The sequence below is a fragment of the Aeromonas sp. V90_14 genome, assembly GCF_029967615.1.
GTDB lineage: Bacteria > Pseudomonadota > Gammaproteobacteria > Enterobacterales > Aeromonadaceae > Aeromonas > Aeromonas hydrophila.
The window spans coordinates 1-56,060 of record NZ_JASCAS010000049.1 but is presented as its reverse complement, the minus strand read 5'-3'; the positions used below and the strand labels follow the sequence as shown (position 1 = coordinate 56,060).

Here is a 56,060-nt window from a genome sequence, read left to right as displayed (position 1 = left end):
GCCGTGCTGGGCTTCGTCGGCCACAATCTGCTGTTCACCGCCCCCTACTTCTCTTTGAGCGTGGCCAGCCACAGCGATCTGCTCACCCTGTTCGTGCTGCTGATCGTCGGCATCACGGCCGGGCGGCTCGCCTCCCGTCAGCGCCAACAGCTGATCGGCCTGCGCGAGACCCAGCAACTGGGCAATGCCCTGCTGTCGCTGAGCCAGGGGCTGGCCACCGCCAGCAGCCCGGAAGAGGTGCTCAGACAGGGATCCCAGGCCATCTCGCTGGCGCTGGGCCAGCCGGTGTTCGCCCTCGATCAGCACTATCAGCACAGGGCAGGATCGACCGAACACAAGCCGGGGCAGACCGACAAGGCAGCCATCGACTGGTGTCTGGCCCAGAAGCAGAGCGCCGGCGCCCACACCGCCACCCTCAACGCGGCCGAAGCTCAGTACCACCACCTCAGCGATGAACTGGTGCTGGGGATAGTGCTGGCCAATCCGCTCGCCTCCTCGGCCGAGCATCAGCTGCAGGCCCTGCTCACCGATATCCGCGCCGCACTGGCCCGGATCGATCTCAACGAGCGGCTGGCCGACAGCCAGCTGCAGGCGGAGACCGACCGGATGCGCGCCGCCCTGCTCTCCTCGGTCTCCCACGATCTGAAGACGCCGCTGGCCACCATCATGGGGGCCGGCAGCACTCTGCTGGAATATGGTGACCGGATCAGCAGCGAAGATCGCAGCGAGCTGCTGCACTCGGTGCAGGACGAGGCGCGCCGCCTGCACAGCTATGTGCAGAACCTGCTGGACATGACCCGCATCGGCTCGCCGGATTTCCAGCTGAAACGGGACTGGGTCGACCTGGCGGATCTGGTGGAGAACGCACGCCGCCGGCTCGACTCCTCCTGGCGCCAGCACAAGCTGCTGGTGCACTTCGATCAGCAGATCCCCCGCCTCTATGTGCACGGCGCCCTGATCGAGCAGGTGCTGGTCAACATCCTCGACAACGCCTCCCGCTACTCGCCGGCCGGCACCCCCATCGAGTTCAAGGTAATGCTGGCGGACCCCGATCTCATCCTCGACATCATCGATATCGGGGTCGGCATCGCCGAGTCGGATCGGGACAAGATCTTCAATCTGTTCTACACCCAGCCGGTCGGCGACTGCGGCAGCCGCGGCACCGGGCTTGGCCTCGCCATTTCCCGCGCTATGATAGAGGCCCACGGCGGCCGCATCTGGGCATTTTCCGGCCCTAACGGCAACGGTACCTGCATGCGCATCTCCCTGCCGCTGGCGCTCAATGCAGCCGCGGCCTGAACATTTTTACTCTATCCAGCTGGAGGCTGAATGGCTCACATACTGGTCATCGACGACGAGGCGGCCATCCGCCGTTTTTTGCGGATCAGCCTGATCGCCGAGGGGCATCAGGTGAGCGAGGCGGTCGGCGTCAACGAGGGGTTGGCGCAGTATCGCCACCTCAATCCCGATCTGGTGATCCTGGACCTCGGCCTGCCGGACGGAGACGGCATTCAGGTGTTGCAGGCCATTCGCGAACACCATCAGCACCCGGTACTGGTGCTGTCGGCGCGGGATTCGGAACAGGAGAAGGTGCGACTGCTGGATGCGGGTGCCAACGACTACATGAGCAAGCCGTTCGGCATCGGCGAAATGATGGCTCGCATCCGGGTGCTGCTGCGCCAACGGGCCGGGGTCAGCAGCGGCGAGCAGCGCCACTTCCCCCAGTGCGGGCTGACCCTGGACAGCAGCAGCCACAGGGTCACCCTGGGAGAGGAAGAGGTGCCCCTCTCCCGCAAGGAGTTCGCCCTGCTGCAGGCGCTGGTGTGCCACCCCGGCAAGCTGGTGCTGCAGACCCAGTTGCTAAACGACATCTGGGGGCCGAGCCACAAGGAGGACACCCACTACCTGCGCATCGTCATCGCCAGCCTGCGCAAGAAGCTGGGAGATAACCCCCAGCAACCCACGCTGATCGAGACCGAATCCGGTATCGGCTACCGTTTTATCGGCAGCTGATATTGCGGCAAGAAGCTGGGCGGCAACATTCCCAGCAATCTACGCTGATCGAAACTGAGTCCAGCATCGGCTACCGCTTTATCGGCAGCTGATGTTTCACGTGGAACGACGCCAACCGCAGCACAGTGCCAGCAGACCGCAACTGCCAAGCAGCAGACCAAGATCCTGCAAGCAGGCGGCAACCGCCAACCCCAGACTGAGCAACAGGTAGTAACCGAGCCCGAACAGGGCACCGGCACTGCCTGCCACCTCCCGATAGGCCAGCAGCGCCTGGCTCAGCACATTGGGGATCGCCAGCCCGAACGCCACCACCACCCCCATCATGGGCAGCAGGAACCAGAGCGAAGTCTGACTGGCCCACACCAGCCAGCCGGCCCCCAGCGCAAACGCGGCGGCGAGCCGGATCAGCGAGGCAGGCGACCAGCCACGCCCCAGCAGGCGCTTGTTGAGCAGGCTGCCCCCCAGGGTCGCCAGCGCCAGCAAGATGCCGGAGTAACCGAACTCGCCCGCACTCAACCCCAGCCCGGCAAACAGGAAGGGAGCCAGGCTGTAGTAGCCAAACAGCATGGTGTTGAACAGCGCCACCAGAGCCGCGCTGCGCCACAAGGCTGCATCACGCACCATCCGTTGTGCCAGCGGCCAGAGTGCCACCCGCTGGGTGATGGCCGGCCGGGTTTCCGGCAGTTGCCAGCAAGTGACCAGCAGCAATCCGGCGGCCAACGCCAGCAGGGCGCTGAATACCCCGAGATAGCCGAACCCGCTCGCCAGCTGGCCGCCGCTCACCAGCCCCAGCACCGGGCTGAGGGAGAGCGCGATGCCCATCACCGAAAAGACCCGCGCCAGATCGCTGCCCTGATAGCTGTCGCGCAGCATGGTCTGGGTCACCACGGAGCCTACGGCGGCGCCGAAGGCCGCGATGACCCGGGCCAGCAACAGGCTTTCAAATTCGGTGGCCAGCAAAGCCAGCAGAGTGCCGGCGCCATAGGTCATCAGCCCCGCCAGCATGACGGGACGCCGCCCGACCAGATCGCACAGTCGGCCCCAGCAGACCACGCCCGCCGCAAACGCCAGAAAATAGACCGACAGGGTCTGGGATGCCTGCCCCTCGCTCACCCGAAACTGGCTGGCGATATGGGTCAGCACTGGGCTGTAGATGGTCTCCACTATCTGCGGAAACATCATCAATCCGACCACCAGCCAAAGCGGTGGCAACTTGTTGTTCATGACAAACCTCCTTCACAAGAGGCCGTCATTCTAGAGTGATGCCGATTGTCCGATTACAATAAGCAGGACTATAAACATCAATAATCGGACACATGGCCTTTATTCTTCCCGATCACCCTTTTGACCCGGATCAGCACGACGGCAGCGCCATCGGGATTGCCTCCGCCCTCGGCTGGCACGACTCCGGTCGCCATCAGCACAGGCGCCATCAGCTGCTGTTCGCCCAGGCCGGCTGCATGACCATAGAGCTGGACGATCTGGTCTGCCTGCTGCCGCCGACACGGGCGGCCTGGTTGCCGGCAGGCCTGCCCCATCGGGTGCTGATGCGCGGGGTGGTGGCGTATCGCTCCCTCTACTTCCAGCCGGAGCCCGGCTTGCCGACCGAGATGGCGGTGCTGGCGGTCAACCCGCTGCTGCGGGAGATCATCGAGCGGATGGCGATCTGGCCGTGGGACAAACCGGTAGCGGAGCAGCATTGCACGCTGGCGCTGTTGCAGGAGGAGCTGGCGCAAGCGCCACGGGAATCCTGGCAGTTGCCGCTGCCGTCAGACCCACGTCTGGCCGGCTGGCTGCAGGAAGTGAAGCGGGGCGACACCCTGCCCGATCGGCTCAACCGGCTGGCCGAACGGGTGGGTGCCAGTGACAAGACCATAGGTCGTATCTTCATGCGAGAGACCGGCATGAGCTACCAGGCCTGGCGCCAGCAGTGGCGACTGTTGCGCGCCATGGAGCTGCTGGCCGAGGCCGAACCCATCAGCCGGGTGGCGGCAACGCTGGAATTCGCCAGTGATAGCGCCTTCATCAGCTTCTTCAGACAACACACGGGGCAGACCCCGCTGCGCTATCTCAACTCTCGGGGTGAGTCGCATCGGCCGAGCTCGCCTCCACCACCAGGGTCTCCAGTGCCAGCGGCTTGAGGTTGTGGATCGCCTCCTCTACCACCGCATGGGAGGCCTGCTGCTGCTGGGCAGCTATCTCCTGCGCCAGCTTGGCGCTGTCCAGCTCGGGTCTGGGGTTCTCGTCGGCCATGACGTTCAGGCTCAGGCTGCTGGCAATCAAGGTTGCGATCAGGATTTTCATCTGGTGTGCTCCGGTGTGGTTGAGATGACCAGATAGCTATTCCAATTGTTGTGCCACATCTATAACGACATGATTTTGTTTAAATTAATTGTTTTTAGATGATACATGGCGCCAGTTGGAAAACATCCTGTAGTCAGGATTGAACCAACAAGTGGTCATTTTCACCACGCTTAATTTTTGTCTGCTGTTCCACGTGGAACGTCCCATTTTTTTGATCGACACCCGCTTTTAAACTGAGCTATGGTGCTAGCTCCCCCGTAACTGACTCTGGATCTGTCACCGAATGGAATTTTCCTTGTTCGGCGAGAAGTTCACTCGCCATGCCGGTATTACCCAACTCATGGATGACCTTAATCAGGGGCTGACCAATCCGGACGCCATCATGCTGGGTGGCGGCAACCCGGCCCCCATCCCCGCCATGCTGGAACGCTTTCAGGCCGAGGCCAAGAGCCTGCTCGACAACGGCGAGCTGGTGAAGGCGATGGCCAACTACGATGGCCCCCAGGGCAAGGACAGGTTCACCAAGGCGCTGGCGGCCCTGCTCAGCAAGGAGCTGGGCTGGGACATCTCTGCCCGCAACATCGCCCTGACCAACGGCAGCCAGAACGCCTTCTTCTATCTGTTCAACCTGCTGGCGGGTGAATTTGCCGATGGCCGCAAGAAGAAGGTGCTGTTCCCGCTCGCCCCCGAATACATCGGCTATGCCGACTCGGCGCTGGCCGACGACTACTTCGTGGCCTACAAGCCCACCATCGAGAAGCTGCCCGGTGGCCAGTTCAAATACCACGTGGATTTCGAGAGCCTGCAGGTGGGTGACGATATCGGGGTGATCTGCGTCTCCCGCCCGACCAACCCCACCGGCAACGTGCTGACCGACGAAGAGATCGAGCACCTCGATCAGATTGCCCGCGACAAGGGCATTCCGCTGCTGATCGACAACGCCTACGGCGTCCCCTTCCCAGGCATCATCTTCAGCGAAGCCAAGCCGTTCTGGAACGCCAATACCATCCTCTGCATGAGCCTCTCCAAGCTCGGCCTGCCGGGCACCCGCTGCGGCATCGTCATCGCCGACGAGAAGATCATTCAGGCCATCACCAACCTGAGCGGCATCATCAATCTGGCACCGGGCAGTCTGGGCCCCGCCATCACCATTCCGATGATCGAGAGCGGCGAGATCATCGCCCTCAGCGAACAGGTGGTGAAACCCTTCTATCGGCAGAAGGCGGAGCTGGCGGTGCAACTGCTGCGCGAAGCGATCCCCGATCCGCGCTTCCACATCCACAAGCCGGAAGGCGCCCTCTTCCTCTGGCTCTGGTTCGAAGGCCTGCCGATCCACTGCCAGGAGCTGTACGAGCGATTGAAGGCGAAGAACCTGCTGATAGTGCCGGGTCACTACTTCTTCCCCGGCATCGACGACCCCGAGTGGCGCCACAGCCAGGAGTGCATCCGCCTCAACTACTCCCAGAGCGAGGAGCTGGTACGGCGCGGCATCGCCATCCTGGCCGACGAGATCAACGCCCTCTACGCCGGCTAAGCCAGTTCGGCGATACAAAAACAGAGAGGCCTGCACATGCAGGCCTCTCTTGTTTATTGCGCTCCGGTTGGCTTAACCGGGCAGTGCCAGCTGCTCGGGCTTGCCGATCGGGATGGCACGGGGCTTGAGCGCCTCCGGCAGCTCACGCGCCAGATCGATGGTCAGCAGCCCATGCTCCAGCTTGGCGCCCTGCACTTCCACATGCTGGCTCAGCTTGAAGGCGAGCTCGAAGTCGCGCTCGGCGATCCCCTGATGGAGGAACTGGCGTTCATCGGCGGCGGCTTTGCGCCCCTTCACCTTGAGGGTGCCGTTTTCAGTTTCCAGCTCCAGCTCTTCACGCTCGAAGCCAGCAACGGCAACCGTGATGCGATAGCCGTCGTGATCGCGCTTTTCGATGTTGTACGGCGGGTAAGCGGCGGTCTTCTGCTCGAACAGGCCTTCCAGCTCACGGGCCATCCGCTCGAAGCCGACGGCGTTGGAATAGAGATGAGAAAAATCGAGGTTACGCATAATCCTATCCTTCTATAAGCAACAGGTTTCACTTCTCCACGGGCCCGTCATCGGCACCCGGGAAACGTCAACAATTCAATGAGGTCAGGCTATCAGCCGTTGATCTCGATCTTGCGGGGCTTCATCGCCTCGGGCACTTCGCGCACCAGGTCGATGTGCAGCAGACCATTTTTCAGATCGGCCCCCTTCACCCGCACATAGTCAGCCAGCTGGAAGCGACGCTCGAAACCGCGTTCGGCTATGCCTTGGTAGAGGTAGTTGCGCTCGGTATCGGCCTGCTTGTTGCCCTTCACCGTCAGCAGATTTTCCTGGAAGCTCAGCTCCAGCTCTTCCTGGGTAAAGCCCGCCACCGCCATGCTGATGCGGTAGTCGCTGTCACCCAGCTGCTCGATGTTGTAGGGGGGATAACCGGCATTGCCATTGCTGGCCGCAGATTCGATGAGATTGGCCAGACGATCGAAACCGATGGCAGAACGATAGAGCGGAGAAAAGTCGATAGAACGCATAGTATTATCCTCTTTTGAGCGATAACTGATTGTTTGCCCTCCTGATGGACGGGCGCCTGGTCGAAACCTCTGTCGAGCGTTCCGGCCTTGTTATCTATATAGGGGCCCGCTTTCGGCTTTCAAGGGCTCTGCTCGAAAAATCTTCTCGCCGCCCGTGGCAGGCCTTTTCCACATTCAGCTTTCTCCCCCAGTCACAACATGGCACCCTGAGCGGAGATCTTGAGGAGCCATATCATGTCCCGTTCCGAACGCCTGCTGGCCCTGCTGCAACTGCTGCGCGGCCACCGCTACGCCATCACCGGCAGCGAGCTGGCCAGCCAGCTTGGCATCAGCCTGCGCACCCTCTATCGGGATATCGCCACCCTGCAGGCACAGGGCGCCCACATCGAGGGGGAAGCGGGCATCGGCTATGTGCTGCGCCCCGGCTTCATGTTGCCGCCGCTGATGTTCAGCGAAGAGGAGCTGGATGCGCTGGTGCTGGGCTCACGCTGGGTGGCGGCCCATGCCGACCATGCCCTCAGTACCGCCGCCAGCAGCGCGCTGGCCAAGATAGAGGCCGTGCTGCCCGCCGACTACCGCCAACAGCTGCATGCCAATGCCCTGCTGATCGGTACCTCTCGCGGTGACAGCCCCGTGGATGAGGCTCCGCTGCGCAGCGCCATCCGCCAGCAGCGCAAGGTGAGCCTGAGCTATCGAGACCTCAAGGAGGAGAGTTCGGAGCGCACCGTCTGGCCCTTTGCCCTCGGCTACTTCGACCAGGTGCGGGTACTGGTGGCCTGGTGCGAGCTGCGCCAGGGCTTTCGTCACTTTCGGGTGGACAGGATCAGCGCGATGCGGCTGGAGGCGGAACCTTATCCTGGCAGTCGGGAGCGGCTGCTCAAGGAGTGGCGTGACAGCCAGCAGATCCCACAGCCCAGATTCATTGCTGACAGAAACTGACAGCAGGCAGCGCCATGCTGACGGGGTCGGCGCCGATGCGCCATCTCATCAGCAAGGAGCATCACCATGTTAGTCCCCCAGTTCACCATCCTCTATGTTGCCAACCCGGCTCGCAGCGCGCTCTTCTATCGCGAGCTGTTCGGACGCCCACCGGTGGAGCAGTCCCCCACCTTTGCCATGTTCGCATTCGAATCGGGCGCCAGACTGGCACTCTGGTCCAGCGCCACGGTCGAGCCCGCCGTGACCCAAACGGCCGGGGCCATGGAGCTGGCCTTTGCCCTCCCCGATGATGCCGCGGTCGATAGACAGTCTGCCGAGTGGCTGGCGCGCGGGCTCACCCTGCTCCAGGCACCGACCCGGATGGAGTTTGGTTACACCTGCATGGCCCTCGATCCGGATGGCCATCGTCTGCGCCTCTACTGCCCGGCCCCCGAACTGGGCTGAGCCGGCACTATCAAGACGGAGCCATGTTTCACGTGGAACGTGCCACCTCCTTCGCCAGAAAAACAAAAAGCCGCTCAACAGGGAGCGGCTTTTTTATATCGAACTGACAGCGTCGAATTAGACGTCGAGGTTGGCCACGCGCAGGGCGTTGGTCTCGATGAAGTCACGACGCGGCTCAACGGCATCACCCATCAGGGTGGAGAAGAGCTGGTCGGCACCGACGGCGTCGTCGATGGTCACGCGCAGCATGCGACGGGCTTCCGGATCCATGGTGGTCTCCCACAGCTGGTCCGGGTTCATCTCGCCCAGCCCTTTATAGCGCTGGATGTAGATGCCGCGCTTGCCTTCGCCCATCAGCCACTCGACCGCTTCCACGAAGCTGGCGACCGGCTTCACCTTCTCGCCACGCTTGATGTAACCACCTTCCTCGATCAGGTTGGCGATCTCCTTGCCCAGCGAGACCAGCTGACGGTACTCGGAGGATTGCAGGAAGTCGTAGCTGAGCGGGTATTCACGGTCGACCCCGTGCTGGCGTACCACGGCGTGCGGCACGAACAGACGGCGCTCTTCGTCGTGGCGCACCTGCATCTGGTACTGGATGCCGTGGTTGCTCTCGTTGAGCACGGCTTCCATGCTCTGACACCAGGCCAGCAGGTCGCTCTCGCTGCTCAGCAGCGCTTCGTTCAGCTCCGGCTGATAGATCAGCTGGGTCAGCACGGCTTCCGGCGCACGGCGCGACATGCGGGTGATCAGGTGAGTCACCGAGCGATGCTGGTTGACCAGGCGCTCCAGCGCCTCGCCACCGATGGCCGGGGCAGACTCGTTGACGTGCAGGGTCGCACCGTCCAGCGCCATGGCGGTCTGGTACTGCAGCAGCGCATCTTCGTCTTTCAGATACTGCTCCTGCTTGCCCTTCTTCACCTTGTAGAGCGGCGGCTGGGCGATGTAGACATAGCCACGCTCGATGATTTCCGGCATCTGACGATAGAAGAAGGTCAGCAGCAGGGTACGGATGTGCGCACCATCGACGTCCGCATCGGTCATGATGATGATGTTGTGATAACGCAGCTTGTCCGGGTTGTACTCGTCACGACCGATACCGCAACCCAGCGCGGTGATCAGGGTGCCCACCTCCTGGGAGGAGATCATCTTGTCGAAACGGGCCTTCTCCACGTTCAGGATCTTGCCCTTGAGCGGCAGGATGGCCTGGTTCTTCCGGTTGCGGCCCTGCTTGGCGGAACCGCCAGCAGAGTCCCCTTCCACTATGTAGAGTTCGGAGAGAGCGGGGTCTTTTTCCTGACAGTCGGCCAGCTTGCCGGGCAGACCGGCGATATCCAGCGCGCCTTTGCGGCGGGTCAGTTCGCGGGCCTTGCGGGCAGCTTCGCGGGCACGGGCCGCATCGATGATCTTGTTGACCACGATCTTGGCATCGCCCGGATTTTCCAGCAGGAAGTCGGCCAGCTTCTCACCCATCGCCTGTTCGACGGCGGTCTTCACTTCGGAAGAGACCAGCTTGTCCTTGGTCTGGGAGGAGAACTTGGGATCCGGCACCTTGACGGAGATAACGGCAATCAGACCTTCACGCACGTCGTCGCCACTGGCGGCAGACTTGGCCTTCTTGCTGTAGTCCTCTTTGTCCATGTAGGAGTTCAGAGTACGGGTCAGCGCGGTACGGAAGCCCACCAGGTGGGTACCACCATCACGCTGCGGAATGTTGTTGGTGAAGCAGTAGACCCCTTCCTGATAGGCGTCGTTCCACTGCATCGCCACTTCGACGCCGATGCCGTCCTGCTCGGTGGTGAAGTGGAACACCTTCGGGTGGATCGGGGTTTTGTTCTGGTTCAGGTATTCGACGAACGCCTTGATGCCGCCTTCGTAGCAGAAGTGCGCCTCGCGGCCGTCACGCTCATCCAGCAGGCGGATGGAGACGCCGGAGTTGAGGAAGGAGAGCTCGCGCAGACGCTTGGCCAGGATCTCGTAGTGGAACAGGGTATCGCTGAAGATGGTCGGGCTCGGCCAGAAGCGGACTTCGGTCCCGGTGCCGGTGCTGTCGCCAATCTGCTTGAGCGGTGCCTGTGGCTCACCCAGGTGATAGGTCTGCTCGTAGACATGGCCGTTGCGACGGATGGTCAGCAGCAGCTTGTCAGAGAGGGCGTTTACCACGGAGACGCCGACGCCGTGCAGACCACCGGAGACCTTGTAGGAGTTGTCGTCGAACTTGCCGCCCGCGTGCAGCACGGTCATGATGACTTCGGCAGCGGAGCGGCCCTCTTCCGGGTGGATGTCGACAGGAATACCACGACCGTTGTCACGGACGGAGACGGAACCGTCGGAATGGATCTTGACCTGAATATCGGAGCAGTAGCCGGCCAGAGCCTCGTCAATGGAGTTGTCGACGACCTCGAACACCATGTGGTGCAGACCCGAGCCATCATCCGTATCGCCGATATACATCCCCGGGCGCTTGCGGACCGCATCCAGGCCCTTCAGTACCTTGATATTCGAGGAGTCGTAAGTATTTTCACTCATAGCTTACTCTCTGCCTTCTCTAACGTTTCGGAGATCTTGCCTTGTTCCACGTGGAACAACTTGCAGTCATTCGCATCCATCATGTCTGCGAGCTGACCGGTGTCGATGGCGGTAATGAATACCTGGGACGCACACTGCTTCAGCCTTGCGGCCAGCAGCCGGCGCTTGTCGACATCCAGTTCAGAGGCAAAATCATCAATTAAAAAAATACAGCCACGGCTGCTATGTTGATTCAAATAGAGCCCTTGGGCCAGTCGCATGGCACAGACCAGCAACTTCAACTGACCCCTGGACAAAATATCCTGAGCGGGGACGCCGTTCGCCTTGAGTCGCACATCGGCCTTCTGTGGGCCTACTCCTGTGTAACCCAGCGCCCGATCCCGCTCAAACCCCGCCTCCAGCAATTCATTGAGCGGGGTGTCTTTTTCCCAGCCTCGATAGAATCCAAGACTGATATCGAATTCCGGCAAAAAATCCGCCGTCATCTCCTTGATCAGGGGCGTAATGGCCTGACAATAACTGGCGCGAAACTCGGCCAATTCACCGCCCAGCCGTACCAATTCCTGATCCCAGTACGCCAGCTGGCGATACTGGCTGCTCTGACGCAGCAGCGCATTGCGCTGTTTCAGCAACCGCCGCACTCGCCCCCACAAGGAGAAGAAGGTCGGCTCCTGATGAAAAACACCCCAGTCGAGCCAGGCCCGACGAGCCTGCGGCCCACCGGTCAGCAGATTGAAGCCATCTGGATGGATCAACTGCACCGGCAACAATTCGGCCAGCTCGGCCAGACGCTGGGCCTGGGCACCGGCGATCTTGAGCTGGGTCTCGCCACTCTTGTCCTTGGCGAGGCCGATGGGCACCTGGCGCCCTTCCAGTTCACACTGGGCAAACAGGGTAAACGCCCTCTCCCCCTGGCGGATGACCCGCCCGGTCAGGTGAGTACGAAAGGAGCGACCGAGACCGAGGTAGTGAATGGCTTCCAGCACGCTGGTCTTGCCGCTGCCATTGCACCCGACCAGGATATTGAGGCCGGGCGACAGCACGAGACTGGCCTGCTGGATATTGCGAAAGTCGCTGAGCTGGAGTTTGACCAGGGACACGACTAGATCCGCATCGGCATTACCACGTACTGAGCATCCTGACTGTCAAAATCCTCAATAATGGCGCTGCTGATGGAATCGCTCAGGCTGATCCGGATTTGGTCACATTTTAACGTATTCAGCACGTCCAGCACATAAGAGACGTTGAAACCAATCTCCATCTCGCCGGCTTCGTATTGTACGTCAAGCAGCTCTTCGGCTTCTTCCTGTTCCGGGTTGTTGGCGGTGATGCGCAGCAGGTTTTCCTGCAGATTGAGACGCACCCCACGGAATTTCTCGTTGGAGAGGATGGCGGCACGGGCAAAGGCCTGGCGCAGATCCTCACGACCGGCGATCAGGGCCTTGTCGCTGTTGCGCGGAATGACGCGGCGCCAGTCCGGGAAGCGGCCATCCACCAGCTTGGAGGTGAAGATGAAGCCATCCAAGGCGGCACGCAGGTTGCTGCGGCCGATCTGCAGCCGTACCGGCTTGTCTTCCGCTTCCAGCAGGCGCACCAGTTCCAGCACGCCCTTGCGCGGCAGGATGACCTGATGATCGGGCAGCGATTCCGTTACCACCTCGCGGCGGCAGGTCGCCAGCCGGTGACCGTCGGTCGCCACGGTACGCAGGCCGTGGCCCTCGCTCTCGAACAGCATGCCGTTCAGGTAGTAACGCACGTCCTGGCTGGCCATGGAAAACTGGGTGGCATCGATGAGCTTTTTAAGCTCCAGCTGGCCGATGTCGAACTCGAGCACGGATTCCCAATCCTCGATGTTCGGGTATTCGGTGGCCGGCAGGGTCGACAGGTTGAAGCGGGAACGGCCGGAACGGATGATCAGGCGCTCGCCTTCGGTATTGAGGCGAATGTCCGCCCCCTCCGGCAGACCGCGGCAGATGTCCAGCAGCTTGCGCGCCGGCACTGTGGTGCGACCATCCTGACTGTCGCTGTTGAGATAGACCTGACCGATCATCTCAACTTCGAGGTCGGTCCCGGTCAGTGACAGCAGACCATTGCTGACATCCAGCAGCACATTGCCGAGGATTGGCAGGGTCGGCCGGCCACCGAGGGCACCGGACACCAGTTGCAGAGGACGTAACAGGGCCTCACGGCTAATTTCGAGCTGCATCTGTGCTCTCCGTTGTGATTAGGAGGAAAGGGTTCGGATCAGGTTGGAATAGTCTTCCTTGATGTCGTGACTCTCTTCCTTCAGCTGCTCGATCTTGCGGCAGGCATGAAGCACTGTAGTGTGGTCACGACCACCAAAGGCATCACCTATCTCCGGCAAGCTATGGTTGGTCAGCTCCTTGGCCAGCGCCATCGCCAGCTGGCGTGGGCGGGCAACGGAGCGGGAACGCCGCTTGGAGAGCAGATCCGCCAGTTTGATCTTGTAGTACTCCGCCACCGTCTTCTGGATGTTGTCGATGGTGACCAGCTTCTCCTGCAGCGCCAGCAGGTCACGCAGCGCTTCGCGCACGAAGTCGATATTGATCGCCCGACCGGTAAAGTTGGCGTTGGCGATCACCCGGTTGAGGGCACCTTCCAGCTCGCGCACGTTGGAGCGCAGCCGCTTGGCGATGAAGAAGGCCACTTCGTCCGGCAGGTGGATCTGGTTCTCGTCCGCCTTGCGCATCAGGATCGCCACCCGGGTTTCCAGCTCCGGCGGTTCGATCGCCACCGTCAGGCCCCAGCCGAAGCGGGACTTGAGACGATCTTCCACCCCGTTGATCTCCTTCGGATAACGATCCGAGGTCAGGATGATCTGCTGGTTGCCTTCGAGCAGGGCGTTGAAGGTGTGGAAGAACTCCTCCTGGGAGCGCTCCTTGTTGGCAAAGAACTGGATGTCATCGATGAGCAGGGCATCGACGCTACGGTAATAACGCTTGAACTCTTCAATGGCGTTATTCTGCAGCGCCTTCACCATGTCCTGCACAAACCGTTCGGAGTGCATGTAGATGACCTTGGCGTCCTGCTTGCGCTCCTTGATGGCGTTGCCAACGGCATGCAGCAGGTGGGTTTTGCCCAGACCGGTGCCGCCATAGAGGAACAGCGGGTTGTAGGCCCCGCCCGGATTGTCGGCAACCTGACGGGCAGCCGCGCGGGCCAACTGGTTGGACTTACCTTCGACGAAATTCTCGAAGGTATAGTTCACGTTGGTGTTGCTCTTGTGGTTCGGCTCGGGTTTGGCCTCGGCCTTGCTTTCCCAGCTCTTCTGCGAGTTATTCACAGGATCCGCACCCCGTGCCGGCGCTCTGGCGACCGCGACGGGATGGGGACGATTACCGATGTCAAAACGCAGAGTGGGGCCGTCGACCCCGCAGAGTTCATTGATGATGCCGTTCACCCGGATGAGATACTTGTCTCGAACCCAGTCCAGAACAAAGCGATTCGGTGCATACAGGGTCAGAGTATTGTCACTCAACTCCGCTTGAAGCGGCCGGATCCACATGCTGAATTCTGCCGAGGGCAACTCATCTTGCAGCCGGTTAAGGCACTGCTGCCATAGCGAAGCAGTCACTCTAAACTCCCGTCGATTGATTAACTAAAGACCGGCTATTCTACGTTTTTAGCGGCTGGATCTCTAGCCGCGACCTCGCGGATCCAGCAAATAAGATCCTTGACTTTCAAGGATCCAGCAGCGCCGAATCCGATTTCATCCCCAAAGTTACCCACAGCCAGATCCATCGACAGGGGCACCAAAGATCCAGACCTGAAGCGGTTATTTTATATAACCAAATATCATTTATTCTTTAGCTTTTATTCCAATAACATCAGCGCAAATCCAGTGTTTACAACTAAAAATACAGAACAACAGAGAGAGAGGAATCCCCATGACGTCATCCATCAAGCTGGTCTCCGGCGCCGCCATTCTGCTGGCCGCCCTGTCCGGTCAAGCCATCGCCCAGGAAACCATCAAGGTCGGCATGTCCGGCAAGTACTTCCCGTTCACCTTCGTCAAGCAGGACAAGCTGCAGGGCTTCGAGGTAGATATGTGGAACCAGATCGGTGAGCGCACCGGCTACAAGGTCGAATTCGTGACCGCCAGCTTCTCCGGCCTGTTCGGCATGCTGGAAACCGGCCGCGTCGATACCATCTCCAACCAGATCACCATCACCGACGAGCGCAAGGCCAAGTACGCCTTCTCCCAGCCCTACGTCTATGACGGCGCCCAGATCGTGGTCCGCAAGGGCAACAGCACCATTCACGGCATCAAGGATCTGGAAGGCAAGAAGGTGGCGGTGAACCTGGGCTCCAACTTCGAAGAGCTGCTGCGCAAGAACGACCCGAACAAGAAGATCGACATCCGCACCTATGACTCCGCCTTCGAGCAGGATGTCGCCCTGGGCCGGATCGATGCCTTCGTGATGGACCGCGTCTCCACCGCCCAGCTGATCAAAGAGTCCAAGCTGCCGCTGCAGCAGGCCGGCGCACCGTTCGAAACCATCGAGAACGCCCTGCCCTTCCTGAAGACCCCTGAAAAGCAGGCGCTGCTGAAGAAGGTCGACGATGCCCTCACCGCCATGCGCAAGGATGGTTCCCTGCGTCAGATCTCTGAAAAATGGTTCGCTTCCGACATCACCGACAAATAAATGATGGAATTTGACCTCGAATACACGCTGGGGCTGTTTCCCATCCTGCTCAAATATCTGGGCACCACGATGGAGATGGCCCTGTGGGGATTCGTCCTGGCACTCGTACTGTCGCTGGCCCTGGCGATAGTACGGGTGTTTCGCGTTCCCGTGATCCACTGGCTGGCGATGCTCTATATCTCGTTTTTCCGGGGTACACCGCTACTCGTCCAGCTGTTCCTGCTCTATTACGGGCTGCCGCAGCTGTTCCCCATCTTCGTGGGGATGGATGCCTTTACCGCCGCCATCGTCGGCCTGACCCTGCACTTCGCCGCCTACATGGCCGAATCAATCCGCGCCTCCATCATCGGCATCCACAAGAGCCAGATGGAAGCCGCCCTCAGTATCGGCATGAGCCGCTACCAGGCGATGCAGCGGATCATATTGCCGCAGGCGGCCCGCATTGCGACGCCGTCGCTGATGAACTACTTCATCGACATGATCAAGAGCACCTCGCTGGCCTTTACTCTGGGGGTGGCCGAGATCATGGGCAAGGCGCAGATGGAAGCCTCCTCCTCCTTCAAGTTCTTCGAGAGCTTCATGGCGGTGGCGCTGGTCTACTGGGTGGTGGTGATCTTCTTTACCCGCTTGCAGCATCTGCTGGAAGTCCGTCTCAACCGTGCCTATTAAAGGAGGGCTCTCATGATCAAGCTAACCGGCCTGTCCAAGGCATATGACGGCAATCAGGTGCTGAACAGCATCGATCTGGAGGTGAAAAAGGGGGAGATAGTGGTCATCATCGGCCCCTCCGGCACCGGCAAGTCGACCCTGCTGCGCTGCCTCAACCTGCTGGAGACCCCGGATGCCGGCAACCTCGCCATCGACGATCTGCAGCTCAACCTGGCCAGGGCCAGCGAGCAGCAGGCCATTGAGCTGCGCAAGCGGGCCTCCTTCGTGTTCCAGAACTACGCCCTGTTCGCCAACAAGACGGCACTGGACAACATCGCCGAAGGGCTGATCACCGTCTGGAAACAGCCGAAGGCAGAGGCCCGTGCCACCGCCCTCGGCATCCTCAAGGACATCGGCCTCGCCGACAAGCAGGACGCCTATCCGGCTTCCCTGTCCGGCGGTCAGCAGCAGCGGGTCGGCATCGGCCGGGCCATGGCCGCGCACTCCAAGGTGATCCTGTTTGACGAGCCCACGTCGGCGCTCGACCCCGAGTGGGTCGACGAAGTGCTGGGCCTGATGAAGGAGCTTGCCCGCCAGCACCAGACCATGGTGGTGGTAACCCATGAGATTGAATTTGCTCGAGATGTTGCCGATCGGGTGATCTTCATGGAGGGGGGCCGGATCGTGGAACAGGGCCCGCCGGATCAGATATTGGTCGATCCGCAGGATCCCCGTACCCGGGAGTTCCTGCGCAAAGTGCTTAAATAGCTCTCTCTTTGGCGGCATTGCCGCCTTTTTTATTGGAGGATCCTTGTTAAACCCCGGGTTGCCAGTATAATCCGGAGCCCTCGATCCTCTGGATCCTCACTGCCGGTTCGGGCCTTTGCAAGGTCAGGACAGGAAGAGAGGGAACGGCGGATTGACTAAAAGCCGAACTCTGTTTAGAATTCGGCCTCTTTTGCTAGTCGTCACACGCTATAGCTGGCGCGTCGGCTAAGTGTGACAATCAAAACTGTACAGAAATACGGAATCGAATCATGAAACGTACTTTTCAACCGTCCAACCTGAAGCGCAAGCGCTCTCACGGTTTCCGCGCCCGCATGGCAACTGCCAACGGTCGTAAAGTTCTGGCCGCTCGTCGTGCCAAGGGTCGTGCCCGCCTGGTAGTCTAATGCCTACCCAGCACGCCTTTTCTCGGGAGTTACGTCTGTTAACTCCCGAACACTTCAAACGCGTTTTCGCCGAGCCTGTCCGGGCCGCTTCTCCGCAAATTACGCTTCTCGCCTGTCCCAATACCCTCGAACATCCTCGCCTTGGTCTCGCTGTGCCCAAAAAAGCACTCAAGCGTGCCGTCTGGCGCAACCGTGTAAAACGGGTGGTTCGGGAAAGTTTCCGCCTCAATCAGGCCAATCTGCCCGCTATCGACATCGTCGTGATCGCCAAGGCCGGTGTGAAAGAGATGGATAACGAGGAACTGTTCAAGTTACTGGAAAAGCTATGGCGCACTCTGTCACGCCGTTGCAATGGGTAGCTGTCAAACTGATACGCCTGTATCAGCTAATCATTAGCCCGCTGCTCGGGCCGCGCTGCCGTTTCACTCCGACTTGTTCCCAATTTGCGATAGAAGCAATCCGACTTCACGGTTTCATAAAAGGCGTTTGGTTAGCCAGCAAACGTCTATTAAAATGCCATCCCTTATCCGAGGGTGGTTATGACCCGGTTCCGCAACCAAAGCGAAGAAACTGAAGACTATGGAATCACAACGCAATCTCATCCTGATCGGTTTGCTGTTCGTGAGCTTTTTGCTCTGGCAACAGTGGGAGTCCGACAAGGCTCCGAAGCCGGCCCCGACTACCGTGGCCCAAACCGAACATTTCGTACCTGAAGCCGGTCAGACCGGTGATATTCCTCAGGTTTCCGAGCAAGCCAATGCGAACACCGCACGCAAGCTGATCACCGTCTCCTCCGACGTGCTCAAGCTGACCCTGGATACCCAGGGTGGTGATATCGTCTCTGCCGATCTGCTGGCCCACAAGCTGGAAGAAGGCAAGGATCAACCGTTCGTACTGCTGACCAGCCAACCCGAGCACCTCTATGTTGCCCAGAGCGGTCTGGTTGGTCGCAATGGTCCTGACAGCCAGGCCCAGGGTCGTCCCACCTACGAAGCCGCCCAGACCAGCTACCAGCTGGCCGATGGTCAGGATCAAGTCGTCGTACCGATGACCTGGACCGACAGCAAGGGCGTGGTCTTCACCAAGGAGTTCGTCCTCAAGCGCGGTGACTACGCCGTTGGCGTCGATTACAAGATCGACAACAAGTCCGCCGAGCCGGTTCAGGTGCAGTTCTACGGTCAGCTGAAGCAGACCGTGACTACCCCGAAAGACCAGCAGGGTCATGCCATGGTGGCCAGTGCCTACCGTGGTGGTGCCTTCTCCAGCGAAGATACCCGCTACAAGAAGTACACCTTCGACGAGATGAAGGATGCCGACCTGAACAAGACCACCAAGGGTGGTTGGGTCGCCATGCTGCAACACTACTTCGTCTCTGCCTGGGCACCGAATGCCGACGATACCAACAGCTTCTACAGCCGCGTGATCCCTGGCAAAGACCAGGCCATCATCGGCTACAAGGCGCCGCTGGTTGACGTGGCTGCCGGCCAGCAGGCCGAAGTGACCAGCAAGCTGTGGGTAGGTCCCAAGCTGCAAGACCAGATGGCCAAGGTGGCAAACCACCTCGACCTGACCGTCGACTACGGCTGGCTCTGGTTCATCGCCCAGCCGCTGCACTGGCTGCTGACCGTGTTCCACGGTTTCGTCCAGAACTGGGGTGTGGCCATCATCATGCTGACCCTGCTGGTACGCGGCATCATGTTCCCGCTGACCAAGGCCCAGTACACCTCCATGGCCAAGATGCGCATGCTGCAGCCCAAGCTGGCCGCACTGCGTGAGCGCTTCGGCGACGACCGCCAGAAGATGTCTCAGGGCATGATGGAGCTGTACAAGAAGGAGAAGGTCAACCCGCTGGGTGGCTGTCTGCCGATCCTGGTACAGATGCCGATCTTCATCGCCCTCTACTGGGCACTGATGGAATCCGTTGAGCTGCGCCACGCGCCGTTCGCCCTGTGGATCACCGACCTGTCGGTGAAGGACCCCTTCTTCGTGCTGCCGATCCTCATGGGTGCGTCCATGTGGTACCTGCAGAAGATGAGCCCGACCACCATCACCGACCCGATGCAGCAGAAAGTGATGCAGTTCATGCCTATCATCTTCACTTTCATGTTCCTCTGGTTCCCGGCAGGTCTGACCCTGTACTGGCTGGTGAGCAACGTCATCTCCATTACCCAGCAGACCATCATCTACCGTCAGCTGGAGAAGAAAGGCCTGCATACCCGCAGCTAATCGCTCCCGATGGCAAGATGGATGACAAAAGAGGCGGCCTTCGGGCCGCCTTTTTTATTACAATGACCCCACTGCTGTGAACCATCAGCGAACAAATGAGCCAAGCAAGATGACTACAGATACCATCGTGGCCCAGGCCACCGCCCCCGGCCGGGGTGGCGTCGGCATAGTCCGCGTCTCCGGTCCCGCCGCCGAACAGGTCGCCGAGATAGTGCTCGGCAAGCTCCCCCGGGTGCGTTATGCCGAATATCTGCCGTTCAAGGATGAGCAAGGCCAGCCGCTGGATCAGGGCATCGCCCTGCTGTTCAAGGCTCCCAACAGCTTCACCGGTGAAGATGTGCTGGAACTGCAGGGCCATGGTGGCCCGGTGATCATGGACATGCTGGTGCGCCGCATCCTGCAGATAAAAGGGCTGCGCCCTGCTCGCCCCGGCGAGTTCAGCGAACGCGCCTTCATGAACGACAAGCTGGATCTGGCCCAGGCCGAGGCCATCGCCGACCTGATCGAGGCGTCCAGCGAGCAAGCGGCCCGCAGTGCCATGCACTCCCTGCAGGGGCAGTTCTCCGGCAAGATCCAGCAGCTGGTGGAGAGTCTCACCCGCTTGCGTATCTATGTGGAAGCCGCCATCGACTTCCCGGATGAGGAGATCGATTTTCTCTCCGACGGCAAGGTGGCGGGCGATCTCTACGCCATCATGGACGAACTGGATGCGGTGCGCGGCGAGGCCAAGCAGGGTGCCCTGCTGCGGGAAGGGATGAAGGTGGTGATCGCCGGTCGTCCCAACGCCGGCAAATCCAGCCTGCTCAACGCCCTGGCCGGCCGCGAGTCCGCCATCGTCACCGAGATTGCCGGCACCACCCGCGACGTGCTGCGCGAGCACATCCATCTGGATGGCATGCCGCTGCACATCATCGACACCGCCGGTCTGCGCGATACCCAGGACAAGGTGGAGCAGATCGGCATCGAGCGTGCCTGGGCCGAAATTGAACAGGCCGATCGGGTGCTGTTCATGGTGGATGGCACCACCACGGCTGCGGTCGACCCGCGGGAGATCTGGCCGGAATTTGTTGATCGGTTGCCAAAAAAGATTGGCCTCACCGTGGTGCGCAACAAGGCCGACCTGACCGGCGAAGATCTGGCTCCGAGTCAGGAGCAGGGCCACGCCGTCTATCGCATCTCCGCCAAGACCGAGCTGGGGCTGCCCGCCCTGCGCGAGCACCTGAAGGCTTGCATGGGCTTCCAGGGCAACACCGAGGGGGGCTTCATGGCCCGCCGCCGCCACCTGGATGCGCTGGAGCGCGCCGCCGAACGGCTGCTGGTGGCCAAGGAGCAGCTGGAGGTGTTCGTGGCCGGCGAGCTGGTGGCCGAAGAGCTGCGCCTGGCGCAGGAGTCCCTCTCCGAGATCACCGGCGAGTTCAGCTCAGACGATCTGCTGGGTCGCATCTTCTCCAGCTTCTGCATCGGTAAATAACGCCGCACGGCAGGCAATAAAAAGCCCGGGTTCATCCCGGGCTTTTTATTGCGCGTTTTTCATCCACCAACCTAGAGGCGGCGCAGACACCACATGAAGTAAGCGCCCCCTAACAAGGTGGAGACCAGCCCCACCGGCACCTCCTGCGGGAACAGGATCTGCTGGCCGATCCAGTCCGCTGACACCATCAGCAGGGCGCCGAAGACGGCGGCACCGAGCAGATGCCAGCGTGCCCGCACCAACCCCATCAGCTTGGCCATGTGCGGTGCCAGCAGACCGACGAAGGAGAGCGGTCCCACCACCAGGGTCGCGCTGGCGGTCAGCACGGCCACCAGCAGCAGGATGGCGAGCTGAGCCCGGTTGAGCCGAATGCCGAGCGCGGCGGCCACCGCCGGCCCCATCGGCAGCAGATCGAGCCAGCGACTGAGCAGCAGGCAGGCTGCCAGCAGCGTCAGCGCCAGCACGACCAACCCGCCGGCAATCGGCAGGGTGACGTAATAGGTGGAGCCGGACATCCAGGAGAGCAGTTGCTGCACCCGCAGGTCACCGTTGGCCAGCGCGATGGCCTGCAGCGGCTCGAACAGCGCCGTGATGGCGATGCCGGAGAGCAGCAGCCGCTCTGGTTGGAAGCCATGGCTGCGATTGACCAGCAGCAACAGCAGCAGACAACCGAAGGCACCGAGCAGGCCGCCGGCCAGCATCATGGGCAGCGGCAGGGCGGGCAGCAGCAGCGCCGTGGCAATCACCCCCATGAAGGTGCCACCACTCACCCCCAGCAGCTCGGGGCTCGCCATGGGGTTGCTGCTGACCCGTTGTAGCAGGGTGCCCGCCAGCGCCAGCAGCATGCCCGCCGCACCGGCCGCCAGGGTGCGCGGCAGCCGCCACTCCAGCTGGGCCTGCCAGCGCAGCCAGCTCGGCCAGTGCCAGCCGTCCATCCCCTGTCCAAACAGCAGGGAGGCGATCACCGCCAATACCAGCCCCATCAACATCAGGCCGACAAGGCGGACCGGCGCCGGGTGGCGGGCCACCAGCAGGGCGGCATTCGCCTTCGGCGTGCCCGATTTGATACCCAGGCGCGGGATCAGCCACAACAACAGCGGTGCTCCCAGCAGGGCCGTCATGGCACCGGTCGGGATGAGTACAGAGCCGCTGCGGCTCAGGGATTGCAGCAGCAGATCGGTAGCCGCCAGCAGCAGAGCGCCGAGGATCGGTGCCCACAGCAGCCGCTGGCCAAGCTGGCGGATCCCGAGCAGCCGCACCATGGCGGGCGCCGCCAACCCGATGAAGCCGATCAGCCCCACCACGCTAACCACGCAGGCGGTGACGAACACCGCCAGCCCCAGTCCGGCGAAGCGCAGGTGTTGAAGGGAGACCCCCAGGCTGCGGGCGCTGGCATCATCCAGCTCCAGCACCGCCAGCGGGCGCACCAGCACCGCGGCCAGCACGCCAGCCAGCAGCAGACGGGGCAGCAGGTAGCTCACCCCGCTCCAGCTGTTCTGCACCAGCGAGCCACTGCCCCACACCAGCAAGCCTTTCAGCTCCTCCTGAAAGAACAGCAGGAGCCCCATGCTGATGGCCGCCAGATAGAGGTTGATCACCAGCCCGGCAAAGACGATGACCACCGGATTGAGCTGGCGACGCCAGGCCAGGGCAAACACCAGGCCCATGGCGAGGCTGCCGCCGGCCATGGCGATCCACTCTCGCCCCAGCAGCAGCCAGGAGGGGGCAAACAGGGTCACCATCATCAGCGCCAGCTGGGCGCCGGAGGCCACCCCCAGGGTGGTGGGCGAGGCCAGCGGGTTGCGCAGCACCTGCTGCATCAGGGTGCCGGCCAGCCCGAGGGCGGCGCCGGCCAACAGGCAGACGGCAAGGCGCGGCAGCCAGCTGAAGTGGACCACCGCCTGGCTGGCATCGGTCAGATCCGGTGACAGCAGTGCCGCGAGCCAACGCGCCACCGGCAACTGACTGGCCAGCGCCCAACCGGCGAGCGCCAGCGTCAGCCCCAACAGCAGGCTGACGGGAAGCCGCAGCGGCGACGGAAAAATCTGGTTCATTGCAGCCCCTCCCCGCTTTGCCCATCCTGCTGCAGCGCAGTACTGAGCTGCACGGCGAAGCGGCGCGCCGCCAGCACGCCGCCAAAACTCCACACCGCGGGCAGGTGCAGCACGGCCACCGCCCTCACCTGTGGCAGCTGCTGCCACAGACCGGGCTCCTGCAGCCGCTCGCTCACCCCGACCGGGATCGGATCGACCACCACCAGCCGCGCTTGCGGCAGCGCCATCAACTGCTCCAGGCTGGCCACGGCAAAGCCCCAGGCATTGGTTTCCCCCTGCCAGGCATTGCGCAGGCCGAGCCGCTGCATCACCGCCTCGAACAGGCTGTGGCGGCCAAATACCCGCACATGGCGCTCATCGATGAACTGCACCACCAGCAGGGGCGGCAGATCTTCGGGTAATGTGGCCCGCATCTGCGCCAGATCCTGGTCCAGCCCGGCCAGCAGTTGCTCGGCCTCGGTGGTTTTGTCCACCAGCGCGGCGATGGTCAGGGTCGCCTCGTGCAGCCGCTGCCACAGATCGGCATCCGGCTCGTAGAGTGCGATGGATTGTACCGGCGCGATGCGGGAGAGCGTCGGCGCCAGCGGGGCCGCCAGCGGCGAGATGAGTATGCGATCGGGTTTGAGCTCGGCCAGCAGCTCGCGATTGGGCTGGGCACGCTGGCCGATATCCACCACGGCGGCCGGCAGCAGCGGTTCGCCGACCCAGGCGCGGTAGGAACCGACATCCCCCACCGCCAGCGGCGTCACCCCGAGCGCCAGCAGGGTTTCGGCTATGGTCCAGTCGACGGTGGCAATACGGGGTACCGGCACGGAGGCGGTCTGGGATGTGTCAGCCTGCGCCGCAAGCGGCAGCAGCAGGCCGACAAGACAGGACCCCATCTTCTTCAATAAACGGTTCAAGAGAGGCCCCCGGTCAGACGATGGCGATGGCGTGGTCATGGGCCGGGTGGCGAATGACCTCCATCGGGATGCCATAGATGGCGTGCAGGGTCTCGCTGGTCATGATCTGTTCGGGTTCGCCGTGGGTCAGCAGGCGGCCGGAGTGCAGCGCCACCAGCCGATCGCAGAAGCGGGAGGCCATGTTGATGTCGTGAATGACAATGATGACCCCGAGCTTGAGCTGACGGCTCAACTGCTTGACGAGGGTGAGCACCTCCACCTGATGAGCCACGTCCAGCGCGGCCAGCGGCTCGTCCAGCAGGATGAAACGGCTCTCCTGGGCCAGCAGCATGGCCAGCCACACCCGCCCCCGCTCGCCGCCGGACAGCGTATCCACCAGCCGGTCGGCAAAGCGTTCGGTATGGGTCAGCGCGATGGCCCGTTCGACCTGGCGGTGATCCTCCGCCCCCATCCGGCCCAGCAGGCCGCGCCAGGGGTAGCGACCCATCTCCACCAGCTCCCGCCCAAGCAGGTTTTCGGCGCTCGGCAGATGCTGGGGCAGATAGGCCACCTGACGGGCGAAGTCGCGCGCCCCCCACGCCGGCAGCGGCTTGTCATCGAACCGGATCTCGCCGTCACTGAGCGGCTGCTGGCGTGCCAGCAGCTTGAGCAGGGTGGATTTGCCCGAACCGTTGTGGCCGATGAGGCCATAGACCTTGCCCTGCTCGAAACAGAGATCGGTGGGGTGCAGCAGCGTGCGGTCATTGACCGCGAAGCTGGCTGATTTCATCTCAAACATAAGCGGTTCCTGTTGGCCGGGTTCAAACCGGCACCTCTGCATTCAAGTCACAATCCAGATGGGCGACCGCATCGCGGCTCACCTGCTCGCGCCGCTCGCCGGTCAGCTCGCTGAGCCGGCTCTGGCGCATCTCCAGCAGCCGGTCGGCCTGGGAGAAGTAGAGATCGTCGTGGCTGATGGCGATCACCGTCTTGCCCATCTGCTTCAGGCGCGGCAGCAACAGCTGATAGAAGATGCGGCGGAACTGGGGATCCTGATCCGCGGCCCACTCGTCAAACAGCATCACCTCGCGCTGCTCGGCCAGCGCCAGCAGCAGGGCGACTCGCTTGCGCTGCCCCTGGGAGAGGTCGATATCGGCGATGAAGCCATCTTCGATGGTGAGCTTGCTGCCCATCTGCAGCCGCTCCAGCCACTCGGCCACCAGCTCATCCTTGGGTTCCGGCCCCAGCAGGTGCTGGAACAGGTGATAGTCGGTGAAAATGGCGGAGAAGAGCGCCAGATAGGCGTTGCGATCGGTGACCGGCTCCCCATCCAGCAGGATCCGGCCCGATACCGGCTGATAGAGGCCGGTCAGCAGCATGGCCAGGGTCGACTTGCCGGAGCCGTTGCCACCGATGATGAAGATCTGCTCCCCCTTTTCGATGACCAGATCGATAGGGCCGACGGCAAAGCCGCCCTCCCCCTGATAGTGAAAGATCACCTGCTCCAACTCGATGCGCTGCCAGGCGCGGGGCGCGGACGGCAGCGGGAAGTCGGCGTCCGGCGCAGCCAGATTGAGGGCCGCAATCTTGTCGAACGCCACCTGGGCAGAGAGCAGGGTCGGCAAGGCGCCAATGCCCTGCAGCAAGGGGGTGCGCAAGAACAGCAGGGTCAGCGCGAAGGTGGCGGCCACCTGGGTGTCGGCCCAGCCCAGCCCGTTGGCCAGGAAGAAGACCAGACCGATGGCCCCCAGCATCATGATATTCGACCAGTTCACCGCGCTCAGGTGATAGGTGTCGGCACGGATGATCTGCTCCCGATAGTCCTGCGCATTCTGCTGATAAAGCTGGTGGTAGACGAAGTGGGCCCGCTCGCGGTTGAGCGCCAGCTCCTTGCTGCCGGCGATGATGGCCTGATAGTTCTGATAGAGCCGATCCTCGGCCTGACGCATGTGGGAGAGATGGCGATAGACCCGGTTCACCAGCAGCCAGCCCACCACCATGGTGAAGGTGACCCAGAGGGTGGTGACGCCGAGCAGGGCCGGCGACAGCCAACCAAGGTAGAGGGCCGACCCCAGGGTGAGCACCAGCCCCTGCACCAGCTCCGGCAGGCGCACGAAGGCGATGGTGATCTGGCCGATGTCGCTGGAAAGGGAGGCCAGCAGCGGCCCCTGGCCAATCTGGCGCAGGCGGGCGACATCGGTATCCAGCAACTGCTTGAGCAGGCGGCCGCGCAGCCGGTAGACGAAATGATGGCCGAGGGTGGTCAGCGCCAGCTGAGAGCCGAGCGTGATCACCAGCAGCAATAAGATGAGGCCGATCAGCTGACCGAGCACCGGCAGCGGATCGCCGACTGATTCGACGAGAGACTGATTGATAAAGGCAATGACACCAATCCCGCTGACGGCACTGAGCAGGCTGAGCAGGGTAATGGCGATGAAGGGCCAACGATATTGGCGATAAACCAGAGACAAGAGTTCCATAACGGACCGGTATTCCAGAGAGATCAGAGCAACTGCAGGTGAAAAGAAGGGCGGGAACCGGGTTCCCACCCCACTTCGATTACCAGCGGTAGTTGATGCTGCCCACTACGCTGCGCGGCTCGCCGTAGTAGCAGTAGTAGTCGCAGCTGGCCACGTAGGTATCACCCAGCAGGTTGTTGACGTTGAGCTGAGCCCGCCAGTTCTTGGCAAAGTCATACCCGATCATCGCATCCCACACGGTATGGGCCGGCACCTCGGCCGAGCCGTAGATGGGGGTGTAATCCGCATTCACGGCGCCGATGCCGACGCTGGAGCCGACGTAGCGCACGCCGCTACCCAGTTCCAGACCGGAGATCGGACCCTGCTGCACCTTGTAGTTACCCCAGAAGGAGGCCTGGTGGCGCGGGATCAGGCTGGCGCGGCGATCGCCCTTGCCGGTGTCGTTGGTCTTGGCATCGGTATAGGTGTAGGCGGCGGTCAGGCGCAGCGCCTCGGTGGCCTGCACGCTCCCTTCCAGCTCGACGCCCTGGGAGGTCACTTCACCGGCCTGGGTCTGCTGGCCGGAACCGGTGGAGACCAGCGAGTTGGTCTGTTCCAGATCGAACAGGGCCAGGTTGATGTAGCCATCGAGGAAGCTCGGCGCGTACTTGACGCCGGTCTCGTACAGGGTGCCCTTGAGCGGCTTGTAGGATTGGCTGGTGTTGGGGTCGATCCCCGGCAGCACCTCGAACGACTCGGCATAGGCAATATAAGGAGAGAGACCGTTGTCGGCCAGGTACATCAGGCTGCCGGAGAGGGAGAGCTCGTGATCATACTGCTTCTCGTTCTTGCCCTTGGCTTCGCTGATGTTGTGGGTCTCCACGTAGTCGAAGCGACCGCCGCCGGTCAGCAACCAGCGATCGTCCCAACGGATCTGGTGCTGGGCGTAGAGGCCGCTCTGGCCCTTGGTGCTCTTCTGGTGGGTGGCGGTGGATTCATCAAAACCGGGGAAGCCGCTGTAATCCGGGTTCATGGTATTGATGGAGCCCATGCCGTAGTTGTCGGCTTCCTGGCCTTCATTGACATGGCGCTGCAGATCCACCCCCAGCAGCAGGGTCTGCTCGGTGCTGTCGGTGTTCCAGTAACCCACCATCTGGTTGTCCATGGTGGCGCTCTTGGTAGTGCCATCACGGTAAACCAGGCCACGGAAGGCGGTAGTGCCTTCATAGGTCGGGAAGATATAGGTCTGGCGCAGCAGCAGATCGTTGTAGTTGAAGCGGACGTTCTGCTTGAACTCCCAGGTCTGGTTGAGCTGGTGGGCCAGCTCGTAACCGGTGGAGATCTGGGTGTTGCGGTTGCGATCGTAATCCGGCTGGCTCAGGTTGGTGCTGGGATCGATCTGGCCACCGCTGGTATTGAGGGTGCCGTAAACCGGGAAGAAGCCGTTGGTCGGCACCCCTTCGTCGTGCAGGAAGCTGGCCAGCAGGGTCAGGCTGGTACGATCCGAGAGATCGAAGGTCACGCTCGGCGCCAGATAGACGCGATCGTTGTAGGTGCCATCCAGCACGCCGTCACGCTCTTTATAAAGAGCAACCATGCGGTAGCGGCTGTTGTCGGTCAGTGCATCGGAGACATCCACCCCGATCTGGCGGTGATCCCGGCTGCCGAGCTGCAGATCCAGCAGCCCCTGCGGGGTGGCGGTCGGCCGTTTGCTGATGGCATTGATCACGCCACCGGGAGGCGCCTCCCCGTAGAGGATCGAGGCCGGCCCTTTCAGCACTTCCACGCTCTCCAGGCCGAACGGCTCCGGCGTCCAGACATAGTAACCGGTGCCGAACAGGCGGTTGCCGTCCAGATAGGAGGCGGCATCGAAGCCACGCACCTTGAACCAGTCGGTATTGTTGTCGGAGCCATAGAGGCCGCTGAGCACGCCGGAGCGGTAGCGCAGGGACTCGTCAAGCTGCTGCACGGCATGCTGATCCAGGTCCTCGCGGTTGACCACGGAGACGGCGCGAGGCGTCTCGGCCATCGGCACTTCCACCTTCATGGCGGTGCCGGTGACCACCATGGTCTCGCTGGCCTTGGGCAGTTCTTTCGGTTGTTCGGCCGCCAGCACGGGCAGGCTGGCCAACAGGCAGGAGAGCGGCAACAGTTGCTGTGCGCCTCTCTTTCGCATTGCTGCGATGGGGGTGTCTTTTTGCGCAATCATAGTAAGTGTCTCAAATATCAATGAGTTGTTTCTGATTTCTTATTATTGGTGCCCGGTCATGCCGGTAGCCCGGTTCCTCAGGCGAATAAAGCAGCGACATGCTACTACAGGAGCCATGATCGAATCGATTCAATAATTGCTAATCATTTGCATCTGCATTGTTACTTAACGTATCAAGGCGTCGATTGAGCAGCATATGAAAAGGGGGAACAGATCTTTTTCTGCCAGTCGGCAAGAAGGCGTCAACGGAGCGTCGGGGATCCCCATTGATGGGCAAAAAGCACCGAGGATCCATTATCCCCAAGCTTTATCCATATTTATCCACACCCTTTGGCGGTAGAATCCGGCTTTCCCTCGCTTCGTCTGAAATCAGGATCCATTCCATGGCCAAACTCAATCTCGTCGTCGGTTCCATGCTGGGAGCCGCCGAATATGTCGCAGACCACGTCACCAGCCTGCTGGAACAGGCAGGCCATCAGGCCGAGATCCACAATCCGGCCAGCCTGGCCGAGGTGCTCGCCGAGCCAGAAGCCATACTGCTGGTGGTCACCTCGACCCACGGCGCCGGCGATGTGCCGGACAACCTGCAGCCCTTCGCCAAGGATCTTGCCGAGCAGCATCCGGATCTTAAAACATTGAAATATGGCGTGATCGCGCTGGGTGACAGCAGTTATGACACCTTTTGCCAGGGCGGCAAGACGCTGGATCGACTGCTGGCCGAGTGCGGCGCCAGCCGGATTGGAGATCGTCTGGACATCGACGTGACCCAGCACGAGATCCCGGAAGATGCCGCTGAAGGCTGGATCCGGGACTGGTTGGCATTGATCGCCTGAACGGGAGCGGGAGATCCGGTAAAAAAGGCCTTGATCTCCCCGCTTATCCCCAGATCGCTATCCACCAGGTTATTAACAGATGGATCCGGATAAGTTGTTCTACGCCGTTACCCACAATGCCGCCGAGAAATGTGTATAACTATGGTGTAAAACTCTGTAAAACCTATAGTTATCCATGTATGAGATCCAGAGCGGCAAGCCTCTGTGTATAAAAACCCTTGTTATCCCCCAGTTCACCGGGCCAGGATCCAAGCTTTTCCACAACCTGGGATCGTCTTTAACACGATGATCTTTATGATCAAAAAGTGCTTATCAACAGAAGTGGCGGATCCTAATAAAAGATCCAATAAAAGATCGATCTAAAGATCCTTAAGATCTATTTAGTGGATCCTCCCTCCATACTGAACGCTAAGTAGACGTTCCCCTCAGGGCGTGAAACAGATAGAATGTTCCGCCCTTCAGCCTAGGCAAATAAAGATCTTCAGGCGTGCAGATCAAGGTGATCCCCAATGCAATACCATGAACAATTTGATGTGATCGTCGTTGGCGGCGGTCATGCAGGAACCGAAGCAGCAACAGCGGCAGCCCGGATGGGGCTGAATACCCTGTTGCTGACCCACAATATCGATACGCTGGGACACATGTCCTGTAATCCGGCGATCGGCGGGATCGGCAAGGGACACCTGGTCAAAGAAGTAGATGCTCTCGGCGGGATCATGGCGCGCGCCATCGATCTTGGCGGGATCCAGTTCCGCACCCTCAACTCCTCCAAAGGACCGGCAGTGCGCGCCACTCGTGCCCAGGCGGATCGCCTGCTGTACAAGGCCGTCGTACGCCAGATGCTGGAGAACTACCCCAACCTGAAGATCTTCCAGCAGGCCTGTGACGATCTGATCATGGACGGGGATCGGGTTGCCGGCGTAGTGACCCAGAGCGGGATCCGCATCAGTGGCAAGACGGTAGTACTGACCGTCGGCACCTTCCTGAACGGCCTGATCCACATCGGGATGGAGAACTACAAGGGCGGTCGCGCCGGGGATCCTCCCTCGATCGCCCTCGCCCAGCGCCTGCGGGAACTGCCGCTGCGCATCGATCGTCTCAAGACCGGCACACCGCCGCGCATCGATGCCCGAAGTGTCGATTTATCGGTGATGCAGGCCCAGTACGGCGACGATCCGCGCCCGGTCTTCTCCTTCATCGGCGACGCCAGCCAGCACCCGCGTCAGGTGCCCTGCTACGTTACCCATACCAACGAGCGCACTCACGAGGTGATCCGCAACAACCTGGATCGCAGCCCCATGTACGCCGGGGTGATCGAGGGGATTGGGCCGCGTTACTGCCCGTCGATCGAGGACAAGATCACCCGCTTTGCCGACAAGACGGCGCACCAGATCTTCGTCGAGCCGGAAGGCCTGACCACCCACGAACTCTACCCGAACGGGATCTCCACCAGCCTGCCGTTTGACGTGCAGGTGCAGATCGTCCGTTCCGTACGCGGCTTCGAGAATGCCCATATCACCCGTCCCGGCTACGCCATCGAATACGACTTCTTCGATCCGCGGGATCTCAAGGCCAACATGGAGAGCAAGTGCATTCCAAACCTGTTCTTCGCCGGCCAGATCAACGGCACCACCGGCTATGAAGAGGCCGCCGCTCAGGGTCTGCTGGCCGGTCTGAACGCCGGTCTGCGGGCGCAGGAGAAAGATGCCTGGCATCCGCGCCGGGATCAGGCCTACATCGGCGTGATGATGGACGATCTCTCCACCCTGGGGACTCGCGAGCCCTACCGCATGTTCACCAGCCGCGCCGAATATCGCCTGCTGCTGCGCGAAGACAACGCCGACCTGCGTCTGACCGGCATCGGTCGCGAACTGGGTCTGGTTGACGACGAGCGCTGGGGCAAGTTCAACGCCAAGATGGAGCTGGTGGAGCAGGAGCGTCAGCGCATGCGCTCGACCTGGATCCACCCGCAGCATCCGTCGCTGGAGGCGGTCAATGCCCTGGTCAACACCCCGTTGACCCGCGAGCAGAGCCTGGAAGAGCTGCTGCGTCGCCCCGAGGTGACCTATGAGGCCCTGATGGCCATCGAAGGGGTCGGTCCGGCCCTGCCCGATACGGCCGCCGCCGATCAGGTGGAGATCCAGATCAAGTACGCCGGCTACATCGAGCGCCAGCACGACGAAGTGGAGAAGCAGCTGCGCAACGAGAACACCCTGTTGCCGCTGGACATGAACTACCGCGACGTCAACGGCCTCTCCAACGAGGTGATCGCCAAGCTCAACGATGCCAAGCCGCAGACCATAGGTCAGGCGTCCCGCATCTCCGGCATCACCCCGGCGGCTATCTCCATCCTGCTGGTTCATCTGAAAAAACACGGCCTGCTGCGTAAAACCGCCTGAGGATCCTACCGTTGCAAAACATGCTGGAAAGATTGAACGGCCTGCTCATGCAGGCCGGAATTGTTATCACCGATACCCAAAAGACCCAGTTGGTTCAGCTTGTCGAGTTGCTGCACAAGTGGAACAAGGCTTACAATCTCACCTCGGTACGAGATCCGGACGCCATGCTGGTCAAGCATATCCTCGACAGCCTGGTGGTGAGCCAGCACCTGCACGGTGAGCGCTTCATCGATGTGGGCACCGGCCCGGGCCTGCCCGGCCTGCCGTTGGCGATCATCAACCCGGACAAGCAATTCGTGCTGCTGGACAGCTTGGGCAAGCGGATCAACTTCATCCGCCAGGTGATCCTGGAGCTGGGCTTGACCAACGTGACGCCGGTCAAATCCAGGGTCGAGGAGTATCAGCCCGAGGTCGGATTTGACGGTGTGCTGAGCCGGGCATTCGCCTCGCTGGAAGACATGCTGAACTGGTGTCACCATCTGCCGTCGGCCCAGGGCAGCTTCCTGGCGCTCAAGGGACAATTCCCCGAGCAGGAGCTGGCCCAGTTGCCCGCCAACATCCATCTGGTCGCCTCCCATCAACTGGTGGTGCCGGAGCTGGAAGGCGAACGTCATCTGCTGGAATTCAAACATATCCAGCCCGAATAGGGTCGCAGTTTCATTTAGGGGACAGTGTGGGAAAAGTCATCGCCATAGCCAACCAGAAGGGTGGAGTGGGTAAAACCACCACCTGTGTGAACTTGGCCGCCTCCATGGCCGCTACCCGCCGCAAGGTGCTGGTGATCGATCTGGATCCGCAGGGCAATGCCACCATGGGCAGCGGTGTTGACAAGTACGACGTCGAGCGCACCGCCTATGAGCTGCTGATCGAGGATGCCCCCATCGGCGAGGTGATCATCCCCGAAACCTCCGGGGGCTATCACCTGATCGCCGCCAACGCCGACGTGACCGCAGCCGAAATCCGGCTGATGGAATTCTTCGCCCGCGAGATCCGCCTGCGCAATGCGCTGGCCTCGGTACGAGACAAATACGACTACGTCTTCATCGACTGCCCGCCTTCTCTCAACATGCTGACCGTCAACGCCATGGCTGCCGCCGACTCCGTGCTGGTGCCCATGCAGTGCGAATACTATGCGCTGGAAGGGCTTACCGCCCTGGTCGACACCATCAGCAAGCTGGCAGCAGTGGTCAACCCGGAGCTGAAGATCGAGGGGGTGCTGCGCACCATGTTCGATCACCGCAACCGGTTGGCCAATGATGTGTCCGATCAGCTTAAACAGCACTTCGGGGACAAGGTCTATCGCACCATCATTCCCCGCAACGTAAGACTGGCTGAGGCGCCGAGCTTCGGTGCGCCGGCCATGCACTATGACAAATCATCGGTGGGCGCCAAGGCCTATCTGGCTCTGGCTGGCGAGATCCTGCGCCGTCAGGAGCAGGAACGTCAGGTGACCATCGCAGACCGAGAGAGCATATGACGCCGAAAAAACGTGGGCTGGGCAAGGGGCTGGACGCTCTGCTCAGCACCAGCACGGCCGCGCGCCAGAAACAGGTGATGAGCGACCAGCGCACTGAGCAGGCCATGGCCCCGACCAACCAGGGCGAGCTGCGCAAGCTGCCGGTGGAGTGGCTGCAATCCGGCAAGTACCAGCCGCGCAAGGATATGTCGCAGGATGCGCTGGAAGATCTGGCCAACTCCATCCGTGCCCAGGGGGTGATCCAGCCCATCGTGGTGCGTCCGCTCGGCGAGCACTCCTTCGAAATCATCGCCGGTGAGCGGCGCTGGCGCGCCTCCCAGCTGGCCCGCCTCGAGGTGGTGCCCTGCCTGGTCAAGGACGTGCCCGACGAGGCGGCCGTCGCCATCGCGCTGATTGAGAATATCCAGCGCGAGGATCTCAATGCCATCGAAGAGGCGGTCGCCCTGCAGCGGCTGCTGACCGAATTCGAACTGACCCACCAGCAGGTGGCCGAGGCGGTGGGCAAGTCCCGCACCACGGTCACCAACCTGCTGCGCCTCAATCAGCTCAACGACGACGTGAAGCGCTTCGTCGAGCACGGCGACCTCGACATGGGCCATGCCCGTGCCCTGCTGGCGCTGAGCGGCCAGGCCCAGTCCGAACTGGCGAAACTGGTGGCCCAGAAGGGGCTGACAGTGCGAGATACCGAGAAGCTGGTGCAAAAAGCGCTGGAACCGGCAAAAGCCAAGGTCGAGCCCGTCCGTGATCCCCAGTTTGGTTATCTCGAGCGCCAGATTTCAGAAAAAATTGGCAATCAGGTACAACTTCAGCCGGGAAAACAGGATAGCGGTAAGTTAGTAATAAGTTACGAGAACTTGGCGGATTTGGACCGGGTATTGGGCTATTTTGGCCTGTCAGAAACGTGATTTTTACGCTTTTTGTAGTAATAAAACATCCATTCCTTTTGATATGAACATAACCTTAATTCTGTGCGGAAAGCCGCAAAAATTAAGGATTTTTGCCATGTTGCAATAGCTGTCTTCAAGGGTATAATTTGACCGGCTTTTTGGGCTGTAAACGCGGGGTCTTCGGATCCCGATTTTTTACAGTTCTGTAATGTTCAGGGGTAGGTTGGTGAAGCAGAAAATAGCCTTGGAAGGTTTAACGCTGGCCTTGGCTATGCTCGTTTGTCAGCTCGTCCTGATCCTGGCGATCAGTACCGTCTGGTTTTACCAGACCGGTGCGTTTGCCGGACGCTCCTCCCTCTTCGGGGGGGGCATGTACTGGGTTCCTCAAGCCCTGTTCACGCTCTGGGTTCTGCGCCGCAAGGTGACGAAGGAGAGTGTGGGCCTGGTTCTGCGGGACTTTTATGGTGGGGCAGGGATTAAGCTCATTACTACAACAGGACTTTTCGCCCTGATGTTTGGCGCCGGGATCGAGGTTGATACCGTCTCGTTCTTCGCCACTTATATCCTCGCCCTCGTTGTACAGTGGATAGTCTCATTCACGCTTAACAACCACTATTAGGAAAACTCATGTCTGCAACCGGAGAAGTCCTGACTCCTCAGGGATATATCTCCCACCATCTGACCCATCTGCAAGTCGGGTCTGGGTTCTGGACGGTGAATATCGATTCCATGATATTTTCCGTCTTGCTAGGCGCTCTGTTTATCTGGTCGTTCCGCCGTGTCGCCGTCAAGGCTACCAGCGGTGTGCCCGGCAAACTGCAGTGCTTTGTGGAGATGCTGGTCGAGTTTGTGAGTGGTAACGTCAAGGACATCTTTCACGGTCGTAACAAGGTCATCGCACCTTTGGGCCTGACAGTGTTCGTGTGGATCTTCCTGATGAACCTGATGGATCTGATCCCCGTTGACTTTATCCCCCACGCTGCACAGTTGATGGGTGTTCCCTATCTGCGTGTGGTTCCCTCTGCTGACGTTAACATCACCATGTCCATGGCTTTGGGCGTGTTCTTCTTGATCCTGTACTACAGCATCAAGGTCAAGGGTATCGGCGGGTTCGTGAAGGAGCTGACGCTTCAGCCTTTCAACCACCCGGCGGCCATCCCGGTTAACCTCATCCTGGAAACTGTTACGCTGATTTCCAAACCTGTTTCTCTGGGTCTTCGACTGTTCGGCAACATGTATGCTGGCGAACTGATCTTTATCCTGATTGCGGGTTTGCTACCCTGGTGGTCACAGTGGATCCTGTCCGTGCCTTGGGCAATTTTCCACATCCTGATCATCACTTTGCAGGCGTTTATCTTCATGGTGCTGACCATCGTCTATCTGTCGATGGCACAAGAAGACCATGGTTGATGCAACTCAAATAATCCTTTTTATACAATCAATTACATCTAAATAAATGGAGATCCTCATGGAAAACTTGAACATGGACCTGCTGTACATCGCTGCTGCAATGATGATGGGTCTGGCGGCTATCGGCGCGTCCATCGGTATCGGTATCCTGGGTGGCAAGTTCCTGGAAGGCGCTGCTCGTCAACCTGACCTGATCCCTGTTCTGCGTACCCAGTTCTTCATCGTGATGGGTCTGGTGGATGCGATCCCGATGATCGCCGTTGGTCTGGGTCTGTACGTGATGTTTGCGGTTGCTGGCTAAGTCTCAACGACTCCCGGACATAACCCATTAACTAACTAAGAGGACATAGGCTGTGAATATCAACGCCACCCTCCTCGGCCAAGCAATTGCTTTTTTCATCTTCGTAGTGTTTTGCATGAAGTACGTATGGCCGCCGCTGATGGCAGCCATCGAAGCCCGTCAGAAAGCCATTGCTGACGGTCTCTCTTCCGCGGAGCGTGCCAAGAAAGATCTGGATTTGGCCAAGGCCAACGCCACCGATCAGCTGAAAGAAGCCAAGCTCCAGGCTGCAGAAATCATTGAACAGGCTAACAAACGTAAAGCCCAGATCATTGATGAGGCTGCTGCCGGTGCCCACTCTGAGCGGGAAAAAATCCTGGCTCAGGGCCGTGCCGAGATCGAAGCTGAACGTCATCGTGCCAAAGAAGAACTGCGTAAGCAGGTTGCTGCTCTTGCCATTGCTGGTGCAGAGAAGATCCTGGCGCGTCAAATCGACCAGGCTGCCAACAGCGACATCGTCGACAAACTGGTAGCAGAACTGTAACGGGAACGGGGCTATGTCTGAACTGACTACAATCGCTCGCCCCTACGCCAAGGCTGCTTTCGAGTTTGCCGTTGAGCACAAGGCGGTTGACCAGTGGCTGGGGATGCTCGGCTTCGCTGCACAAGTAGCGGAGAACGAGACCATCCACAACCTGGTAAACGGCTCTGTGGCTGCTGAAGAACTGGCAAGTATCTTTGTCGGTATCTGCGGTGAGCAACTCGACGAGCATGGTCAGAACCTGATCCGGGTGATGGCTGAGAATGGTCGCTTGGGTGTGCTGCCGGCGGTCGTTGCTGAATTCGTCGCGTTCAAGGCTGAACTGGATAAAGAAGTTCAGGCTGACGTGATTTCGGCGATCGAACTGACCGACCAGCAGAAAGCCAATATTCAGGCTTCTCTGGAACAACGTCTCGCGCGCAAAGTGAAGCTGAATTGCAGCATGGATGCGTCCTTGATGGCCGGGGTGCTCATCAAGGCCGGTGATCTGGTTATCGACGGTACAGTCCGCGGTAAGCTGGATCGCATGGCTGACGCGCTGCAATCTTGATTGGGGTATTAGAGCATGCAACTGAATTCCACTGAAATCGCCGAGCTGATCAAGCAGCGCATTGCGCAGTTTGATATCAAGAGCGAAGCGCGTAACGAAGGTACCATCGTCTCTGTGAGCGACGGTATCATTCGTATTCACGGCCTGGCCGATGCCATGCAAGGTGAGATGATCGAGCTGCCGGGCAACCGCTACGCTCTGGCATTGAACCTGGAGCGTGACTCCGTCGGTGCGGTGATCATGGGTTCCTATGACGGTCTGTCAGAAGGAATGAAAGTAAAAGGGACTGGCCGCATTCTGGAAGTGCCGGTCGGTCGTGGTCTGTTGGGCCGGGTGTTGAACACCCTGGGTCAGCCGATCGACGGTAAAGGTCCAATCGACAACGACGGCTTCTCGCCGATCGAAGTGATTGCACCGGGCGTTATCGAGCGTAAGTCTGTTGACCAGCCGGTCCAGACCGGTCTGAAAGCCATCGATGCCATGATCCCTATCGGTCGTGGCCAGCGTGAGCTGATCATCGGTGACCGTCAGGTTGGTAAGACCGCCATCGCGATCGACACCATCATCAACCAGAAAGACTCCGGCATTAAGTGTGTCTACGTTGCGATTGGCCAGAAGGCCTCCACCATCGCCAACGTGGTGCGCAAGCTGGAAGAGCACGGCGCCCTGGCCAACACCATAGTAGTGGTTGCCTCTGCTTCCGAAGCTGCCGCTCTGCAGTACCTGGCTCCGTATGCCGGCTGCTCCATGGGTGAGTACTTCCGTGACCGCGGTGAAGACGCGCTGATCATCTATGATGACCTGTCCAAGCAGGCCGTAGCTTATCGCCAGATCTCCCTGCTGCTGCGCCGTCCGCCAGGACGTGAAGCTTACCCGGGTGACGTTTTCTATCTGCACTCCCGTCTGCTGGAGCGTGCTGCTCGCGTCAACGCCGAGTACGTAGAGAAGTTCACCAATGGTGCCGTGAAAGGCCAGACCGGTTCCCTGACCGCGCTGCCGATCATCGAAACCCAGGCGGGTGACGTATCTGCATTCGTACCGACCAACGTGATCTCCATCACCGATGGTCAGATCTTCCTGACCTCACAGCTGTTCAACTCCGGTATTCGTCCGGCGGTTGACCCGGGTATCTCCGTATCCCGTGTGGGTGGTGCTGCTCAGACCAAGATCGTCAAGAAGCTGTCCGGTGGTATCCGTACCGCGCTGGCCCAGTATCGCGAACTGGCGGCATTCGCCCAGTTCTCCTCCGATCTGGACGACGCAACCCGCAAGCAGCTGGACCACGGTCAGAAAGTGACCGAGCTGATGAAGCAGAAACAGTACTCTCCGCTGAGCGTGGCTCACCAGTCTTTGGTGCTGTTCGCCGCGGAAAAAGGCTATCTCTCCGATGTCGAGCTGAACAAGATCGTCGACTTCGAAGCCGCTCTGCTCTCTTACGCCAATACCCAGCATGCTGAGCTGATGGCTGAAATCAATGCCAAGGCCGACTACAACGACGCGATCGTTGGCAAGCTGACTGCGTTGCTGGATGACTTCAAGGCAACCCAGACCTGGTAAGCGTGTGTGGCAGCGCGAGCTGCCACCTGATGGAGAGTAAGAGATGGCCGGCGCAAAAGAGATACGTAACAAGATCGGGAGTGTGAAAAACACTCAGAAGATCACCGGCGCTATGGAAATGGTGGCAGCAAGCAAGATGCGCCGTGCGCAAGATCGCATGTCTGCCAGCCGTCCGTACGCTGAAACCATGCGCAAGGTGATCGGCCATATCGCTCAGGGGAACTTGGAATACAAGCACCCCTACCTCATCGAACGTGAGGTCAAGCGAGTGGGTTACATCGTCGTCTCCACCGACCGTGGCCTGTGTGGCGGTTTGAACATCAACCTGTTCAAGGCTGCCCTCAATGACATGAAGCAATGGAGCGCGAAAGGAGCCAAGGTTGACCTGGCTCTGATCGGCAACAAGGCCTCCAACTTCTTTGAACGGCACGGCGCCAAGGTGAAAGCTCATGTCGCAGGACTGGGCGATAACCCGAGCGTCAATGACCTGATTGGTTCAGTCAAGGTCATGCTGAAGGCTTACGACAACGGTGAGATTGACAGGCTGTACCTGGTGTACAACAAGTTCGTCAACACCATGGTTCAGCAACCACGAGTCGATCAACTGCTGCCTTTGCCCGTAACTGAAGACAGCAAGCTCGCCAAGAAACACCACTGGGATTACCTCTATGAGCCGGATCCCAAACAACTGCTGGATACCCTGTTGATTCGCTACGTCGAATCCCAGGTCTACCAGGGGGTAGTGGAAAACTTGGCAAGTGAACAGGCAGCCCGAATGGTTGCCATGCAAGCCGCGACTGACAACGCCGGTAACCTGATTAACGATCTGCAACTGGTATACAACAAGGCCCGTCAGGCCAGTATTACCCAGGAACTGACAGAGATCGTATCCGGTGCTGCTGCGGTGTAAGGCAAGGGTTATCAAAGGTTTAGAGGATTTGACATGAGTAACGGTTTCATCGTCCAAATCATCGGCGCTGTGGTGGACATCGAGTTCCCGCAAGATGCCGTGCCCCAGGTGTACGATGCACTGAAGGTTGTCAGCGAAGGTCAAGGCCAGGGTCTGGTGCTGGAAGTTCAGCAACAGATCGGTGGCGGCGTCGTTCGTTGCATCACCATGGGCTCCTCCGACGGTCTGCGTCGTGGGTTGGAAGTAGTGAATAGCGGTAAATCCATCCAGGTGCCGGTCGGTGTATCGACTCTGGGTCGGATCATGAACGTACTGGGCGATCCGATCGACGAAAAAGGTCCGATCGGTGAAGAAGAGCGTTGGTCCATCCACCGCGCGGCTCCCAGCTACGAAGATCAGTCCAACAGCAACGACCTGCTGGAGACCGGCATCAAGGTTATCGACCTGGTATGCCCGTTCGCCAAGGGTGGTAAGGTTGGTCTGTTCGGTGGTGCCGGTGTAGGCAAGACCGTAAACATGATGGAGCTGATCCGTAACATCGCGATCGAACACAGCGGTTACTCCGTGTTCGCTGGTGTAGGTGAGCGTACCCGTGAGGGTAACGACTTCTACCACGAGATGATGGAGTCCAACGTACTGGACAAAGTATCTCTGGTTTACGGTCAGATGAACGAGCCGCCCGGAAACCGTCTGCGCGTGGCGCTGACCGGTCTGACCATGGCCGAGAAGTTCCGTGACGAAGGTCGTGACGTGCTGTTCTTCGTGGACAACATCTACCGTTACACCCTGGCCGGTACTGAAGTATCCGCACTGCTGGGCCGTATGCCCTCCGCAGTAGGTTACCAGCCGACCCTGGCCGAGGAGATGGGCGTTCTGCAGGAACGTATCACCTCCACCAAGACAGGTTCCATCACCTCCGTACAGGCCGTTTACGTGCCTGCGGATGACTTGACCGACCCGTCTCCGGCGACCACCTTCGCCCACCTGGATGCGACCGTCGTACTGTCCCGTCAGATCGCGGCTCTGGGTATCTACCCGGCCGTTGACCCGCTGGACTCCACCTCCCGTCAGCTGGATCCGCTGGTGGTTGGCAAGGAGCACTACGAGACTGCTCGTGGCGTTCAGACCGTACTGCAGCGCTACAAAGAGCTGAAGGACATCATCGCCATCCTGGGTATGGATGAACTGTCAGAAGAAGACAAACTGACCGTAGCCCGTGCCCGTAAGATCGAGCGTTTCCTGTCCCAGCCGTTCTTCGTGGCAGAAGTGTTTACCGGTTCCCCGGGCAAATACGTGCCGCTGAAAGAGACCATCCGTGGTTTCCAGGGCATCCTGAAAGGCGAGTACGACGATCTGCCGGAGCAGGCGTTTTACATGGTTGGCAGCATCGACGAAGTTGTCGAGAAAGCCAAGAAACTGTAAGCCTCGATAGGAGGGCCCATGGCAGAGATGATCTCCTTTCACCTGGACGTGGTGAGCGCTGAAGGAAAACTGTTTTCCGGTCGCGTGCAGTCCGCTCAGGTATCAGGCTCCGAAGGTGAGCTGGGTCTCCGCCACGGTCATGCTCCGTTGCTGACTGCCATCAAGCCGGGCCTGGTCCGCTTGGTGAAGCAGAATGGAACTGAAGAGGTGCTGTACATCTCCGGCGGCATGCTGGAAGTACAACCCGAAGCCGTGACCGTGCTGGCGGACACCGCGATTCGTGCCGACGATTTGGATGAGGCGAAAGCCCAGGAAGCCAAACGCGCGGCGGAAGAGCGGATCCACAGCTCCCATGGTGATATCGACTACGCCCAGGCCGCCACCGAGCTGGCCAAGGCGATGGCTCAACTGCGGGTCATCGATATCGTCAAAAAGAATTACCGTTAATAACGGTGAGGTAAAAAGCGACCTGCGGGTCGCTTTTTTTTTACTCGTTGGATAGACTCCGCCGAGTATTTCTTCATGTTCCAAAGGTCGAATTATGTCTCTCAACGTCGTGATCCTGGCTGCGGGTAAAGGTACCCGTATGCGCTCCTCCCTGCCCAAGGTGCTGCACCCGGTCGCCAACAAGCCGATGGTTTCCCATGTGATCGAGACTGCCCGCAAGGTCGGTGCCGAGCAGCTGCATCTGGTGTACGGCCACGGTGCCGAACTGCTGAAGGAGCGGATCCAGGCATCCGACCTGAACTGGGTGCTGCAGGCGCAGCAACTGGGTACCGGCCACGCCGTCGCCCAGGCTATCCCGTTCTGGCAGGACGAAGACGACGTGCTGGTGCTGTACGGCGATACCCCGCTGATCCAGCCGGAAACCCTGCAGCGGCTGCTGGCCGCCAAGGCAAGCGATGGCATGGCGCTGCTGACCGTGGTGCTGGACAACCCGACCGGTTATGGCCGCATCGTGCGCAGCAACGGTCAGGTGGTCGGCATCGTCGAGCAGAAGGATGCCAATGCCGAGCAGCTGGCCATCCGCGAAGTGAACACCGGCGTGCTGGTGGCCAACGGTGGCCAGCTGCGCAGCTGGCTGTCGCGTCTGGACAACAAGAATGCCCAGGGCGAGTTCTATCTGACTGACGTGATCGCCATGGCCCATGCCGACAACTGCCCCATCGCCGCAGTCCACCCGGACGACGCCATGGAAGTGGAAGGGGCCAACAACCGGGTGCAGCTGGCCCAGCTCGAGCGCAGTTACCAGAAGATGCAGGCCGAGCGGCTGATGATCGCCGGCGCCACCCTGATCGACCCGGCCCGCTTCGATCTGCGCGGCACCCTGGAAATCGGGGAAGAGGTGGTGATCGACGTCAACGTCATCATCGAAGGCAAGGTGGTGCTGGGCAACCATGTCCGCATCGGGGCCGGCAGCGTGCTGAAGGATTGTGTGATCGGCGACCACACCGAGGTGAAACCCTACTCCGTCATCGAAGGGGCGCAGATCGCCGATCAGTGCTCGGTCGGTCCCTTTACCCGACTGCGCCCGGGCGCCGTGCTGGAGCAGGACGCCCACGTCGGCAACTTCGTCGAGATGAAGAAGGCCCGGCTGGGGGTTGGCTCCAAGTGCGGTCATCTGACCTATCTGGGGGATGCCGAAGTAGGTGCCAAGGTGAACATCGGGGCCGGCACCATCACCTGCAACTACGACGGGGTGAACAAGTTCCAGACCATCATCGAGGATGACGTCTTCGTCGGCTCCGATACCCAGCTGGTGGCGCCGGTGCGCATCGGCAAGGGGGCGACCCTGGGGGCCGGCTCCACCATCACCAAGGACGTGGCCGAGAATGAGCTGGTGATCACCAGGGTACCCCAGCGTCACATCAAAAACTGGGCTCGCCCGGTCAAGAAGAAGTGATGCCCGATCAATGAAATGCAAACCGGCGCCTGATGGCGCCGGTTTTGTTTTCAGTTCTCCTGCCCGCTGGCGGGGGGCGTCGGGGCGCTTCCCATCACCCGATACCAGTCCAGCTTGCGGGTCAGCACCATGACCAGCGCCAGGATGGTGAACAGCAGCAGGGCGCCGAGCAGCAGGGCTATCTCCTCGGCCTGCAGCAAGCCGAACAGGATGGCGTAGACCAGCCCGAGCAGGGCCGCGAAGCCGAGCCCCTGTTTGGGGCCACCCAGCACATGGCTGAGGTAGAAGCCGTTGAGGGCCACGCTGGCCAGGGCGGCAATCAGATAGGCCCAGGCAAAGCCGAGGTGTTCGGTCAGGGCCAGCAGCACCAGATAGAAGATGGCCAGCCCCATGCCCACCAGCGCGTACTGGATCGGGTGCACCCGTAGCCCCTTGAGCAGCTCGAACATGAAGAAGCTGAGGAAGGTGAGGCCGATGAACAGCAGCGCATACTTGGCGGCCCGCTCGTTCTGCTGGTAGTGATCCACCGGCTGCACCAGGCTGACGCTGAAGGCGGGCAGATCACCGCTGGCACCCTTCATCATCCGGTTGAAGCGGCTCTCCATGTCGGTGGCAAACCAGCTGCTCTGCCAACTGGCCTCGAAACCGCTGGCGTTAAGGGTGCGGCTGCCCGGCAGAAAGTCACCGATGAAGTTGGGGTGGGGCCAGTTGCTGGCGAGGTTGAGCCTGCTGTCCTGGCCGAGGGGCACCACTTCCAGCTGGTTCATCCCCTGCAGATCCAGCTCGATATGAAAGGCACCGTCTTCCCCCGGCAGGGTGGCAAGCGGTGCATGGATGCCGGCCAGCCCGTCACCCAGCAGGGCGCCGGGAGCAAACGGAATGCGCTGCTCCCCCAGTTGCAGCTCAGGCACCCGGTTGATGCCGCGGGCATCGGATAGCACCAGGCTCAGATAGGGTTTGCCTGCCACCAGGGCGGGATCGGCACCATCGACAGTCAGATCCGGTTCGCCGCTGATCAGGGTTTTACCGTTCAGTTCGGCAGGCAGTCGCCCGGAGAGGGAGAGCCGGGTGTGATAGACCTGGGCCTGGTAGATGCCGAGCTTGCGCGGGGTCACCTCCATGCTGGCCTGCACATCCAGCTGTTCCGGCAGCAGGTAGCGATAGAGCTGCAGCTTGCGCTCGAAGCGCTTGCCATCCTGCTCCACCGTGACGGTGCGGGTATAAGGCTGCACCACGACCGGCCCCAGCAGTCGCTGCGGGCCGCTGCTGCTGGCCATGATGCTGTGGATGGCCTGGCTGCGATAGGCCTGGCGCTCCCGGTTCAGCTCCATGATGGATTGCACCGGCACCATCAGCAGCAGGCTGAGCAACAGCAGCAGAAAGATCTTGTGGCTGAATATCTGTTTGACCATGACACGTCTCCTTGTTGATGGCGCCGAGTGTGACGGTCGTGGGTGAAGGGGAGATGGGGTTGTGTGAAGCGGGGGTGAAGGGAGATAAAAAAACCGGCGGCTGGCGCCGGTCTGGGTATTACAGGGTTTTCAGTTTGGCCGGCAGGGCGGCCAGCACCTCTTCCTTGGCCTTGAGCGAGGCGAACTGTTTGCCGGGTTTCTGCACCACGGTATGGACGAAGATGAGCTGTTTGCCCGGCTTGCTGGCCCAGCCGACGAACCAGCCGATCTGCTGCTCCCGGTTGAGGCTGCCATCCAGCTTCTTCGGGTAGCCCATGCCGGTCTTGCCGTGGATCTGCCAGCCATCGATCTCGCTCACCTTGAGGATATTGGCAGTGTACTGCAGGGTCTGCGCCGACACCGGCAGCTTGCCGCTCACCATCTTGCCGAGGAAGCGGGCCTGCTCCTGTGGGCTGATGGCAAGGCTGGAACTGAGCCAAGCCTGGGTCAGGCCGTCGTGCTTGCCAGGATTGCCGGAGAGATCCCGGTTGCCGTAGTCAAAACGGTCGACGTACTGCTGGAAGCGCTCCATCCCCAGCCATTCGGTGATCTGCTGGGAGAACCAGACCACCGAGTAGGTTTCCCAGCGGCGCGGGGTGGTGGTCTCCCGCCAGGCGGGCAGCCAGTCGTCGTAACCGGGTTTGAAGGGCAGTGCCGGGTGATCTTCGTCCACCAGAAAGCCGCTGTCGTAGCCCATCAGTGCCAGCGGGATCTTGAAGGTGGACGCGGGTGGCAGCTGGCTTGAACAATCCCCTTCGCTGGAGAGGGTCTGGCCGTTGCCGTCGGCATAGAGAAAGCAGCCGGTGGCGGCGCTGGCCGGCAGCGAGAACAGCAGGCCTGCGCCGAGCAGGCCGGATAACAGAAGGCGGGACATGGGGTCTCCTTGAGCACATTGAGTTCGCCGGGAAAACATCAGCATAGCGCCGCTTTATGTGGCCAGTGTGAAGTGTCAGCCCGCCGGCAACCAAAGCTCGGCCAGCACTCCGCCGTCAGGCTGGTTGGCGAGGGTCAACCGGCCACCGTGCTGGCGCGCCACCTCGGTGGCGAAGCTGAGCCCGAGGCCGCTGCTCTTGCCCTTGTCGGGTCTGGGCAGCGAATAGAAGCGCTCGAAGATACGCGGCAGGGCGTAGTCTGGAATGCCGGGCCCCTGATCCCGCACCCGGAAGCAGTAGCCTCCCTCCTCCATGGCCCCGCTCAGCGCCAGGGTACCGCCGATGGGAGAGAAGTCGAGGGCGTTGTCCAGCAGGTTGCCGAGCGCCTGTTCCACCAGCAGCGAGTCCCACTTCTGTTTCTGGGCCTCGCCGAGTTCGGCCACCAGCGTCACCTGACGGCGCTGGGCCAGGATCTGGCGAGCATCGAGCACCCGTCTGCCCAGCCTGGCCGGCTCGACGGCCTGCCTGTCCAGCCCCTGCCCCGACTCCAGTTTGGCCAGCTGCAGCATGCGTTCGATCAGCTGCTGCATGCGGGCCGTCTCCAGATTGATGTTGCCGATAAAACGGGTTGCCACCTCGGGTGGCGGTGCCTCGGCCAGGATCTCCCCTGCCCCGCGAATGGCGGCCAGCGGGCTCTTGAGTTCGTGGGTCAGGCTGTGCACATAGGCTTCGATGTAGGCCTTGCCGTCCAGCTGGCGACGCATGGTTTCCAGGGAGCGGCCGAGCCGATCCAGTTCCGGGCTGTAGAGGCGCGGCAGGCTGGCGGGCTGACCCTGGCTGACCGCATCGGCGTAGTGCACCAGCTTGCCGATGGCGCGGTTGAGCCACCACACCAGCAGGGCGCCGATCAGCAGCGAGATGAACAGCAGCAGAGCCGCCCCCTGCAGCAGCTGGTGTTCGCTGCGCTCTATCATGGGCAGCAAAGTGCGGTTCGGCTTGGCGACGGTGAGGGAGCCGAGGATGTCGTCCCCCTCCCGCAGTGGCGCGGCCACGTGCATCACCGAACTGGCTGGATCGTCGGGGTCGCTGCGGGTGCTGCGGGCGCCGTATTCGCCGCGCAGGGTGCGATAGACGTCGTTCCAGCGCGAGTAGTCCTTGCCCAGATCCACCCCGTCCGAGTCGTACACCACCTTGCCCCAGCGATCGACCACATAGATGCGGTACTCCGCCTGCTGTTTGAGGTGGCCGTCGATCAGGGCGTTGATGGGGCTCTGGTTGAGGCGGGCGAAGGCGCTGGCCAGCCGGCCATCCGCCATCTTGCCTTCCTGCAGGTCATCCAGCGCCAGCGGTGCCAGCATCTGGGCCATGTCCACCAGGGTATCTTCGGTGGCGCTGCGCACCCCGGGTTTGATCTCCTCGACGAAGATCTCCAGCACGAACCAGGCGGCCAGCGCGAAGATCAGCACCAGCCCGCACAGCAGTTGCAGCCCGATCCTCATGGTGTCCTCCGGCCGGTGTCAGGCCATCCTCTGTTCATGCCAGCTCCAGGCTGTAGCCGAGTCCGCGATGGGTCAGGATCAGGTTGGCGTGGGGATCCCGCTCCCGCAGCTTGGCGCGGATGGTCTTGATGTGGGTATCCACGGTGCGCTCCAGGCTCTCCTCCGCCCCGCTCCACACCAGATCCATCAGCTGCTGGCGGGAGTAGACCCGGCCCGGCGCCTGCATCAGGGTCTTGAGCAGCAGGTATTCGTAACGGGTAAGCGCCAGCGGCTGGCCGTGAAAGCTGATGCGGGCCCGCTCCTCGTCCAGCGCCAGCAACTGGCTCGGTGGGGGCGTGGCCGGCTGGCTGCGGCGCAGGATGACCCGCACCCGGGCGCACACCTCCCGCGGCGAGAAGGGCTTGGCCACATAGTCGTCGGCCCCGATCTCCAGACCGATCAGCCGGTCTATCTCCTCGCTGCGGGCGGTGAGAAACATCAGCGGGGTATCGCACAGTGCCCGAACCTGCTTACACAACTCGAAACCGCTGATATCCGGCAGCCCCACATCCAGGATCAGAAAGTCGGGACGCGTCTGTTCCAGTCGTGCCAGCAGCGGTTGGCCGAGGGAAAACCACTCCACCTCGAAACCGTCGGTCTGCAGCGCGTAAATCAAGGTGTCGGCGATGCTGGCTTCATCTTCCACCAGCCAGATGGTTCGTTTTTGCATGGCATCCTCGTCGCAAATCAGCTGCCCCATTCTGGCATCGAACCAAATCGGATCCTATTTGCCGTTTGATTTTTTCATAAAAGGTATTAATATTTCGCCATTCTTTCGAATCGAAACTTAAAGATGACCAAACGTAATACTCAGCAGCGCCGTCACACCATAGTGAGCCTGGTGCAGGAGCAGGGTGAAGTGAGCGTCGATGCCCTGGCCAAACACTTCGCCACCTCCGAAGTGACCATCCGCAAAGATCTGGCGGTGCTGGAGACCGGTGGCCTGCTGCTGCGCCGTTACGGCGGTGCCGTTCCCCTGCCCTCCGAGATGGTGGTGGAGAGCAATCCCGAGCAAGTTTCGAAACGAAAGCTGGCGATCGCCCGTGCCGCCGCCGAACGGATCCGTGATCACAATCGCGTCATCATCGACAGCGGCAGTACCACCAGCGCCATGATCCCCATGCTGGGCAACAAGCGCGGCCTCATCGTGATGACCAACTCCCTCAACGTGGCCGGCGCCCTGCGCGAACTGGAGAACGAACCCACCCTGCTGATGACCGGCGGCACCTGGGATCCCCACTCCGAATCCTTCCAGGGGCAGGTGGCGGAGCAGGTGCTGCGCTCCTATGACTTCGACCAGCTGTTCATCGGCGCCGACGGCATCGATCCGGAACGCGGTACCACCACCTTCAACGAGCTGGTGGGCCTCTCCCGGGTCATGGCCGAAGTGTCGCGGGAGGTCATCGTCATGGTGGAGTCGGAGAAGATCGGCCGCAAGATCCCCAATCTCGAACTGCCCTGGTCCGGTATCCATACCCTGGTGACCGACGAGGGGCTGGCCAGTGCGGCCAGAGAACAGATCCAGGCCAGGGGGATCCAGCTGATTTGCGCCCCCGTGGCCGTTTGACCTGAACAAACCATTATCCAACCGAATTAACGTCTTACGTCTCAAGGAGAAGTGTATGTGTGGCATCGTCGGGGCCGTCGCCCAACGTGATGTGGCTGAAATCCTGGTAGAGGGCCTGCGCCGTCTGGAATACCGTGGCTACGATTCGGCCGGTGTCGCCGTGTTCAGCGCCAACCAGCCGCTGCAGCGGGTGCGTCGTCTGGGCAAGGTGGCCGAGCTGGCCAAGGCGCTGGAAGAGCAGTCCGTCCACGGTGGTACCGGCATTGCCCACACCCGTTGGGCTACCCATGGCGAGCCGTCCGAGCGCAACGCTCACCCCCACGTCTCCGAGCATATCGTGGTGGTGCACAACGGCATCATCGAGAACCACGAAGAGCTGCGTGAAGAGCTCAAGGCGCTGGGCTATGTGTTCAGCTCCGACACCGATACCGAGGTGATCGCCCACCTGGTGCACCACGAGCTGAAATCCGCCCCCAGCCTGCTGGCGGCCATGCAGGTAGCGGTGAAGCAGCTGCGCGGCGCCTACGGTACCGTGGTGATGGACAGCCGTGACGACAGTCGCGTGGTGGTGGCCCGCTCCGGCTCCCCGCTGGTGATCGGCCGCGGCATCGGTGAGAACTTCATCGCCTCCGACCAGATGGCACTGCTGCCGGTGACCCGCCGCTTCATCTTCCTGGAAGAGGGTGACGTGGCCGAAGTGACCCGCCGCGACGTGCACATCTTCGATACCCACGGCGAGTCCGTGGTGCGCGAGGAGCTGGAGTCCGAGCTCTCCCACGATGCCGGTGACAAGGGTGAGTACCGCCACTACATGCTCAAGGAGATCTACGAGCAGCCCAAGGCCATCACCAATACCCTGGAAGGTCGTCTGGGTTCGGATCACGTGGTAGTCGAGTCGTTCGGCAACGGCGCCCGCGCCATCTTCGACAAGGTCGAGCACGTCCAGATCGTCGCCTGCGGCACCTCCTACAACTCCGGCATGGTGGCGCGCTACTGGTTTGAAGAGATCGCCGGCGTCTCCTGCGACGTGGAGATCGCCTCCGAGTTCCGCTACCGCAAGTCGGTTGTGCGCCCCAACAGCCTGCTGGTGACCCTCTCCCAGAGCGGCGAGACCGCCGACACTCTGGCCGCCCTGCGACTGGCCAAGGAGTCCGGCTACATGAGCTCGCTGGCCATCTGCAACGTGCCGGGCTCCTCCCTGGTGCGTGAATCGGATCTGGCCTTTATGACCCGCGCGGGGGCAGAAATTGGGGTGGCCTCCACCAAGGCGTTCACCACCCAGCTGGCTGGTCTGCTGATGCTGGTGGCCTCGGTCGGTCACTGCCGCGGCAACCTGAGTGCCGCCGCCGAGGCCGAGCTGGTCAAGGCGCTGCAAGCCTTGCCGCTGCGCATCAAGGAGAGCCTGGCGCTGGCCAAGGATATCGAAGCCCTAGCCGAAGAGTTTGCCGACAAGCATCACAGCCTGTTCCTCGGTCGTGGCAGCCAGTACCCCATCGCCATGGAAGGGGCATTGAAGCTCAAAGAGATCTCCTACATCCACGCCGAGGCCTATGCCGCCGGTGAGCTCAAGCACGGCCCGCTGGCGCTGATCGATGCCGAGATGCCCATCATCGTCGTGGCGCCAAACAACGATCTGCTGGAGAAGCTCAAGTCCAACGTGGAAGAGGTGCGTGCCCGTGGCGGTATCCTCTACGTGTTCGCCGATGCCGATGCCGGCTTCAAGAGCGACGAGACCATGCGGGTGATGAGCCTGAACCACGTGGAAGAGATGATCGCGCCGATCGTCTATACCGTGCCGTTGCAGCTGCTCTCCTACCACGTTGCCCTCATCAAGGGCACCGACGTGGATCAGCCGCGCAACCTGGCAAAATCCGTGACCGTGGAATAAGCCGTCGCCGGAAATGAAAAAGAGCCGCATTGCGGCTCTTTTTGTTTGTCTGGCTCGGTGGCCGTTATGACAGCCGCAGGTTGGTGATGGTCACGTCGTCCAGCGAGGGCACTATGATGCCGCTGGAGATGCTCTTGGCGATCGCCTGGTTGCGGTTCTTCGAGTCGGTCTTGTTGGTGACCTGATTGAGGTGGAAGTTCACGGTCCGCTCGCTGATGCCGAGGATGGTGGCGATCTCCCAGGAGGTCTTGCCCTCGCTGGCCCAGAACAGGCACTCCTTCTCCCTATCCGACAGCTCGGTCAGGTACTTCATCAGATCCGGCCTGCTCTTTATCAGCTGCAGCGCCGAGTTGAAGATGTAGCTGGCGCAGAACGACAGCAAGGGAACGTTTTCAAACATCAGATCGGAATTGGACTTCTCCTTGCTGATGAAGGAGAGGATGCCGTGTTCCCCCTGCGGCGTGTGCAGCGGGAAGGAGACGCCGTTTCTCACCCCGAAGTCGGCGGCCAGGTTCATCACCTCCCGGCTGGCGCTGGGCAGCCAGGGAGAGTCGCAGTCGAGCTTGTTCCAGAAGATGGGCTGGGTCTGCTTCAGTCCCAGGAAGACGACCGGATCCTGGGTCAGGTAGTGCCGCTCTGAATAGGCATCGAACCAGCTGGTGGGGCAGTTGTTGAACAACGCCACATGGGATTTCTGCATGCTGATGGGGAAAATAATCAGCAAACGGAAGTAATCAAAGCCCATCTGATGACTGAAGCGCTCCAGCTGCTGCTGGATGTCGCTGGTCTTCTTGGCCTTGGTGAACCGATCGATGTGTTCCCAGATCGCATCGTTGAACATGAACTTCTCCTTTTTCGATCTCTATCACATTGATCGAAAAGATATTTTTTATTTATTAATTTGGTGTGGTGAGAACCAACGCCAGTGACTCCCGTGCTTGCTTAAAAATTATCCTGTTTTTTCGGCCGAAGGCCAACAAAATCATCTGATTGCCACTGCCCCCACTCTTTGAGACAATGAGAATAGTTATCATTGTTAAGATTTATATCATGAATAAGTTTTGGGGTTTGGCCTTGTTGCCACTGTCAGTCCACTTCGCTGCTGGCGCCGACGAGCTGGTCGCACCGGCACTGAAAAACAGCATCGCCGCCGGGAAAGCCTCCCAGCAGCGCGTGGAAAAAGCCGCCGATGCGGCCGTTGCCGCCCGGCTGGAGCTGCAAAATGCCCAGCTGCAACTGCGTGATCTGGAAGCCTACAATCGCTACATGCAGTCTCTGGTGGCCGATCAGCAAAATGAGCTGGGCAAGCTGAGCCAGCAGTTGGAGGCGGTACAGGAGACCCGGCAGGGCCTGATCCCGCTGATGCTGCAGATGCAGGCCGATCTGGAGCAGCTGGTGCAAAACGACATGCCGCTGCGCAAGGAAGACCGCCTGGCGCGGGTTGAACAGTTGAAAACGACCCTGGCCCGCGCCGACGTGAGTGAGGCGGAGAAGTTCCGCCAGCTGCTGCAGGCCTACCAGATCGAAGCCGAATACGGCAGCCGGTTGGATAGCTACTCTACCGAGCTGGCGCTGGACGGCGCACCGCGCCGGGTCGATGTGCTGGCGGTGGGTCGGGTCTCCCTGCTGGCGATGACCGCCGATCGCTCCCAGGCGTGGCGCTGGTCTGCGCAGAGCAAGCAGTGGCAGGCTCTCGACAGCCAGTGGCTCTCTCCCATCGCCGAGGCGCTGGAGATGGCTGCCGACAAGAAGGTTCCCCAGTTGTTGAATGTCCCCCTTTCCGTCAGCCGTGGTCAGGAGGCCCAGTCATGAGCATCACCATGAAGTGGTTCTCCCTCGCCATCGCCCTCTCTCTGGGCACCACCCCTGCCGTTGCCGATGAAGCCTGGCAGCAGCAGGAGCAAGCCCGTGAACAGCAGGCCCAGCAGGACCTGGCGTCTGTCTCCAAAGAGCTGAACAGTGCCCGTGCCAAACTGGCAGCGGCCCAGAGCCTCAGCAAGCAGCTGGCGGCCGAGTTTGCCGGCAACGAAAAGCAGCTGGTGGAGCTCAATGCTCAGTGGGAGCAGGCCTCCGGCGACATGAACGAGATCTTCGCGGTGACCCGCCAGGGGGCCAGCGACGCGGTCAAGCTGCTGAGCGAATCTGCCGTCGAGGGCCAGTACCCCGAGCGCCTCGCCCCGCTCAAGGCCATGGCGCAGGAGAAGCAGGTGCCGGATCGCGCCGCCCTCGCCCTGCTGCCCGCCACCCTGCTGCAAGAGATCCGTGAATCGGGCCGGGTTGCCCAGTTCACCGGCAAGGTGCTCGATGCCCAGGGGGCTGCCAGCGAGCAGTCGCTGACCCGGGTCGGCAGCTTTGCCCTGCTGGGGAGCGCAGGCTTCCTGCAACCCACTGCCGAAGGCCTGAGCCCGGTGCTGGGTCTGCCCGGCAGCGTGCTCTCCGCCGCGGCCGCCTATCAGGGTCAGGAGGGGGAAGCGCTGCCGCTGGATCCCTCCCACGGCACCCTGTTGGCTATGTTGGCGCAAGCCCCCACCTTCTGGCAGCAAGTCCAGCAGGGCGGCCAGGTCGGCGCCATTATCGTGCTGCTGGCCGCTATTGGCCTGGGGATCGCCGGGGTACGGCTGTGGAGCCTCTCCCACGAGCTGGGTCGGGTGCGTCGCCAGCTCAAGAGCGGCGAATATCATGCCGACAACGCCCTCGGCCGGGTGCTGACGGTAGCTGACAAGCATCCCGAGCTGAGCATGGAGACCCTCGAACTGCGTCTCGACGAAGCGATCCTGCAGGAGACCCCTCGCATGGAGCGCGGCATCGGCATGGTCAAGGTGATCGCGGCCATCGCCCCCATGCTGGGCCTGCTCGGCACCGTGACCGGGATGATCGGCACCTTCCAGGCCATCACCCAGTTCGGCACCGGTGATCCCAAGATCATGGCGGGCGGCATCTCCATGGCGCTGGTCACCACGGTACAGGGTCTGGTAGCGGCTATTCCGCTGATCCTGGCCCACAGCCTGCTGCAATCCCGCTTCACCGAACTCTCCAACGTACTGGAGCAGCAGGTGGCCGGCATTCTGGCCGAGCGGGCCGAAAGCAACCGTGACGGGATGGAGCGGGCGGCATGATGCTCGACATCTGGCAACAGCTGCAGAGCTTCATGGGCCGTGGCGGCCCGGTGCTCTGGGTCATTCTGGCCCTGCTGGTGCTGATGTGGATTCTGATGATCGAGCGGCTGCTCTACCTCAACCTGGGGTTTGCCCCGCTGCAGCGCCAGCTGCTTGGCCGCTGGCAGGCCCGCAGCGAGCGCCACAGCTGGCACGCGCGGGCGATCCGCGGGCGTTGGCTGGCCGAGGCCGAGCTTGAGCTCAATCGTCATCTGATCTTCATCCGCACCCTGGTGGTGCTCTGCCCCATGCTGGGGCTGCTGGGTACCGTGACCGGCATGATAGGCGTATTCGATGCGTTGGCCGCGGCCAACCGTTTTAACCCGGAGAGCATGGCGGGCGGGATCTCCCGCGCCACCATCCCCACCATGGCTGGCATGGTGGTCGCGCTTTCCGGCGTGTTGTTACTCAGCCGGCTCGAGAGCCAGGCCAAGCGTGCGCTGGCCAAGACCCGGGACGGCCTGCGAGAAGAGAAGGTAATGCAATGAGACGGCAATCCAAACGCCAGCGTGACGAAGTGCAGATCGACATGACCCCCATGCTGGATATCGTGTTCATCATGCTGATCTTCTTTATTGTCACCACCTCCTTCGTGCGCGAAGCCGGGCTCGAGGTGCACAGGCCTCAGGCCAGTCAGGCCAAGGCGCAGAAGTCCTCCAGCATCATGCTGGCGATCGGCGCCCAGGGGCAGATCTTCCTCGACCGCAAGCAGATCGACGTGGAGCGGGTGCAGGCCAGCGTCGCCCGCCTGTTGGCGGAACAGCCCGATGCCAGCCTGGTGATCCAGGCTGACGAGCGGGTACCCCACGGCAAGGTGGTACGGGTGATGGATGAAGCCAAGGCGGCAGGCATCGCCAACATCGCCGTGGCGGTGGCACCGAAATGAAATACAAGCTGATGAGCCTGGGACTGGGGATTGCCCTCAGTCTGGGGATCCTGCTGTTCATGGCCACCCTGGTGGAGCCGCCCAGAGGGGAGAAGGCGATCGCCGAGCAGAAATCCATCGTCATCAACATGCAGAACGAGGTGACCGAGGTACAGGTGCGCGAGCGCCCGGTACCCCAGGAGCCGGAACCCTTGCCGGAGCCGCCTGCCGCTCTGGCCTCGACGCCGCTGCCTATGCCTGCGGCGGCCCCGCTGCCCTCGGTGCAGCCGAGCCTGGATCTGGTCTCCAGCCTCAGTGCGGTGCAGGTCTATGCCCCTGGCGTTGCGACCAGCCCTAGCCCGGTCGCGAGCGGCAACTTTCATGGCCAGCAACAGGGGGCCGGGATCGGTGCCGGTGACATGTTGATGCCGTTGCAGCGGATCGAGCCTGTCTATCCCTATCGGGCCCAGCAGGCCGGCATCGAAGGGTCGGTGACCTTGCGCTTCAGCGTCGATGCCGACGGCCGGGTGCAGGATGTGGAAGTGGTCGAGGCCAAGCCGAAGCGTCAGTTCGAGCGGGCAGCCATTCAGGCGATCAACAAGTGGCGCTACCAGCCGAGACCGGGCGCCACCGACAAGCTGGTGCAAGTCATCACGCTCAAATTCAAACTGGAGTCATAACTATGTTGCGGATCTGGATCTGTGTGCTGGCCCTGGTCAGCCAAGCCTGTCTGGCGATGGAAGTGAGCCCTCATTTCTCCCGCCAGCTGGAGCCCGTAATGAAGCTCTATCAGTCCGGCCAGTGGCAACAGGCCCAGAGCAAGGCATCCGGCCTCAAACCAAATAGCGATGCTGAGCGCGCCTGGCTGACCCAGTTGCAGGCGTCCCTGGCCGCCAACCTGCAGCAGACCGCGCAGGCAAGCCGCTACGTGGAGCAGGCGCTGGCCTATAAAGAGTGGCCCGAGCAGCAACAGCTGCAACTGCTGCGGCTGCGCGGTGACATCCAGGCCCAGCAATCCAACTGGGCCGGCGCCATCGCCAGCTACAAGGCCGCATTGGCCATCAAGGCTGACGATGCCTTGCGCCTGCGTCTGGCCGGCTTCTATTACCACAACAAGCAGTACGGTGAGGCGGCCAGCCAGAGTGAACAGCTGTTGAAGAAGAGCTGGCAGAAGCAGGCTGCGATCATCCGCCTTTCCGCCCTAACCGCGCTTCAGCGCTACGGGGTAGCGGCCGATCAGGCCGCAGAGCTGATCCGCCACGAGCCGACAGAGAGCAAGTGGTGGCAGCAGGCGGTGTCGCTCAACCTCTCCGCCAAGCGCGGCGATCAGGCGCTGGCACTGCTGCAAACCGCCATCGACAGGAAGTTGATGGATGATGCCGCCGCCCGCAATCAGCTGATCCGTCTTTATGCCTGGCAGGGACTGCCCTATCGCGGTGCCCGTCTGCTGGAAACGGCCATGGCGAAGGGACAGATGAAACAGAGCGCCGAGAATCAGCAACTACTGGCTCAATTGTGGGAAGGGGCGCGCGAGTGGCCGAAGGCCGTCGACAGCTGGCAGCTGCTCGCCCGCGAACATGCCCATCCCAAGGCGGCCATGCGCGCCGCCGAGCTGCTGTTGCAACAAGGCAGAATGGATGCGGCCATGACCCAGCTCGTGGCTATCAAGTCGGTGAAAGGCGAGCAAGGCAATCGCGCCAAGGCACTGTTGGTACAGGCACACCTCAATAAAGAGCAGTATGCACAGGCGCTGGAGCTGGCCCGTGAACTGCAGCAGCAGGATAACTGGCAGCAGCGGGCGACCAGCTGGGTCAACTATATCCAGGCGCAAAGCGAAGAATTGAGCAAAAAAGCGGCGTAAACGCAGGCTGAAGCCCTTGTTTCAGAGGCTTCAGCCTGCTTTTTCAGCAAACAAACGCATTTTTGCAAAAAGCCCTTGTCATCGCGGCGCGGCTCCCTATAATGCGCCCCTACCAGCACGGCGGAACA

At 61.0% G+C, this 56,060-nt stretch carries 55 protein-coding genes (1 of these 55 running past the window's edge); 37 read left to right on the top strand and 18 right to left on the bottom strand.

The features are described from left to right. Both QLG02_RS21525 and QLG02_RS21520 read left to right on the top strand, forming a co-directional pair. Positions 1–1,299 carry the 3' portion of a sensor histidine kinase KdpD gene (locus tag QLG02_RS21525; protein WP_282466073.1) on the top strand. 1,290 nt of this gene lie to the left of the window's left edge, so the window shows 1,299 of its 2,589 coding nt (coding positions 1,291–2,589); its start codon lies beyond the left edge, outside the window; it ends in the stop codon at positions 1,297–1,299. 30 nt (positions 1,300–1,329) lie between these two features. Next, positions 1,330–2,013, top strand: a complete 684-nt coding sequence (locus QLG02_RS21520; protein WP_011704058.1) for a response regulator — start codon at positions 1,330–1,332, stop codon at positions 2,011–2,013. Between the two features lie 96 nt (positions 2,014–2,109). Here the strand turns inward: QLG02_RS21520 and QLG02_RS21515 are convergent, their stop codons facing one another. Further along, positions 2,110–3,237 carry a multidrug effflux MFS transporter gene (locus QLG02_RS21515; protein ID WP_282466072.1) on the bottom strand — a complete coding sequence of 376 codons (1,128 nt, stop codon included), beginning with the start codon at positions 3,235–3,237 and terminating at the stop codon, positions 2,110–2,112. A 92-nt stretch (positions 3,238–3,329) separates the two neighbouring features. Between QLG02_RS21515 and QLG02_RS21510 the strand changes: the two genes are divergently transcribed. Beyond that, entirely contained in the window at positions 3,330–4,154 is an 825-nt protein-coding gene (locus QLG02_RS21510; protein ID WP_282466071.1) for a helix-turn-helix transcriptional regulator, read from the top strand. Here QLG02_RS21510 and QLG02_RS21505 read toward each other — a convergent pair. Further along, entirely contained in the window at positions 4,084–4,317 is a 234-nt protein-coding gene (locus QLG02_RS21505) for a hypothetical protein (RefSeq protein ID WP_282466070.1), read from the bottom strand. The two genes, QLG02_RS21510 and QLG02_RS21505, sit on opposite strands and share 71 nt — an antisense overlap. A 283-nt stretch (positions 4,318–4,600) precedes the next feature. Between QLG02_RS21505 and QLG02_RS21500 the strand changes: the two genes are divergently transcribed. Beyond that, a complete protein-coding gene (locus QLG02_RS21500) occupies positions 4,601–5,851 on the top strand; it encodes a valine--pyruvate transaminase (RefSeq protein WP_282466069.1) in 1,251 nt (416 codons plus the stop codon). Positions 5,852–5,923: 72 nt separating this feature from the next. On the opposite strand, the gene QLG02_RS21495 is transcribed toward QLG02_RS21500, so the two are convergent. After that, entirely contained in the window at positions 5,924–6,361 is a 438-nt protein-coding gene (locus QLG02_RS21495) for an Hsp20 family protein (RefSeq protein WP_016348873.1), read from the bottom strand. A 92-nt stretch (positions 6,362–6,453) separates the two neighbouring features. Next, positions 6,454–6,867: an Hsp20 family protein gene (locus tag QLG02_RS21490; RefSeq protein ID WP_010635612.1), complete on the bottom strand. Its 414-nt coding sequence runs from the start codon at positions 6,865–6,867 to the stop codon at positions 6,454–6,456. A gap of 234 nt (positions 6,868–7,101) precedes the next feature. Between QLG02_RS21490 and QLG02_RS21485 the strand changes: the two genes are divergently transcribed. After that, positions 7,102–7,806, top strand: coding sequence for a YafY family protein (locus QLG02_RS21485; RefSeq protein WP_282466068.1), 705 nt, complete (start codon positions 7,102–7,104; stop codon positions 7,804–7,806). 66 nt (positions 7,807–7,872) lie between these two features. Continuing rightward, on the top strand, positions 7,873–8,250 hold the full coding sequence (locus QLG02_RS21480) for a VOC family protein (protein ID WP_282466067.1): 378 nt from the start codon (positions 7,873–7,875) through the stop codon (positions 8,248–8,250). Between the two features lie 117 nt (positions 8,251–8,367). Here QLG02_RS21480 and gyrB read toward each other — a convergent pair whose 3' ends face one another. From gyrB to dnaA, 4 genes are read right to left on the bottom strand one after another with little or no spacing between them, the layout of a single operon-like run. Then, positions 8,368–10,779: a DNA topoisomerase (ATP-hydrolyzing) subunit B gene (gene gyrB, locus QLG02_RS21475; protein ID WP_016348869.1), complete on the bottom strand. Its 2,412-nt coding sequence runs from the start codon at positions 10,777–10,779 to the stop codon at positions 8,368–8,370. Beyond that, a complete protein-coding gene (gene recF / locus QLG02_RS21470; protein WP_042066465.1) occupies positions 10,776–11,879 on the bottom strand; it encodes a DNA replication/repair protein RecF in 1,104 nt (367 codons plus the stop codon). The genes gyrB and recF overlap by 4 nt, the downstream gene beginning before the upstream one ends. A 2-nt stretch (positions 11,880–11,881) precedes the next feature. Further along, positions 11,882–12,985: a DNA polymerase III subunit beta gene (gene dnaN, locus QLG02_RS21465; protein WP_011704048.1), complete on the bottom strand. Its 1,104-nt coding sequence runs from the start codon at positions 12,983–12,985 to the stop codon at positions 11,882–11,884. Positions 12,986–13,003: 18 nt separating this feature from the next. Next, positions 13,004–14,374: a chromosomal replication initiator protein DnaA gene (gene dnaA / locus QLG02_RS21460; RefSeq protein ID WP_005307141.1), complete on the bottom strand. Its 1,371-nt coding sequence runs from the start codon at positions 14,372–14,374 to the stop codon at positions 13,004–13,006. 313 nt (positions 14,375–14,687) lie between these two features. On the opposite strand from dnaA, the gene QLG02_RS21455 reads away from it, so the two are divergent. The 8 genes from QLG02_RS21455 (at position 14,688) to mnmE (ending at position 20,963) form a co-directional block, all read left to right on the top strand. Continuing rightward, entirely contained in the window at positions 14,688–15,446 is a 759-nt protein-coding gene (locus tag QLG02_RS21455; RefSeq protein ID WP_005307144.1) for an amino acid ABC transporter substrate-binding protein, read from the top strand. Then, positions 15,447–16,115 (top strand): amino acid ABC transporter permease, encoded by a 669-nt coding sequence (locus tag QLG02_RS21450; RefSeq protein ID WP_011707929.1) that lies wholly within the window; start codon positions 15,447–15,449, stop codon positions 16,113–16,115. A 12-nt stretch (positions 16,116–16,127) separates the two neighbouring features. Continuing rightward, positions 16,128–16,862, top strand: a complete 735-nt coding sequence (locus QLG02_RS21445; protein ID WP_017410488.1) for an amino acid ABC transporter ATP-binding protein — start codon at positions 16,128–16,130, stop codon at positions 16,860–16,862. A gap of 269 nt (positions 16,863–17,131) precedes the next feature. Further along, positions 17,132–17,266 carry a 50S ribosomal protein L34 gene (rpmH, locus tag QLG02_RS21440; protein WP_005307156.1) on the top strand — a complete coding sequence of 45 codons (135 nt, stop codon included), beginning with the start codon at positions 17,132–17,134 and terminating at the stop codon, positions 17,264–17,266. After that, on the top strand, positions 17,266–17,625 hold the full coding sequence (rnpA, locus tag QLG02_RS21435; protein WP_016352406.1) for a ribonuclease P protein component: 360 nt from the start codon (positions 17,266–17,268) through the stop codon (positions 17,623–17,625). The genes rpmH and rnpA overlap by 1 nt, the downstream gene beginning before the upstream one ends. Then, positions 17,592–17,840 carry a membrane protein insertion efficiency factor YidD gene (gene yidD, locus QLG02_RS21430; RefSeq protein ID WP_010635605.1) on the top strand — a complete coding sequence of 83 codons (249 nt, stop codon included), beginning with the start codon at positions 17,592–17,594 and terminating at the stop codon, positions 17,838–17,840. The genes rnpA and yidD overlap by 34 nt, the downstream gene beginning before the upstream one ends. A gap of 5 nt (positions 17,841–17,845) precedes the next feature. Further along, complete coding sequence (yidC, locus tag QLG02_RS21425) at positions 17,846–19,492, top strand: membrane protein insertase YidC (protein ID WP_011707925.1); 1,647 nt, start codon at positions 17,846–17,848, stop codon at positions 19,490–19,492. Between the two features lie 109 nt (positions 19,493–19,601). After that, the gene (gene mnmE / locus QLG02_RS21420; RefSeq protein ID WP_017783536.1) at positions 19,602–20,963 is read left to right on the top strand and encodes a tRNA uridine-5-carboxymethylaminomethyl(34) synthesis GTPase MnmE; all 1,362 of its coding nucleotides are present in this window, start codon (positions 19,602–19,604) and stop codon (positions 20,961–20,963) included. Between the two features lie 71 nt (positions 20,964–21,034). On the opposite strand, the gene fhuB is transcribed toward mnmE, so the two are convergent. The 5 genes from fhuB to QLG02_RS21395 all read right to left on the bottom strand — a co-directional run bounded on the left by fhuB (position 21,035) and on the right by QLG02_RS21395 (position 28,566). Beyond that, on the bottom strand, positions 21,035–23,017 hold the full coding sequence (fhuB, locus tag QLG02_RS21415; RefSeq protein WP_282466066.1) for a Fe(3+)-hydroxamate ABC transporter permease FhuB: 1,983 nt from the start codon (positions 23,015–23,017) through the stop codon (positions 21,035–21,037). Next, positions 23,014–23,898: an ABC transporter substrate-binding protein gene (locus QLG02_RS21410; protein ID WP_282466094.1), complete on the bottom strand. Its 885-nt coding sequence runs from the start codon at positions 23,896–23,898 to the stop codon at positions 23,014–23,016. The genes fhuB and QLG02_RS21410 overlap by 4 nt, the downstream gene beginning before the upstream one ends. 34 nt (positions 23,899–23,932) lie before the next feature. Further along, entirely contained in the window at positions 23,933–24,697 is a 765-nt protein-coding gene (locus tag QLG02_RS21405) for an ATP-binding cassette domain-containing protein (RefSeq protein ID WP_024946264.1), read from the bottom strand. Between the two features lie 22 nt (positions 24,698–24,719). Next, positions 24,720–26,378, bottom strand: a complete 1,659-nt coding sequence (locus tag QLG02_RS21400) for a multidrug ABC transporter permease/ATP-binding protein (protein ID WP_282466065.1) — start codon at positions 26,376–26,378, stop codon at positions 24,720–24,722. A 79-nt stretch (positions 26,379–26,457) separates the two neighbouring features. Further along, entirely contained in the window at positions 26,458–28,566 is a 2,109-nt protein-coding gene (locus QLG02_RS21395) for a TonB-dependent siderophore receptor (protein WP_181014860.1), read from the bottom strand. Positions 28,567–28,949: 383 nt separating this feature from the next. Between QLG02_RS21395 and mioC the strand changes: the two genes are divergently transcribed. The 15 genes from mioC to glmU all read left to right on the top strand — a co-directional run bounded on the left by mioC (position 28,950) and on the right by glmU (position 42,735). Further along, on the top strand, positions 28,950–29,399 hold the full coding sequence (mioC, locus tag QLG02_RS21390; protein WP_282466064.1) for an FMN-binding protein MioC: 450 nt from the start codon (positions 28,950–28,952) through the stop codon (positions 29,397–29,399). A 509-nt stretch (positions 29,400–29,908) separates the two neighbouring features. Further along, the gene (mnmG, locus tag QLG02_RS21385; protein ID WP_017410470.1) at positions 29,909–31,798 is read left to right on the top strand and encodes a tRNA uridine-5-carboxymethylaminomethyl(34) synthesis enzyme MnmG; all 1,890 of its coding nucleotides are present in this window, start codon (positions 29,909–29,911) and stop codon (positions 31,796–31,798) included. Positions 31,799–31,818: 20 nt separating this feature from the next. Next, positions 31,819–32,445, top strand: a complete 627-nt coding sequence (gene rsmG / locus QLG02_RS21380) for a 16S rRNA (guanine(527)-N(7))-methyltransferase RsmG (RefSeq protein WP_024946269.1) — start codon at positions 31,819–31,821, stop codon at positions 32,443–32,445. Between the two features lie 26 nt (positions 32,446–32,471). Beyond that, on the top strand, positions 32,472–33,275 hold the full coding sequence (locus tag QLG02_RS21375) for a ParA family protein (protein ID WP_011707916.1): 804 nt from the start codon (positions 32,472–32,474) through the stop codon (positions 33,273–33,275). Continuing rightward, on the top strand, positions 33,272–34,180 hold the full coding sequence (locus QLG02_RS21370; protein ID WP_011707915.1) for a ParB/RepB/Spo0J family partition protein: 909 nt from the start codon (positions 33,272–33,274) through the stop codon (positions 34,178–34,180). The genes QLG02_RS21375 and QLG02_RS21370 overlap by 4 nt, the downstream gene beginning before the upstream one ends. A 190-nt stretch (positions 34,181–34,370) precedes the next feature. After that, entirely contained in the window at positions 34,371–34,781 is a 411-nt protein-coding gene (locus QLG02_RS21365; protein ID WP_017410469.1) for an ATP synthase subunit I, read from the top strand. 8 nt (positions 34,782–34,789) lie between these two features. Then, a complete protein-coding gene (atpB, locus tag QLG02_RS21360) occupies positions 34,790–35,572 on the top strand; it encodes a F0F1 ATP synthase subunit A (RefSeq protein ID WP_011707913.1) in 783 nt (260 codons plus the stop codon). Positions 35,573–35,630: 58 nt separating this feature from the next. Then, positions 35,631–35,873, top strand: a complete 243-nt coding sequence (atpE, locus tag QLG02_RS21355) for a F0F1 ATP synthase subunit C (protein ID WP_005307205.1) — start codon at positions 35,631–35,633, stop codon at positions 35,871–35,873. Between the two features lie 52 nt (positions 35,874–35,925). Beyond that, complete coding sequence (gene atpF / locus QLG02_RS21350) at positions 35,926–36,396, top strand: F0F1 ATP synthase subunit B (RefSeq protein ID WP_011707912.1); 471 nt, start codon at positions 35,926–35,928, stop codon at positions 36,394–36,396. A 13-nt stretch (positions 36,397–36,409) separates the two neighbouring features. Next, positions 36,410–36,943, top strand: a complete 534-nt coding sequence (atpH, locus tag QLG02_RS21345) for a F0F1 ATP synthase subunit delta (RefSeq protein ID WP_011707911.1) — start codon at positions 36,410–36,412, stop codon at positions 36,941–36,943. 15 nt (positions 36,944–36,958) lie between these two features. After that, positions 36,959–38,500, top strand: a complete 1,542-nt coding sequence (gene atpA / locus QLG02_RS21340) for a F0F1 ATP synthase subunit alpha (protein WP_011707910.1) — start codon at positions 36,959–36,961, stop codon at positions 38,498–38,500. A 43-nt stretch (positions 38,501–38,543) separates the two neighbouring features. Then, positions 38,544–39,410, top strand: a complete 867-nt coding sequence (gene atpG / locus QLG02_RS21335; protein ID WP_011707909.1) for a F0F1 ATP synthase subunit gamma — start codon at positions 38,544–38,546, stop codon at positions 39,408–39,410. 33 nt (positions 39,411–39,443) lie between these two features. Then, a complete protein-coding gene (atpD, locus tag QLG02_RS21330; protein WP_005307215.1) occupies positions 39,444–40,832 on the top strand; it encodes a F0F1 ATP synthase subunit beta in 1,389 nt (462 codons plus the stop codon). Between the two features lie 18 nt (positions 40,833–40,850). Beyond that, complete coding sequence (locus QLG02_RS21325; protein ID WP_005307217.1) at positions 40,851–41,279, top strand: F0F1 ATP synthase subunit epsilon; 429 nt, start codon at positions 40,851–40,853, stop codon at positions 41,277–41,279. 94 nt (positions 41,280–41,373) lie between these two features. Next, positions 41,374–42,735: a bifunctional UDP-N-acetylglucosamine diphosphorylase/glucosamine-1-phosphate N-acetyltransferase GlmU gene (gene glmU, locus QLG02_RS21320; protein ID WP_076362555.1), complete on the top strand. Its 1,362-nt coding sequence runs from the start codon at positions 41,374–41,376 to the stop codon at positions 42,733–42,735. A 50-nt stretch (positions 42,736–42,785) separates the two neighbouring features. Here the strand turns inward: glmU and creD are convergent, their stop codons facing one another. The 4 genes from creD to blrA all read right to left on the bottom strand — a co-directional run bounded on the left by creD (position 42,786) and on the right by blrA (position 47,266). After that, the gene (gene creD, locus QLG02_RS21315; protein WP_187269100.1) at positions 42,786–44,147 is read right to left on the bottom strand and encodes a cell envelope integrity protein CreD; all 1,362 of its coding nucleotides are present in this window, start codon (positions 44,145–44,147) and stop codon (positions 42,786–42,788) included. Positions 44,148–44,265: 118 nt separating this feature from the next. Further along, entirely contained in the window at positions 44,266–45,060 is a 795-nt protein-coding gene (gene blaOXA / locus QLG02_RS21310; protein ID WP_273765760.1) for an OXA-12 family class D beta-lactamase, read from the bottom strand. A 75-nt stretch (positions 45,061–45,135) separates the two neighbouring features. After that, positions 45,136–46,557 (bottom strand): beta-lactam sensor histidine kinase BlrB, encoded by a 1,422-nt coding sequence (gene blrB, locus QLG02_RS21305; RefSeq protein ID WP_077096318.1) that lies wholly within the window; start codon positions 46,555–46,557, stop codon positions 45,136–45,138. Between the two features lie 34 nt (positions 46,558–46,591). Continuing rightward, the gene (blrA, locus tag QLG02_RS21300; protein ID WP_045526001.1) at positions 46,592–47,266 is read right to left on the bottom strand and encodes a beta-lactam response regulator transcription factor BlrA; all 675 of its coding nucleotides are present in this window, start codon (positions 47,264–47,266) and stop codon (positions 46,592–46,594) included. Between the two features lie 123 nt (positions 47,267–47,389). On the opposite strand from blrA, the gene QLG02_RS21295 reads away from it, so the two are divergent. Next, on the top strand, positions 47,390–48,163 hold the full coding sequence (locus QLG02_RS21295) for a DeoR family transcriptional regulator (RefSeq protein WP_017410463.1): 774 nt from the start codon (positions 47,390–47,392) through the stop codon (positions 48,161–48,163). A gap of 55 nt (positions 48,164–48,218) precedes the next feature. Next, on the top strand, positions 48,219–50,051 hold the full coding sequence (gene glmS / locus QLG02_RS21290) for a glutamine--fructose-6-phosphate transaminase (isomerizing) (RefSeq protein ID WP_273765753.1): 1,833 nt from the start codon (positions 48,219–48,221) through the stop codon (positions 50,049–50,051). A 64-nt stretch (positions 50,052–50,115) separates the two neighbouring features. Here glmS and QLG02_RS21285 read toward each other — a convergent pair whose 3' ends face one another. Then, positions 50,116–50,892, bottom strand: a complete 777-nt coding sequence (locus tag QLG02_RS21285) for a LuxR family transcriptional regulator (RefSeq protein ID WP_016352388.1) — start codon at positions 50,890–50,892, stop codon at positions 50,116–50,118. 209 nt (positions 50,893–51,101) lie between these two features. Between QLG02_RS21285 and QLG02_RS21280 the strand changes: the two genes are divergently transcribed. The 6 genes from QLG02_RS21280 to QLG02_RS21255 are packed head-to-tail and all read left to right on the top strand — an operon-like array spanning position 51,102 to position 55,932. Then, positions 51,102–51,863, top strand: a complete 762-nt coding sequence (locus tag QLG02_RS21280) for a DUF3450 domain-containing protein (RefSeq protein WP_274277333.1) — start codon at positions 51,102–51,104, stop codon at positions 51,861–51,863. Continuing rightward, positions 51,860–53,167: a MotA/TolQ/ExbB proton channel family protein gene (locus QLG02_RS21275; protein WP_282466063.1), complete on the top strand. Its 1,308-nt coding sequence runs from the start codon at positions 51,860–51,862 to the stop codon at positions 53,165–53,167. Before QLG02_RS21280 ends, QLG02_RS21275 begins: the two co-directional genes overlap by 4 nt. Further along, positions 53,164–53,694, top strand: coding sequence for a MotA/TolQ/ExbB proton channel family protein (locus tag QLG02_RS21270; protein WP_005307253.1), 531 nt, complete (start codon positions 53,164–53,166; stop codon positions 53,692–53,694). The genes QLG02_RS21275 and QLG02_RS21270 overlap by 4 nt, the downstream gene beginning before the upstream one ends. Then, the gene (locus QLG02_RS21265) at positions 53,691–54,092 is read left to right on the top strand and encodes a biopolymer transporter ExbD (protein WP_011707897.1); all 402 of its coding nucleotides are present in this window, start codon (positions 53,691–53,693) and stop codon (positions 54,090–54,092) included. Before QLG02_RS21270 ends, QLG02_RS21265 begins: the two co-directional genes overlap by 4 nt. After that, complete coding sequence (locus QLG02_RS21260) at positions 54,089–54,751, top strand: energy transducer TonB (RefSeq protein ID WP_201905859.1); 663 nt, start codon at positions 54,089–54,091, stop codon at positions 54,749–54,751. The genes QLG02_RS21265 and QLG02_RS21260 overlap by 4 nt, the downstream gene beginning before the upstream one ends. Positions 54,752–54,753: 2 nt before the next feature. Beyond that, positions 54,754–55,932 carry a hypothetical protein gene (locus QLG02_RS21255; protein WP_282466062.1) on the top strand — a complete coding sequence of 393 codons (1,179 nt, stop codon included), beginning with the start codon at positions 54,754–54,756 and terminating at the stop codon, positions 55,930–55,932. Positions 55,933–56,060: the final 128 nt, after the last annotated feature.

What these genes read in the sequence shown, in the direction of transcription:
- blaOXA (WP_273765760.1), bottom strand. Translation starts at nt 45,060, where the DNA reads ATGTCCCGCCTTCTGTTATCCGGCCTGCTCGGCGCAGGCCTGCTGTTC.
- rnpA (WP_016352406.1), top strand. Translation starts at nt 17,266, where the DNA reads ATGCCTACCCAGCACGCCTTTTCTCGGGAGTTACGTCTGTTAACTCCC.
- QLG02_RS21275 (WP_282466063.1), top strand. Translation starts at nt 51,860, where the DNA reads ATGAGCATCACCATGAAGTGGTTCTCCCTCGCCATCGCCCTCTCTCTG.
- blrA (WP_045526001.1), bottom strand. Translation starts at nt 47,266, where the DNA reads ATGCAAAAACGAACCATCTGGCTGGTGGAAGATGAAGCCAGCATCGCC.
- atpA (WP_011707910.1), top strand. Translation starts at nt 36,959, where the DNA reads ATGCAACTGAATTCCACTGAAATCGCCGAGCTGATCAAGCAGCGCATT.
- QLG02_RS21455 (WP_005307144.1), top strand. Translation starts at nt 14,688, where the DNA reads ATGACGTCATCCATCAAGCTGGTCTCCGGCGCCGCCATTCTGCTGGCC.
- QLG02_RS21515 (WP_282466072.1), bottom strand. Translation starts at nt 3,237, where the DNA reads ATGAACAACAAGTTGCCACCGCTTTGGCTGGTGGTCGGATTGATGATG.
- QLG02_RS21520 (WP_011704058.1), top strand. Translation starts at nt 1,330, where the DNA reads ATGGCTCACATACTGGTCATCGACGACGAGGCGGCCATCCGCCGTTTT.
- QLG02_RS21480 (WP_282466067.1), top strand. Translation starts at nt 7,873, where the DNA reads ATGTTAGTCCCCCAGTTCACCATCCTCTATGTTGCCAACCCGGCTCGC.
- QLG02_RS21370 (WP_011707915.1), top strand. Translation starts at nt 33,272, where the DNA reads ATGACGCCGAAAAAACGTGGGCTGGGCAAGGGGCTGGACGCTCTGCTC.
- rpmH (WP_005307156.1), top strand. Translation starts at nt 17,132, where the DNA reads ATGAAACGTACTTTTCAACCGTCCAACCTGAAGCGCAAGCGCTCTCAC.
- QLG02_RS21405 (WP_024946264.1), bottom strand. Translation starts at nt 24,697, where the DNA reads ATGTTTGAGATGAAATCAGCCAGCTTCGCGGTCAATGACCGCACGCTG.
- glmS (WP_273765753.1), top strand. Translation starts at nt 48,219, where the DNA reads ATGTGTGGCATCGTCGGGGCCGTCGCCCAACGTGATGTGGCTGAAATC.
- QLG02_RS21495 (WP_016348873.1), bottom strand. Translation starts at nt 6,361, where the DNA reads ATGCGTAACCTCGATTTTTCTCATCTCTATTCCAACGCCGTCGGCTTC.
- atpG (WP_011707909.1), top strand. Translation starts at nt 38,544, where the DNA reads ATGGCCGGCGCAAAAGAGATACGTAACAAGATCGGGAGTGTGAAAAAC.
- dnaN (WP_011704048.1), bottom strand. Translation starts at nt 12,985, where the DNA reads ATGCAGCTCGAAATTAGCCGTGAGGCCCTGTTACGTCCTCTGCAACTG.
- fhuB (WP_282466066.1), bottom strand. Translation starts at nt 23,017, where the DNA reads ATGAACCAGATTTTTCCGTCGCCGCTGCGGCTTCCCGTCAGCCTGCTG.
- blrB (WP_077096318.1), bottom strand. Translation starts at nt 46,557, where the DNA reads ATGAGGATCGGGCTGCAACTGCTGTGCGGGCTGGTGCTGATCTTCGCG.
- rsmG (WP_024946269.1), top strand. Translation starts at nt 31,819, where the DNA reads ATGCTGGAAAGATTGAACGGCCTGCTCATGCAGGCCGGAATTGTTATC.
- mnmE (WP_017783536.1), top strand. Translation starts at nt 19,602, where the DNA reads ATGACTACAGATACCATCGTGGCCCAGGCCACCGCCCCCGGCCGGGGT.
- atpB (WP_011707913.1), top strand. Translation starts at nt 34,790, where the DNA reads ATGTCTGCAACCGGAGAAGTCCTGACTCCTCAGGGATATATCTCCCAC.
- QLG02_RS21270 (WP_005307253.1), top strand. Translation starts at nt 53,164, where the DNA reads ATGATGCTCGACATCTGGCAACAGCTGCAGAGCTTCATGGGCCGTGGC.
- QLG02_RS21280 (WP_274277333.1), top strand. Translation starts at nt 51,102, where the DNA reads ATGAATAAGTTTTGGGGTTTGGCCTTGTTGCCACTGTCAGTCCACTTC.
- creD (WP_187269100.1), bottom strand. Translation starts at nt 44,147, where the DNA reads ATGGTCAAACAGATATTCAGCCACAAGATCTTTCTGCTGCTGTTGCTC.
- QLG02_RS21485 (WP_282466068.1), top strand. Translation starts at nt 7,102, where the DNA reads ATGTCCCGTTCCGAACGCCTGCTGGCCCTGCTGCAACTGCTGCGCGGC.
- QLG02_RS21450 (WP_011707929.1), top strand. Translation starts at nt 15,447, where the DNA reads ATGATGGAATTTGACCTCGAATACACGCTGGGGCTGTTTCCCATCCTG.
- QLG02_RS21510 (WP_282466071.1), top strand. Translation starts at nt 3,330, where the DNA reads ATGGCCTTTATTCTTCCCGATCACCCTTTTGACCCGGATCAGCACGAC.
- QLG02_RS21410 (WP_282466094.1), bottom strand. Translation starts at nt 23,898, where the DNA reads ATGGGGTCCTGTCTTGTCGGCCTGCTGCTGCCGCTTGCGGCGCAGGCT.
- QLG02_RS21260 (WP_201905859.1), top strand. Translation starts at nt 54,089, where the DNA reads ATGAAATACAAGCTGATGAGCCTGGGACTGGGGATTGCCCTCAGTCTG.
- QLG02_RS21445 (WP_017410488.1), top strand. Translation starts at nt 16,128, where the DNA reads ATGATCAAGCTAACCGGCCTGTCCAAGGCATATGACGGCAATCAGGTG.
- atpD (WP_005307215.1), top strand. Translation starts at nt 39,444, where the DNA reads ATGAGTAACGGTTTCATCGTCCAAATCATCGGCGCTGTGGTGGACATC.
- QLG02_RS21365 (WP_017410469.1), top strand. Translation starts at nt 34,371, where the DNA reads ATGTTCAGGGGTAGGTTGGTGAAGCAGAAAATAGCCTTGGAAGGTTTA.
- QLG02_RS21490 (WP_010635612.1), bottom strand. Translation starts at nt 6,867, where the DNA reads ATGCGTTCTATCGACTTTTCTCCGCTCTATCGTTCTGCCATCGGTTTC.
- mnmG (WP_017410470.1), top strand. Translation starts at nt 29,909, where the DNA reads ATGCAATACCATGAACAATTTGATGTGATCGTCGTTGGCGGCGGTCAT.
- QLG02_RS21295 (WP_017410463.1), top strand. Translation starts at nt 47,390, where the DNA reads ATGACCAAACGTAATACTCAGCAGCGCCGTCACACCATAGTGAGCCTG.
- QLG02_RS21325 (WP_005307217.1), top strand. Translation starts at nt 40,851, where the DNA reads ATGGCAGAGATGATCTCCTTTCACCTGGACGTGGTGAGCGCTGAAGGA.
- QLG02_RS21255 (WP_282466062.1), top strand. Translation starts at nt 54,754, where the DNA reads ATGTTGCGGATCTGGATCTGTGTGCTGGCCCTGGTCAGCCAAGCCTGT.
- QLG02_RS21395 (WP_181014860.1), bottom strand. Translation starts at nt 28,566, where the DNA reads ATGATTGCGCAAAAAGACACCCCCATCGCAGCAATGCGAAAGAGAGGC.
- yidC (WP_011707925.1), top strand. Translation starts at nt 17,846, where the DNA reads ATGGAATCACAACGCAATCTCATCCTGATCGGTTTGCTGTTCGTGAGC.
- gyrB (WP_016348869.1), bottom strand. Translation starts at nt 10,779, where the DNA reads ATGAGTGAAAATACTTACGACTCCTCGAATATCAAGGTACTGAAGGGC.
- QLG02_RS21505 (WP_282466070.1), bottom strand. Translation starts at nt 4,317, where the DNA reads ATGAAAATCCTGATCGCAACCTTGATTGCCAGCAGCCTGAGCCTGAAC.
- yidD (WP_010635605.1), top strand. Translation starts at nt 17,592, where the DNA reads ATGGCGCACTCTGTCACGCCGTTGCAATGGGTAGCTGTCAAACTGATA.
- QLG02_RS21400 (WP_282466065.1), bottom strand. Translation starts at nt 26,378, where the DNA reads ATGGAACTCTTGTCTCTGGTTTATCGCCAATATCGTTGGCCCTTCATC.
- mioC (WP_282466064.1), top strand. Translation starts at nt 28,950, where the DNA reads ATGGCCAAACTCAATCTCGTCGTCGGTTCCATGCTGGGAGCCGCCGAA.
- QLG02_RS21285 (WP_016352388.1), bottom strand. Translation starts at nt 50,892, where the DNA reads ATGTTCAACGATGCGATCTGGGAACACATCGATCGGTTCACCAAGGCC.
- QLG02_RS21265 (WP_011707897.1), top strand. Translation starts at nt 53,691, where the DNA reads ATGAGACGGCAATCCAAACGCCAGCGTGACGAAGTGCAGATCGACATG.
- glmU (WP_076362555.1), top strand. Translation starts at nt 41,374, where the DNA reads ATGTCTCTCAACGTCGTGATCCTGGCTGCGGGTAAAGGTACCCGTATG.
- atpE (WP_005307205.1), top strand. Translation starts at nt 35,631, where the DNA reads ATGGAAAACTTGAACATGGACCTGCTGTACATCGCTGCTGCAATGATG.
- QLG02_RS21500 (WP_282466069.1), top strand. Translation starts at nt 4,601, where the DNA reads ATGGAATTTTCCTTGTTCGGCGAGAAGTTCACTCGCCATGCCGGTATT.
- atpH (WP_011707911.1), top strand. Translation starts at nt 36,410, where the DNA reads ATGTCTGAACTGACTACAATCGCTCGCCCCTACGCCAAGGCTGCTTTC.